Annotated in this window: 51 protein-coding genes, 1 tRNA gene, 1 riboswitch and 1 other annotated feature (2 of these 54 cut by a window edge); of the genes, 36 read left to right on the plus strand and 16 right to left on the minus strand. The window is 44.2% G+C overall.

Translation table 11 applies throughout. The annotated features are described in order from the left end of the window. The 3 genes from R8N28_RS12200 to R8N28_RS12210 form a co-directional block, all read left to right on the plus strand. On the plus strand, window positions 1-513 hold the 3' portion of the coding sequence (locus R8N28_RS12200) for a hybrid sensor histidine kinase/response regulator (protein WP_318183385.1). Its footprint begins 1908 nt before the window's first position; the window shows 513 of its 2421 coding nt (coding positions 1909-2421); the start codon falls outside the window, past its left edge; the stop codon is at window positions 511-513. A gap of 502 nt (window positions 514-1015) precedes the next feature. After that, complete coding sequence (locus R8N28_RS12205; RefSeq protein WP_054575116.1) at window positions 1016-1465, plus strand: L-alanine exporter AlaE; 450 nt, start codon at window positions 1016-1018, stop codon at window positions 1463-1465. Window positions 1466-1609: 144 nt separating this feature from the next. Continuing rightward, a tRNA-Ser gene (locus R8N28_RS12210) sits at window positions 1610-1697 on the plus strand. A gap of 273 nt (window positions 1698-1970) precedes the next feature. Here R8N28_RS12210 and R8N28_RS12215 read toward each other — a convergent pair. The 3 genes from R8N28_RS12215 to R8N28_RS12225 all read right to left on the minus strand — a co-directional run bounded on the left by R8N28_RS12215 (window position 1971) and on the right by R8N28_RS12225 (window position 4775). Next, window positions 1971-2099 carry a hypothetical protein gene (locus tag R8N28_RS12215; RefSeq protein ID WP_017635045.1) on the minus strand — a complete coding sequence of 43 codons (129 nt, stop codon included), beginning with the start codon at window positions 2097-2099 and terminating at the stop codon, window positions 1971-1973. 349 nt (window positions 2100-2448) lie between these two features. After that, window positions 2449-3441: a cytochrome d ubiquinol oxidase subunit II gene (locus R8N28_RS12220; RefSeq protein ID WP_005388401.1), complete on the minus strand. Its 993-nt coding sequence runs from the start codon at window positions 3439-3441 to the stop codon at window positions 2449-2451. Window positions 3442-3443: 2 nt separating this feature from the next. Further along, window positions 3444-4775 (minus strand): cytochrome ubiquinol oxidase subunit I, encoded by a 1332-nt coding sequence (locus tag R8N28_RS12225; RefSeq protein WP_065274361.1) that lies wholly within the window; start codon window positions 4773-4775, stop codon window positions 3444-3446. An 815-nt stretch (window positions 4776-5590) separates the two neighbouring features. On the opposite strand from R8N28_RS12225, the gene R8N28_RS12230 reads away from it, so the two are divergent. Further along, entirely contained in the window at window positions 5591-5839 is a 249-nt protein-coding gene (locus R8N28_RS12230; protein WP_005378271.1) for a hypothetical protein, read from the plus strand. 5 nt (window positions 5840-5844) lie between these two features. Here R8N28_RS12230 and R8N28_RS12235 read toward each other — a convergent pair whose 3' ends face one another. Further along, on the minus strand, window positions 5845-6834 hold the full coding sequence (locus tag R8N28_RS12235; protein WP_005388404.1) for a Solitary outer membrane autotransporter beta-barrel domain: 990 nt from the start codon (window positions 6832-6834) through the stop codon (window positions 5845-5847). 774 nt (window positions 6835-7608) lie between these two features. On the opposite strand from R8N28_RS12235, the gene R8N28_RS12240 reads away from it, so the two are divergent. The 4 genes from R8N28_RS12240 to R8N28_RS12255 all read left to right on the plus strand — a co-directional run bounded on the left by R8N28_RS12240 (window position 7609) and on the right by R8N28_RS12255 (window position 14658). Beyond that, a complete protein-coding gene (locus R8N28_RS12240; protein WP_005378266.1) occupies window positions 7609-9246 on the plus strand; it encodes a methyl-accepting chemotaxis protein in 1638 nt (545 codons plus the stop codon). Between the two features lie 465 nt (window positions 9247-9711). Continuing rightward, window positions 9712-10851 carry an efflux RND transporter periplasmic adaptor subunit gene (locus R8N28_RS12245; RefSeq protein WP_065274363.1) on the plus strand — a complete coding sequence of 380 codons (1140 nt, stop codon included), beginning with the start codon at window positions 9712-9714 and terminating at the stop codon, window positions 10849-10851. A 2-nt stretch (window positions 10852-10853) separates the two neighbouring features. Continuing rightward, window positions 10854-14015, plus strand: coding sequence for an efflux RND transporter permease subunit (locus R8N28_RS12250; protein ID WP_262635302.1), 3162 nt, complete (start codon window positions 10854-10856; stop codon window positions 14013-14015). A 187-nt stretch (window positions 14016-14202) separates the two neighbouring features. Beyond that, on the plus strand, window positions 14203-14658 hold the full coding sequence (locus R8N28_RS12255; RefSeq protein ID WP_017635039.1) for a MarR family winged helix-turn-helix transcriptional regulator: 456 nt from the start codon (window positions 14203-14205) through the stop codon (window positions 14656-14658). 44 nt (window positions 14659-14702) lie between these two features. Here the strand turns inward: R8N28_RS12255 and R8N28_RS12260 are convergent, their stop codons facing one another. Next, a complete protein-coding gene (locus tag R8N28_RS12260; protein ID WP_065274364.1) occupies window positions 14703-15659 on the minus strand; it encodes an AEC family transporter in 957 nt (318 codons plus the stop codon). 601 nt (window positions 15660-16260) lie between these two features. Between R8N28_RS12260 and trpS the strand changes: the two genes are divergently transcribed. Next, a complete protein-coding gene (gene trpS / locus R8N28_RS12265; RefSeq protein WP_065274365.1) occupies window positions 16261-17283 on the plus strand; it encodes a tryptophan--tRNA ligase in 1023 nt (340 codons plus the stop codon). Between the two features lie 84 nt (window positions 17284-17367). Here trpS and R8N28_RS12270 read toward each other — a convergent pair whose 3' ends face one another. Both R8N28_RS12270 and R8N28_RS12275 read right to left on the minus strand, forming a co-directional pair. Next, window positions 17368-18324, minus strand: a complete 957-nt coding sequence (locus tag R8N28_RS12270; RefSeq protein ID WP_047100813.1) for a hypothetical protein — start codon at window positions 18322-18324, stop codon at window positions 17368-17370. Further along, window positions 18321-19649 carry a sphingomyelin phosphodiesterase gene (locus R8N28_RS12275; RefSeq protein WP_047100810.1) on the minus strand — a complete coding sequence of 443 codons (1329 nt, stop codon included), beginning with the start codon at window positions 19647-19649 and terminating at the stop codon, window positions 18321-18323. Before R8N28_RS12275 ends, R8N28_RS12270 begins: the two co-directional genes overlap by 4 nt. 291 nt (window positions 19650-19940) lie before the next feature. Here R8N28_RS12275 and R8N28_RS12280 point away from each other — a divergent pair, with 291 nt between their 5' ends. Next, complete coding sequence (locus tag R8N28_RS12280; RefSeq protein ID WP_025766895.1) at window positions 19941-20207, plus strand: hypothetical protein; 267 nt, start codon at window positions 19941-19943, stop codon at window positions 20205-20207. A 154-nt stretch (window positions 20208-20361) separates the two neighbouring features. Beyond that, window positions 20362-21990 carry a methyl-accepting chemotaxis protein gene (locus tag R8N28_RS12285; protein WP_047100808.1) on the plus strand — a complete coding sequence of 543 codons (1629 nt, stop codon included), beginning with the start codon at window positions 20362-20364 and terminating at the stop codon, window positions 21988-21990. Between the two features lie 125 nt (window positions 21991-22115). Here the strand turns inward: R8N28_RS12285 and miaE are convergent, their stop codons facing one another. Then, entirely contained in the window at window positions 22116-22886 is a 771-nt protein-coding gene (miaE, locus tag R8N28_RS12290; RefSeq protein ID WP_047100806.1) for a tRNA isopentenyl-2-thiomethyl-A-37 hydroxylase MiaE, read from the minus strand. A gap of 97 nt (window positions 22887-22983) precedes the next feature. Further along, entirely contained in the window at window positions 22984-23748 is a 765-nt protein-coding gene (locus R8N28_RS12295; RefSeq protein ID WP_005378247.1) for a hypothetical protein, read from the minus strand. A 313-nt stretch (window positions 23749-24061) separates the two neighbouring features. Between R8N28_RS12295 and cysB the strand changes: the two genes are divergently transcribed. Beyond that, a complete protein-coding gene (gene cysB, locus R8N28_RS12300) occupies window positions 24062-25036 on the plus strand; it encodes an HTH-type transcriptional regulator CysB (RefSeq protein WP_005388967.1) in 975 nt (324 codons plus the stop codon). Between the two features lie 53 nt (window positions 25037-25089). After that, the gene (locus R8N28_RS12305) at window positions 25090-26286 is read left to right on the plus strand and encodes a methyltransferase (protein ID WP_047100805.1); all 1197 of its coding nucleotides are present in this window, start codon (window positions 25090-25092) and stop codon (window positions 26284-26286) included. A 93-nt stretch (window positions 26287-26379) separates the two neighbouring features. Here the strand turns inward: R8N28_RS12305 and ald are convergent, their stop codons facing one another. Continuing rightward, window positions 26380-27504: an alanine dehydrogenase gene (gene ald, locus R8N28_RS12310; protein WP_005378241.1), complete on the minus strand. Its 1125-nt coding sequence runs from the start codon at window positions 27502-27504 to the stop codon at window positions 26380-26382. Between the two features lie 156 nt (window positions 27505-27660). Here ald and lrp point away from each other — a divergent pair, with 156 nt between their 5' ends. The 6 genes from lrp to R8N28_RS12340 all read left to right on the plus strand — a co-directional run bounded on the left by lrp (window position 27661) and on the right by R8N28_RS12340 (window position 35261). Then, window positions 27661-28155 carry a leucine-responsive transcriptional regulator Lrp gene (gene lrp, locus R8N28_RS12315; protein ID WP_005378234.1) on the plus strand — a complete coding sequence of 165 codons (495 nt, stop codon included), beginning with the start codon at window positions 27661-27663 and terminating at the stop codon, window positions 28153-28155. Between the two features lie 152 nt (window positions 28156-28307). Continuing rightward, on the plus strand, window positions 28308-31355 hold the full coding sequence (locus R8N28_RS12320; RefSeq protein WP_017821701.1) for a DNA translocase FtsK: 3048 nt from the start codon (window positions 28308-28310) through the stop codon (window positions 31353-31355). A gap of 61 nt (window positions 31356-31416) precedes the next feature. Further along, a complete protein-coding gene (gene lolA, locus R8N28_RS12325) occupies window positions 31417-32043 on the plus strand; it encodes an outer membrane lipoprotein chaperone LolA (RefSeq protein ID WP_005388103.1) in 627 nt (208 codons plus the stop codon). Next, window positions 32044-33399 carry a replication-associated recombination protein A gene (locus R8N28_RS12330; RefSeq protein WP_269465664.1) on the plus strand — a complete coding sequence of 452 codons (1356 nt, stop codon included), beginning with the start codon at window positions 32044-32046 and terminating at the stop codon, window positions 33397-33399. Between the two features lie 91 nt (window positions 33400-33490). Continuing rightward, window positions 33491-34798, plus strand: a complete 1308-nt coding sequence (serS, locus tag R8N28_RS12335; RefSeq protein ID WP_005495761.1) for a serine--tRNA ligase — start codon at window positions 33491-33493, stop codon at window positions 34796-34798. Window positions 34799-34994: 196 nt separating this feature from the next. Next, a complete protein-coding gene (locus R8N28_RS12340) occupies window positions 34995-35261 on the plus strand; it encodes a DksA/TraR family C4-type zinc finger protein (RefSeq protein ID WP_017634396.1) in 267 nt (88 codons plus the stop codon). A 69-nt stretch (window positions 35262-35330) separates the two neighbouring features. Here R8N28_RS12340 and bioA read toward each other — a convergent pair whose 3' ends face one another. Then, window positions 35331-36611 (minus strand): adenosylmethionine--8-amino-7-oxononanoate transaminase, encoded by a 1281-nt coding sequence (gene bioA, locus R8N28_RS12345; RefSeq protein WP_065274366.1) that lies wholly within the window; start codon window positions 36609-36611, stop codon window positions 35331-35333. Between the two features lie 130 nt (window positions 36612-36741). On the opposite strand from bioA, the gene bioB reads away from it, so the two are divergent. From bioB to bioD, 4 genes are read left to right on the plus strand one after another with little or no spacing between them, the layout of a single operon-like run. Then, window positions 36742-37794 (plus strand): biotin synthase BioB, encoded by a 1053-nt coding sequence (gene bioB, locus R8N28_RS12350; RefSeq protein ID WP_005378222.1) that lies wholly within the window; start codon window positions 36742-36744, stop codon window positions 37792-37794. After that, window positions 37781-38932 (plus strand): 8-amino-7-oxononanoate synthase, encoded by a 1152-nt coding sequence (bioF, locus tag R8N28_RS12355; protein ID WP_065274367.1) that lies wholly within the window; start codon window positions 37781-37783, stop codon window positions 38930-38932. Before bioB ends, bioF begins: the two co-directional genes overlap by 14 nt. Next, on the plus strand, window positions 38932-39753 hold the full coding sequence (bioC, locus tag R8N28_RS12360) for a malonyl-ACP O-methyltransferase BioC (protein ID WP_005388087.1): 822 nt from the start codon (window positions 38932-38934) through the stop codon (window positions 39751-39753). Before bioF ends, bioC begins: the two co-directional genes overlap by 1 nt. After that, window positions 39750-40436: a dethiobiotin synthase gene (gene bioD, locus R8N28_RS12365; RefSeq protein WP_005378217.1), complete on the plus strand. Its 687-nt coding sequence runs from the start codon at window positions 39750-39752 to the stop codon at window positions 40434-40436. Before bioC ends, bioD begins: the two co-directional genes overlap by 4 nt. 81 nt (window positions 40437-40517) lie before the next feature. Here bioD and R8N28_RS12370 read toward each other — a convergent pair whose 3' ends face one another. Further along, complete coding sequence (locus R8N28_RS12370) at window positions 40518-40685, minus strand: hypothetical protein (RefSeq protein WP_005378215.1); 168 nt, start codon at window positions 40683-40685, stop codon at window positions 40518-40520. Between the two features lie 509 nt (window positions 40686-41194). On the opposite strand from R8N28_RS12370, the gene htpX reads away from it, so the two are divergent. From htpX to R8N28_RS12415, 9 genes are all read left to right on the plus strand, one after another. Then, window positions 41195-42064, plus strand: coding sequence for a protease HtpX (gene htpX, locus R8N28_RS12375; RefSeq protein WP_005388085.1), 870 nt, complete (start codon window positions 41195-41197; stop codon window positions 42062-42064). A 209-nt stretch (window positions 42065-42273) separates the two neighbouring features. Continuing rightward, entirely contained in the window at window positions 42274-42693 is a 420-nt protein-coding gene (locus R8N28_RS12380; RefSeq protein WP_005378211.1) for a nuclear transport factor 2 family protein, read from the plus strand. Then, window positions 42690-43415: an SDR family oxidoreductase gene (locus R8N28_RS12385; protein ID WP_033905083.1), complete on the plus strand. Its 726-nt coding sequence runs from the start codon at window positions 42690-42692 to the stop codon at window positions 43413-43415. The genes R8N28_RS12380 and R8N28_RS12385 overlap by 4 nt, the downstream gene beginning before the upstream one ends. 12 nt (window positions 43416-43427) lie before the next feature. Further along, entirely contained in the window at window positions 43428-44738 is a 1311-nt protein-coding gene (locus tag R8N28_RS12390) for an NAD(P)/FAD-dependent oxidoreductase (RefSeq protein ID WP_065274368.1), read from the plus strand. 1 nt (window position 44739) lies between these two features. After that, window positions 44740-45558 carry a DUF1365 domain-containing protein gene (locus R8N28_RS12395; protein ID WP_065274369.1) on the plus strand — a complete coding sequence of 273 codons (819 nt, stop codon included), beginning with the start codon at window positions 44740-44742 and terminating at the stop codon, window positions 45556-45558. Beyond that, the gene (locus R8N28_RS12400) at window positions 45552-46808 is read left to right on the plus strand and encodes an SAM-dependent methyltransferase (RefSeq protein WP_033905085.1); all 1257 of its coding nucleotides are present in this window, start codon (window positions 45552-45554) and stop codon (window positions 46806-46808) included. Before R8N28_RS12395 ends, R8N28_RS12400 begins: the two co-directional genes overlap by 7 nt. Before the next feature lie 6 nt (window positions 46809-46814). Then, the gene (locus R8N28_RS12405; protein WP_033905086.1) at window positions 46815-47327 is read left to right on the plus strand and encodes a DUF2878 domain-containing protein; all 513 of its coding nucleotides are present in this window, start codon (window positions 46815-46817) and stop codon (window positions 47325-47327) included. Further along, on the plus strand, window positions 47287-47880 hold the full coding sequence (locus R8N28_RS12410; protein WP_017821712.1) for a chalcone isomerase family protein: 594 nt from the start codon (window positions 47287-47289) through the stop codon (window positions 47878-47880). The genes R8N28_RS12405 and R8N28_RS12410 overlap by 41 nt, the downstream gene beginning before the upstream one ends. Continuing rightward, window positions 47880-48413: a DUF3833 domain-containing protein gene (locus R8N28_RS12415; RefSeq protein WP_114139471.1), complete on the plus strand. Its 534-nt coding sequence runs from the start codon at window positions 47880-47882 to the stop codon at window positions 48411-48413. The genes R8N28_RS12410 and R8N28_RS12415 overlap by 1 nt, the downstream gene beginning before the upstream one ends. A 133-nt stretch (window positions 48414-48546) precedes the next feature. Here the strand turns inward: R8N28_RS12415 and purB are convergent, their stop codons facing one another. From purB to mnmA, 3 genes are all read right to left on the minus strand, one after another. Next, complete coding sequence (gene purB / locus R8N28_RS12420) at window positions 48547-49917, minus strand: adenylosuccinate lyase (RefSeq protein WP_005378198.1); 1371 nt, start codon at window positions 49915-49917, stop codon at window positions 48547-48549. A gap of 153 nt (window positions 49918-50070) precedes the next feature. Further along, on the minus strand, window positions 50071-50688 hold the full coding sequence (gene hflD, locus R8N28_RS12425; RefSeq protein WP_005378194.1) for a high frequency lysogenization protein HflD: 618 nt from the start codon (window positions 50686-50688) through the stop codon (window positions 50071-50073). A gap of 10 nt (window positions 50689-50698) precedes the next feature. After that, window positions 50699-51823, minus strand: coding sequence for a tRNA 2-thiouridine(34) synthase MnmA (gene mnmA, locus R8N28_RS12430; protein WP_054576398.1), 1125 nt, complete (start codon window positions 51821-51823; stop codon window positions 50699-50701). A gap of 188 nt (window positions 51824-52011) precedes the next feature. Here mnmA and R8N28_RS12435 point away from each other — a divergent pair, with 188 nt between their 5' ends. After that, the gene (locus tag R8N28_RS12435; protein WP_005378190.1) at window positions 52012-52281 is read left to right on the plus strand and encodes a hypothetical protein; all 270 of its coding nucleotides are present in this window, start codon (window positions 52012-52014) and stop codon (window positions 52279-52281) included. A 117-nt stretch (window positions 52282-52398) separates the two neighbouring features. Then, a complete protein-coding gene (locus R8N28_RS12440) occupies window positions 52399-53703 on the plus strand; it encodes an inosine/guanosine kinase (RefSeq protein WP_005378187.1) in 1305 nt (434 codons plus the stop codon). Window positions 53704-53830: 127 nt separating this feature from the next. On the opposite strand, the gene R8N28_RS12445 is transcribed toward R8N28_RS12440, so the two are convergent. Next, entirely contained in the window at window positions 53831-54238 is a 408-nt protein-coding gene (locus R8N28_RS12445; protein ID WP_005378185.1) for an H-NS family nucleoid-associated regulatory protein, read from the minus strand. Between the two features lie 582 nt (window positions 54239-54820). Further along, window positions 54821-55003: riboswitch (Lysine riboswitch) on the plus strand. 109 nt (window positions 55004-55112) lie between these two features. Between R8N28_RS12445 and tet(35) the strand changes: the two genes are divergently transcribed. Beyond that, window positions 55113-56714: a tetracycline efflux Na+/H+ antiporter family transporter Tet(35) gene (gene tet(35), locus R8N28_RS12450; protein ID WP_005378182.1), complete on the plus strand. Its 1602-nt coding sequence runs from the start codon at window positions 55113-55115 to the stop codon at window positions 56712-56714. Between the two features lie 180 nt (window positions 56715-56894). Next, window positions 56895-57032: a sequence feature (His leader region), on the plus strand. A gap of 53 nt (window positions 57033-57085) precedes the next feature. Beyond that, window positions 57086-57671: the 5' portion of an ATP phosphoribosyltransferase gene (gene hisG, locus R8N28_RS12455; RefSeq protein WP_005378180.1), read on the plus strand. Its footprint extends 311 nt past the window's final position; only the first 586 of its 897 coding nucleotides appear in the window; its start codon is at window positions 57086-57088; its stop codon lies beyond the right edge, outside the window.

Consider the following 57671-nt stretch of genomic DNA (forward strand, 5'->3'; position numbering starts at 1 on the left):
GTTGCGATCAAACCATTTGATTTGATACTGATGGATAATCATATGCCTGTTCTAGATGGCGTTGGGGCCATATCAGCCATTCGAGCAATGAGTTCACCTGCTAAGTCGGTACTGATTTTTGGCTGTACAGCGGATGTGTTCAAAGAAACACAAGAACGTATGATTAATGTAGGAGCAGACCACATAATAGCGAAACCAATAGTGGAGTCTGAATTAAATGATGCACTGTATCTTCATGCGACACAGTTATATCAGTACCAATCGGACTTTGATGGAAATGCAGCAGATAGCTTTAATGCTGAAAAGTGGTTACTCAACTTCTATGTCGCTCTAGATAATGGACATCTTAATGAAGCACTTGAGGCTATTTCAGCGATCATTGCGGAGGCTCCCCTTGAACTCAGTGACGACGTTTCTTCAGTCGCTGAACGGATAAGAAGTAACTTAAAGCGTCAGCAATCCCCAGACCAAGATGATATCGATACATTAACGATTTTGCTGGCCTCACCATAACTGAATCAATATGGCGCAACTGTGAATTGTTCTTACTATTCATACGTCATCCAGCTTCGTGACAAACTCTTCTAACCTGCAATGAACAGGCTTGCAGTTTTACTTTTACGAGTAAAGCAGCAAGACCTTCTACTGTGATTATATCGGTAATACTCTGAATTTTCGCAGCTTGGTAGCATAAGCTATAGGAGTGACTGTTTACAGTCCGAGTTTTGTTCTAACTTTACGTCAAAATAATTATCGTAACCCCTTTTTATGTAAGTGAAATCCGTGTTTTTGTACCATTTTTACGTAATTTTAGGCGTTTTTACTCGTCATTGGTGAAAAAAACTACTTTTACTTTAAAAGTTGGTTATAAATTTACAACTTAATTTTAAATACAGAGCCATAAGCTAGTTTTTGTGTGTTCTAATTGCATCATTAACTGGCTTGGTATCTTTTTAGTGGTTAATAGTTTTATTATTTTTATTAATTGCAGTGTTTGATTTTAAGGGTTTTGTAAATGAAGTCTCGTGGACCATTTTGTATTCGTCACGCCGCAGCGGATACCTTTGCTATGGTTGTTTTTTGCTTTATCACAGGGATGATTGTCGAGATTTTGATTTCAGGGATGACATTTGAGCAATCTCTAGCATCGCGTACGCTATCGATTCCAGTGAATATCGCCATTGCTTGGCCGTATGGGGTTTTTCGTGATTGGGTGCTGCATCAAGGTAGTAAGGTGTCACCGTCTTCCTTTATGAAAAACATCTCTGATCTGGTCGCTTATGTACTATTTCAATCTCCAGTTTATGCGGGTATCTTATTCGCAGTTGGCGCGTCTACAGATCAAATTGTGACCGCGGTGGCAAGTAACGCTGTTATTTCTTGTGGCATGGGTGTGTTGTATGGGTACTTCTTGGACATGTGCCGCCGTTGGTTCCGTGTTCCCGGTTATTCTCAAAGCATCTAAATGCCCCAGTTTTGCTCAATTTAGTTACTTAGTGAGCAATCGATTCGAAAAGGGCGCTTTTTTTTATGTTTAGCCTTGACCATCAGGCACATAATCATTAAATTAGCGCCTCGTTAGCCAATGATGCTAACCAAAATTTGATTCGGTGAGTTGTCCGAGTGGCTGAAGGAGCACGCCTGGAAAGTGTGTATACGGCAACGTATCGAGAGTTCGAATCTCTCACTCACCGCCACATTCTAAAAGGTCTGATTTATCAGGCCTTTTTTCGTATCTACACTAAAGTAATGCGTCATTGAAAGTACACAAGAGTGCTCAAGGTGCAAGCGCCATTCTATCTACAAGCCAACTATTCACATCTCACCTCGATACAACGCCAAAATTGAAGATGCTATACAGAGGCCGCCATAATCTGATTGGTGCGGGTTAGCCTATCCGCTTTAATCTAGAATTTAGCAGCCATATCACATGAGGTATGAATACGGCCACAAGAATGAACGTAGTGCTACTAGATGCTAAGCAAAACAGCCATGAACACGAATACAACAGCAATCATACCAAAGAGATCTGTGTTTGGATTGAGGTCATCAGGGTTAAATTTTTCAATGCTTTGCGTCGTTTTGCATCTTATCTTCATGTTCTTGTCCTTATTTCATGTACGATTTCAACAGCAACATAACATGCAATTGAGTGTTCACAAGTCATAAAAAGCATAAGTATACTTGTACCTCATTGAGCGCAAAAAATACTCAAAGCGTTTTAAAGTGGCGGTCTACCTTTTGTAACATCAAATATTCTTTCTGTTTTTGTGCCTGTATCGCTATAGTTGAGAAACGGTTATCTCGTTCTAGTTAGGAACAAACTACTGGCTGCCGCTACATTCTCTCAGCGTTCCCACTCAGTCGCCTTGGGTAGATACTTTAGTCGTTGAGTACTGCAAAAAAACGCCGCATGAGCAGCGGCGCTTTGTTGAGGAATTCCCTTTCCTACTTGTAGCTAAGTTCTGTCGCTTTGCCTTTGAAGATCCGGTATACCACAAAGGTGTAAAGCAATATCACCGGCATAACAATCATCACACCGTAGCCCACGATTATTAATGTCGCAGGTGAGGAGGCCGCTTGTTGTGCGGTCATCAACCCCGGCACAACTTCTGGGAAGAAACTATACGCAAGCCCGAGAAAGCTCAACGCGAAAATGACGGTGACACCAAAGAAAGGCCAGCGCACACCCAGATCATTCACCATTGGAACCTGACGCAAATAGCGATCAACTAGGAAGATGGTTGCCAATACAATTAACGGAACTGGGGCAAGCAACAAGATTTCTGGGAAGCTGAACCAACGCAAGGCAACTTGTTGATTTACAATTGGGTTTACAACGCTAACCACCAAGATTCCTAAGGCTGCTAACCAACCAGCACGGCGAGACCAACGGGCCGAGCGTATTTGCAAATCACCTTCCGTTTTTAGTACTAACCATGCGCCACCGATGTAAACGTACGCCGCCGCTACACAAAGTGCGCTTAACCAAGCAAAGCCAAATGCTTCGGTTGATTGTTCAAATCCCATGATGTAACGACCCACCATGTAACCCTGAGTTAGTGCGGTGATTAGCGAGCCAATTCTGAAGCACCAATCCCAATGAGGTTTATGATCCGAGTTCGCTTTGGCTCGGAAATCGAACGCCACGCCACGCATTATCAGTGCGATAAGCATGATGGCGGTCGGCATATAGAGCTCCGTTAAAATCAAACTGTGAGCGGTAGGAAAGGCAATCAACAAAATACCAACGGCTAACACCAGCCACGTTTCGTTCGCGTCCCAGAAAGGGCCGATAGAGGCTATCATTCGGTCACGTTGCGCTTCATTATCACTTGGTAAAAGGATACCGACGCCAAGGTCGTAGCCGTCGAGCACAGCATACATAAAGACCGAGAAGCCAAGCAGCAGAAGATAAATTTCTGGTAGATAGTCGAGCATGATTAGGCCTCTTGTTGTGTCAGTGGGACTTCATGGGCTGCAATGTCTTTGCGCGCCAAATAGAATAGGGTATGGATGTACGCAACCAGCAATGCAGCATAAATGGCTAAGTACATAATGAGCGAAGTCATCACGCTACTGCTCGCAACCGTGGTGACGGCTTCGGATGTTCGCAATACACCGCTGACCAACCAAGGTTGTCGACCAATCTCAGTAACATACCAACCCGCCAGTGTGGCTATCCAGCCAGAGAACGTCATGGCTAATACCGTGTACAGGTAAGGTTTAGGTAGCGCTTTTTTACGTGCTAGCTTCACCGCGCCATACCAGCTAACAAGCAACATAAGGACACCAACACCAACCATCACGCGGAAGCCAAAGAACAAGGGCTTCACTGGCGGGTGGTCAGGTGCAAACTCGTTAAGTCCTTGGATTTCCCCATCTAAGTCATGCGTAAGAATCAAACTCGCCAGCTTTGGGATGCCCACTTCAAAATCATTGCTGCTAGTTTCTTCATTTGGCATCGCAAATAGTAGAAGAGGTGCGCCTTGCTCGGTCTCCCACACGCCTTCCATCGCTGCGATTTTTGCAGGTTGATGTTCAAGCGTGTTTAACCCGTGAAGGTCACCGACAAAGATTTGTACCGGGATGAACCCAGCCGCCGCGAACAGCGCGACTTTTAGGCCAAGTTTGGCTGAGCGGTGATCTGGCTTTTTCATTATTTGATAAGCTGAGATACCCGCAATCAAGAAGCTGGCAGTCAGCGCCGATGCTAATAGCGTGTGCAGAAGACGGTAAGGTAAAGAAGGATTGAAAATAACTTCCTTCCAACTGGTTACATGAACAATGCCGTCAATCACTTCATAGCCACTTGGTGTGTGCATCCAGCTGTTAAGCACTAGAATCCAAAACGCGGACATACTTGTCCCAACAGCAACCAGAACGGTGGCGAGAGTATGAACCCATTCCGGTACTCGTCCTCGTCCAAAAAGCATTACACCCAGGAAGGTGGCTTCCATAAAGAAGGCGGTCATCACTTCGTATCCGAGCAATGGCCCTGCTACGTTTCCGACTCTTTCCATAAAGCCTGGCCAGTTGGTACCAAACTGGAAACTCATCGTAATGCCGGATACCACACCTAAGGCGAAAGTAAGAGCGAATATCTTGACCCAGAAGTAATAAACATCGAGCCATACGGGAGCTTGTGTGCGGTTATATCGCCACTTGAAAAACACCAACATCCATGCCAACGCGATGGTGATGGTCGGGAAGAGAATGTGAAAGCTGATATTGGCCGCGAACTGGATCCGCGACAGCATGAGGGTATCTAACATCTTGGTTCCTCAAAAACGTGCCATACTAAAAATCGTGTCTATCTGTAATTTAGTTACGAAAAGTCGGGCAGTTTGGATTCATGTATCGAGAAATACAGGTGATTCTGTTTTCTTCTAACCATGATTTATATCAACTAAGGGAAAGAAAGGAGTGTAGGAAATTGTCTCAAAATGCCACTAATAGTCGCGAGAAGTGAGTAAAAGAAAGCAAATGTAACTGAAGGAGCATGGATTAAGATTAGTTCGAATTATCCTTATGATGGTTTCGATAATCCTGAAATAAAATTACAAAAACAATATTTTTAGTAAGGAAAATTGCCTTGCCTTCACTTTGAACCTCCATACTATTTATACACTAGTCATGTCGAGAACATCTCAAACACAGCAAACTTACTGGCAGTTAAGGTGGGAAACTTTAGCTAATTGATAAACTTAAAATTGCACTGCTAATGACATATGCATCATAAGTTCGTTAGCACTCGACCAGAAGTGCGATAGGCTACATTTTTATACTAGCGAACGACTTGGCGCTAGGTAATTCGGCTTTCACTAGATCAACAAGTCGACTGTGGACCATTTTCGATTCCTGATGAGTTTCAATCCAAACTGACACTTACTTTTCAGCAAGTGTGCTAGTGTCTTTCTTGTTATTTATTAAATAATTAATAAATGCCGATCTGGTAAAGAGAGTTGTGGACAGCTATCTCGAGCAGTAGACTGGCGCTAGCCAGAGAGTCTGACTTTGAGGGAGCATTCTACATGAATCTTGGATTCTGCCACCGCAAAGCTGATATTGAATTTGATGGAGATGGATAATGAACGACAGTTGGGCTAATTTCTTTCCTTACTTTGCTGGAGCTTTTAAGCTTATTGTATTAGGGATAGGAGCCTACTTAGCCATTAAATGGCATTTTGACGAAGAGCGAAGGGTAAGAGAAGCGGAAGGTGTGGTGTTTGATAACCCAAGTCTCATGAAAAAGTTTGCGAAGACGCTAACTCTGCCATTCCTTTTGTGTCTTCTAGTTCTTCTTGTTATATATGCTACCAACTGGTTCCTGTACTGACAGCGTTATTGTTTGTTGTAGTAAAGTTGAATGCTGCCACCTCTGAGAGTCGAGCCGTAGTTGAAGTTAACGCCTATGCCGAAATTGTCCAACCAATCAAAGGGCTTTGGTGCATAAAATAGCCATCCTATAGAAGCTTCGTAGTAATGCGGACTTCCCAGTTCATCGCTTAAATCATGCGAAAGGTCGACTCTTTTAATCCCAGTAAATAAAGCTTGCTCACCGTGATAAATATTGTAGTAACCAGTGATTTCATTAGATAGGTACCAACCTTTAGGGTTGCCTATATTGCCGTTATTTGCGCTTCCCCAGCTGTGCCCAATGAATGAATTCAATGTCGAACTGGCATGCCATTTCCCCCAACTTGTGGGAGACGTGTATTTGGCTTTAATGGATGGTTGAACTATTGCCGCCCATGCTGAAACGTTAACGGCACGGCCGTCTAGGATTCTTCCAATGATGGAGGAAAGTTTATTATCGGTAGAGAATGAGTTTTCATAACGCATAAGGTGAGTCGTCGTTCTGGTGCTAAGGGTGACGTTTTCACTTGCTTTGTATAGATACCCATAACCAATCGATGCACCGTATGTCCTTTCCTTGAGAAGATCCTTACTTGTGCCGAATAGTTTGAGATCATTCTCTGTTTGTATCGTAAATGCCTTAAACGACAGCTCATGTAAATCCTCGCTGCCCTCTATGTCAAAGTTAGTCGTGTAAGGGAGAACATATACGGATTTGCTTCGACGTTCATTGATTGACTCGTCAGTCCCGAACTCTGGGTTGGCGGTATCAAATAATGCATTCGGATCAAAGTCGCCAATACCAAACGCAATTGCGTCAGTATCGGACAGCAACACCGCGATAGAAAAACGTTGTTGAAGAAGGTTGCTAATTTCCTTATCTAGTGGATCCGCATGAGCAGTATGAGGTAGAGAGAGTAGGAGAGCGAGCGAAACGACTCGCCACTCCACTGAGGCGAAGTTGGGTTGGAACATTTTGGCTCTTTCAAATGGTTCATGCATGGAGTTTTTGGACGTACCGGTACGCTAACATTAGTTTAATCGTTGAATGGTCGGTGTAACTTTGAGAAATCTATGTTTTCTCATATTGATGTGAAAAAGTTCCTTAAACGAGTTTAGCTTCAATGTGTATGCTGCACCAGATTTGTTTAGCAACATCATTCTTTTCTGAAGATGTAGCAAGACTTTGTGACTAGGTTGCATTATTTTCTTTAATGCGTCTCTTGAGAGGAAAATAGCAAACTTTTTTATTGCCTTGGCGCTCAAGAAAATCTGAATCGTTCACTGTGCTACTGGTTAACTTCGAAAACTTGTAAGCATCCTGTCTGCCAACATCACGACTAACATCATCAAGGAGTACCCTTAAATACGTCAGATAAACAATGGTTTTTTTGAGCTTTAGAAGAAATGTTCGGACCTTTGCATATTCCGCGGTGGTGCTCAATCCAAGAACTGTGTTTTGTATGTGTTCTCAGTAAATCATTGAGTCGATCTATTCTTCAAAATGTGGTCCCTTTTAATTCACTTTCTGTTACATATTTTTCGTTTTGAAAGAGCATTTTAATTTGCATCTTTTGAAAAGATCTCTTTGTTAAATTTTGTATAAAATCAACTAATTGTTGAAATTAGAACCCTTGTCAAAAAGTCATTAGATTTCATGTTGAATAGCCTCTTTTACCTAATAGTATACTCTATTTGTTTGATATAATTTCCGGCAGTTTGTATACCATAAATAAAGAGAGTCTATTCATGTTCCAGAACTTAACGATCAAGCAGAAGATAGTGATTCCGCTGTCATTGATTATTGGATTGTTTATTGTGAGCTCTGTATTAAACGTTATGACAAGTTGGAAGCAATCTGAATTGAGTGAGACACTCAACGAACAGATCGTGCCGAACTTATTAACGATTGAGGATGCTTATCGCGATCTTTACCAAGCAACATCTGCAATCCAAGGTGTTGCACTTTCTGATACTCAAACCGATATTGATCACCACATCGGTGAATACAAAGACAACGCATACAAAGCGCTGCCGCGTATGGAACAAATGATTGAGCTATCGCAAGCCGGTGTGACGCCTTCTACACATGGTAATGAAGTTCGAACGCTTGTCTCTTTGGGTGAAAAATGGTTAGCAAGTTATGAGGCGATGCTACGTTTACCTCAATCTCAATGGCGTGGTTACTACAATGAGCACAAACATACCTTTGAAGACCAATTTATCGAGGTTAGAGCGCAGCTTAACGTTGTAAAAGATGCAATAGAAGAAAAGCAAAGCCAATTGAAGGACGAAATATCAGCGGCTGCAACAAGAGCAGAACTCATTCTTGAAGCGGGCATTGTGATTGTTATTCTGGCCGCTATTGCGATGGCGTTTTTGTTGTTGCAAACGGTTGTGAAGCCTATCAATGATATTAAAAATGCGATGACAGAAATTGCGTCCGGTGAAGGTGATCTAAGTCAGCGAATCGATGTAAAAACACAAGACGAAATTGGCAATTTAGCAGACGCATTTAACCAGTTTGTGTCCAAAATTCAAGTGACAGTCGCTCAGGTAATTGAAAGCTCAAATACCCTACGTAACGAAATGGCAAATCTTAGCTCGTTGACCAAGACCATCGCGAACTCGACCGTTTCTCAGCAAAAAGATAGTGAGGCGGTAGCGGCGGCAGTGCACGAAATGCAAGTCACCAGCAGAAATGTAAGCGATAGCGCTAACGAAGCCGCGGTTGCGAGCCAAACAGCGAATGATGAACTTACCAATACCAATGTTATTTTGGATCAAACGGTTAGCTCAATTCGCAGCCTCGCAAGTGAAATCGAAAGCGCAAGCCACGTCATTAACACATTGGATCATGATGTGAGTAACATTGCGTCCGTACTGGATGTAATTCGTGGTATTGCCGAGCAAACAAACTTATTAGCGCTTAACGCAGCCATTGAAGCGGCTCGCGCTGGAGAGCAAGGGCGAGGCTTTGCTGTGGTAGCGGACGAGGTTCGTTCTTTAGCCAGTCGTACGCAACAGAGTACGGGAGAAATCCAAACCATGATTGAAAAGCTACAATCTGGTGCAGGACAAGCTGTAGAAGTGATGCGCGGTAGCCAAAATAGCAGTGATGAAACGATCAAGTCCGCTGGCCGAGCGAGTGAATCCCTTTCTGAAATCTTGAACGCGATTTCACGTATGAACGAGATGAATACACACATTGCAACGGCTGCGAGCCAGCAAAGTACAGTAAGTGACGAAGTAAATAGCAACGTACAAGGCATTGCAGACAGTAGCACTTCAATTGTGGAAATCGTAAACCAAGCGCAAGCTTCTTTAGCCATGTTGTCAGAGCAAACTCAACGTTTAGATCATCAGGTCAGTCAGTTCAAAGTATAAGCTGAGAACAGCAATCTCACTGACGAAATAACCCGCTTCTTAGCGGGTTATTTTTTAGATAAGTGGCGAACCTGACTTGTGAAATTTCGACTATATTTACATTCCTTTCTCACTTTAGTTCGTATACCAGAGTGGGCAAATAACCCTAGACAGCGGTAACAAACTCTGTACAGCGTGATGATGCTTTTATCATCACTTTTGCTGCTTTTTAACCATTGCAATTGCACACAGGAAAATGTGATTTCCAACCCAAAATCTTCAAATTTGAGAACTTCATAACACCTTTACCATAAACGTTTTTCGTAAGCGTATAGAACTGTAAATTTTGTTGTATGTACAACACTGGGTATTTATCATCCTAATTAATTTGTTCTGGATATACATCCATTAGTCATTATTAAGTCATTCTAGAAGCTTTTAATAAGGAATCTTGAAGGCTTGTCGGTAGATAAGAGAGAAAAATTCATGAGACGTAAAACCACGCTATCTCTGCTGATTGCGTCGAGCCTTTTTGTGGTTGGATGTCAACCTAGCGAAGAAGGATCGAGCCAAGGTGGTGGTCCTGCGCCCACAACCGAAGTAGAAGTGTTAACAGTCCAGCCAACGCGCCAAGCATTGACAGTAGAGTTGCCGGGTCGTAGCCGAGCATTCAAAGAAGCGGAAGTTCGTCCGCAAGTCACTGGCATTATTTCGGAGCGAAATTTTGTTGAAGGTGGCCTTGTTGAACAAGGACAGTCGCTATATCAAATTGATGATTCATCATTTCAGGCGGATTTGCTGAGCGCTGAAGCGGAATTAATCCGTGCGCAAGCTGCGGCAGAGTCGACCTATGCCACGGTGAAGCGTTACAGAACCTTGATCACCAAAAAATCCATCAGCCAACAAGACTTGGATGAAGCAGAAGCGGCATACAAAGAAGCGAAAGCGCAGGTCCTAGTCGCAAAAGCCAAGATCAACACAGCAAAAATCAACTTAGATTATACGCAAGTCAAAGCTCCGATTAGCGGAGTGATCGGTAAATCGAGTGTGACAGCGGGTGCGTTGGTTACGGCTAACCAAGCTGCCAAATTAGCGACCATTCAGCAGCTTGACCCTATCAATGTTGATATTGTGCAATCATCCGCGCAACTGCTGCGTTTGAAAGCATCACTCTCCCAAGGCCATATGCAAGAAGATGACTCTGCGCAAGTTACATTGATGCTTGAAGATGGCAGCACTTACGAACACAAAGGCACAATGAAATTTACTGAGGTCAATGTGAACGAAAGTACGGGCAGCGTGACGCTTCGTGCCGAATTCCCAAACCCTGACGGTTTGTTGCTACCTGGAATGTTTGTTCGTGCGACGGTCATTACTGGTGTCGACCCTGATGCGATTCTAATACCACAAAATACGGTATCTCGTGATGCGACAGGTAAAGCGACAGTGATGACGGTTAATGGCGAGAACAAAGTGGAAGCGAAACCAGTGAAGACTGCTGAAGCGATCAATAGCCAATGGCGCATTATTGATGGTTTGAACGCGGGTGATAAAGTCATTACCGCCGGTTTACAAAAGGTAGGGCCAGGCAGTTCGGTAACTATCCAAAACGGTGAACAGGAGTAATCATGGCACGATTTTTTATCGATCGTCCGGTATTTGCTTGGGTTCTCGCGATTCTAACGATGTTGGCGGGGGTAATGTCATTATTCAATTTACCCGTCTCGCAATACCCAACGATTTCACCGACGACGATCACCATCAGTGCTCGCTATCCAGGTGCATCAGCAAAAACCGTTGAAGACTCGGTAACGCAGGTTATCGAGCAAAACATGACAGGATTAGATTACCTTCGCTACCTATCATCGAGCAGTGATGCATTTGGTAATGCGACAATTACCCTGACGTTTGATAGCGAAGCTGACCCTGATATCGCGCAAGTACAGGTGCAGAACAAACTGCAATTGGCATTGACTTCATTGCCGATGGAGGTACAAAACCAAGGTATTGTCGTCAATAAATCCAATACGGCATTTCTCATGGTTGTCGCAGTTTATTCTGAAGATCCTGACTTTACAGAAAGCGATATCGGCGACTTTGTTGTAACGAATATTCAAGACCCGATAAGTCGTGTAACTGGCGTAGGACAAGTGCAGGCGTTTGGTGCGCAGTATGCAATGCGAGTTTGGCTGGACCCTTTTAAGCTTACGCAGTTCAACTTGACCGCGATCGACGTAGCAAATGCAATCAGTGAACAGAACGCGCAAGTTTCTTCAGGTCAACTTGGTGCGGCACCTGCGCAGGAAGGCCAGTTGTTGAATGCAACGATTTCGTCTGCAAGTCGTTTGAGTAGTGTAGAAGAGTTCCAAGACATCATTCTTAAGTCCGACGCCAGTGGTTCGAATGTTTATTTGAAAGATGTAGCTCGCGTTGAGCGTGGTGCAGAAAGTTATGATATTCGAGGCCAATATAATGGCTTCCCAGCATCGGGGTTAGGTATTTCATTAGGTACTGGCGCAAACGCGCTTGAGACAGCCAATGCGGTAAAAGAGCGCTTAGAACAACTGAGTGCAACGTTCCCAGAAGGGTTGCAGATTGCTTACCCATTTGAAACAACGCCATTCGTCAAAGCCTCGATTCAAGAAGTGGTTAAAACGCTATTAGAAGCTATTCTTCTTGTGTTCTTAATCATGTACCTGTTCTTGCAGAACTTCCGTGCGACGATCATTCCAACGATCGCAGTGCCTGTCGTATTGCTCGGAACCTTCGCTATTTTGTACGCGACTGGATTTAGCGTAAACACGTTAACCATGTTCGCGATGGTTCTGGCTATCGGTTTGCTGGTGGATGATGCCATCGTTGTGGTGGAAAACGTCGAGCGTGTGATGCATGAAGATGGGTTGGAGCCCAAAGAAGCGACCAAAAAATCGATGGGACAGATTACTGGTGCCCTGATTGGTGTCGGTTTGACGCTTTCTGCGGTATTCGTCCCTATGGCGTTTATGTCTGGCTCTACAGGGGTTATTTACCGTCAGTTTTCAATAACTATTGTGGCGGCTATGACGCTTTCCGTTTTGGTTGCGATAATTCTGACTCCAGCATTGTGTGCTACGTTGCTGAAAAAAGGCGATGCTGAGCTTCTAGAGAAGAAAGGCTTCTTTGGCTGGTTTAACCGCAAGTTTGATGCGATGACAGCAGGCTATGAAACCGGCGTTGCCAAACTTCTAAAACGCACAGGTCGCATGTTGGTTGTATTTTTGGCAATGAGTGCAGGTGCTGGCTGGTTATTTATGAACCTTCCAACGTCATTTTTGCCAGATGAAGACCAAGGCACAGTATTCTCAATGGCTATTTTGCCGCCTAACTCAACACAAGAACAGACGGAAAAAACACTTGAGAAAATGCGTGACTTTTACCTAGTAGACGAAAAAGACAATGTAAAATCCGTCTTCTCCGTTGCTGGATTTAGTTTCGCAGGTCAAGGCCAAAACATGGGGATGGCATTTATCGGTTTGAAAGATTGGTCTGAGCGTGAAGCGCCTGGCGCCGATGCAGCTTCCATTACAGGTCGAGCGATGGGGTACTTCTCTACCATTAAAGAAGCTTTGGTGTTTGCGTTCGCCCCTCCAGCGATTCAAGAGCTAGGTAACTCGACAGGTTTCGATTTCTATCTCCAAGACTCGTTGAATAAAGGGCACGATGCATTAGTTGCGGCTCAAGGGCAACTTCTGGGCATGGCAGCACAAAACCCGAAACTTGTCGGTGTTCGTCCAAACGGTCAGGCAGATGCGCCAATGTACAAAGTGAACATTGACCACGTCAAACTTCGTGCTTTGGATGTCAGTATCAATGACGTAAACCAAATCCTGTCAGCTGCATGGGGCGGGGCTTACATTAACGATTATATTGACCGCGGTCGTGTGAAGAAAGTGATGGTGCAAAGTGATGCGGAATACCGCATGCAGCCAAAAGACTTCGATTCATGGTACGTACGCAACGCTAAAGGAGAGATGGTGCCTTTCTCTGCTTTTGCGAGTGGCGAGTGGACCTATGGTTCTCCTCTTTTGCAGCGCTTTGATGGTTTGCCAGCAATGAATATTCAAGGCGGTGCAGCTCCTGGTGTAAGTACTGGTGAAGCCATGGAAGAAATTGAAGCAATGGTAGAAAAGCTACCGGAAGGCTTCACGGTGAACTGGAATGGTATTTCGTATGAAGAGCGCCTTTCCGGAAACCAAGCGCCGATGCTATATGCGCTATCTATCCTCGTCGTATTCTTAGTTCTTGCCGCTTTGTATGAAAGTTGGTCAGTACCTTTCGCCGTGGTGTTAGTTGTTCCTCTTGGTGTGCTTGGTGCTGTGCTTGCGGTAATGACGCGCAGTATGGATAACGATGTGTTCTTCCAGGTGAGCTTATTAACTACGGTCGGCTTGGCAACCAAAAACGCCATTCTGATTGTTGAGTTTGCAAAGGACTACTATGAGAAAGGCGCTGGGCTTATCGAAGCAACCTTACATGCTGTTCGCGTTCGTCTGCGCCCAATTATCATGACATCGCTTGCTTTTGGTTTGGGTGTGGTACCACTTGCTATCAGTTCAGGTGTGGGATCGGCAGGTCAAAACGCAGTAGGTACCGGCGTACTTGGTGGCATGATCAGTGCCACGATATTGGGTATATTCTTCGTCCCAATCTTCTTTGTAGTGGTTGAGCGATTGTTTGATCGACGTGCGAGAAAAGAGTCGGAGGCAGAGTTGTCTGAGACCAGCACTAAACCCACTCAGCAAAGCGAGTAGGACTTGGTTGTTTTAACTGAGTTATACTAGTGATAATAAACACGATTAAAGGGCGCTTCGGCGCTCTTTATTTTATGTTTTCACTTGGTGGTTACCGTCTATGACGCGAGCCTGAAAGACGGCGTGTTGTGTGCAGTATCAGCACAGCCTTTTCGGCCGAATGAAAGCCTAAAGAAGAAAAACGACGATGAAAGATCAGAAAATTTCCCCAATTTCCGTTTTGGATCAAAGCCCTATGTTTGTCTGCGGTGTGATGCAGCGCATGTACCGCAATCGTGCCCAAGCCGAGCTGTCTCGGCAAAATTTGATGACACTAGAAATGGCAAGTGCACTGGCCGCTTTAGAAGAATTTCAACCTATGAGCCAGCAAGCGTTGGCTGATGCGGTTCGAACTGAGCGAAGTGTAGCAAAGCGGATGGTGGACAATCTGGAAAAGAGAGGGTTTGTTCAAGTTTCTAAAAGTAAATCGAATCAGCGCCTTAAAATGCTAAGCATGACAAAAGAGGGAGCAAATGCTTTAAAGCAAGTTCATCAAATCATGACGAATTTACAGAAAGAGTTTTTTTCTTGTTTGTCGGAATCTGAAGCGAGTGAATTTTTTCGTCTGGTAAGAAAGCTCACTTTTGCGAATCACGACCAGTAACTGACATCAATGCCGTTTAGCGTCTTTATTTTATCGCGGACCAATTACATTAAGCTGTAGAACTTAAGAAATAGGATGCCCAACGTACAGGTCACGGTAGAAAGCACCGTAGTGAGTGCGATGATATTTGCAGCTAACGTGGCATTGCCTCCCATGGAACGCGCCATGACATAGCTGGCAGCAGCGACTGGAGAGGCGTTCATAAAGAAAAGAATACCTAGCTCAATTCCTCGAAACCCTACTAAGTAAGCTCCCATGGTGATGATGACTGGCGCTACGATGAGCTTGTAACTGCTCGCAAACCAAGATGGACCTTTCTCTTTTCTCATCAAGCTAAAGTCAAGTGAGCCACCCGTACACAACAGCGCCAAAGGCAATGTCATTTTGGACAAGTAGTCTCCTGCGTCAATAACCACATTCGGTACTGGAATAGCGAGTAAATAAAAAGCCATTCCTAGAACAATGGAGATTATGAGCGGATTCCTAGTCAGTGTTCGGCCCATCATCTTTGCTGCTTGCGAGGCAGACGTTGCCCCCTTGGGCGATAAGCAAATTACCGCTTGGACGTTATAAATAAATGTGGTGACCGCGACATAGAGCGCTGCTAGCGCCACACCTTGAGAACCATACGCATTGGCAACGTAAGCGATACCAATAATACCTGTATTTGCTCGGAACCCACCTTGGATGAGAACGCCTTGGTCAGGCGATGCTTTGAACAGAAGTTTGACGGAAAGGTAGGTGAAAATGAAAAACGAAATACTAGCGATGACGCCGAAATTGACAAATCCACTTGCCGCGGAAAAGTCGTGTTCTGAAGCCACAATGCTGACAAATAACATTGCAGGCAAGGTAACTTGAAACACCAGTTTAGAGCCTACTTCGATAAAATTATCGTTGATTAGACCAAAGCGCTTAAAAAGAACGCCAAGTACCAACATCAAACAGATAGGTCCGGTTATCGACAAAGAGAATTGCAACTGATGTAAAACAGCTTCCATGTAAGTATCCGCAGCAAAAGAAAAAAGTGTTCCTGTTGCCTATTAAGCCACAAACCCGGAGGGTAGGACAGTAACGTGATGAAATTTTCTTCTGTTGTAGGTTCCGGAGTCATTTACACTCCAAGTTATGGACGAGGTCCCAATTTAACAAAGCGGTACTGGTCCTACGTGCGATATGTTGGTTAACTCGTTGTCGTGATGCATCCACATGCGTATTAGATGTGAGGGCTGGTCATCGTAGTTATGGATAGGAGTTCATCAATGAAAAGGAAACACAACAAAACTGTACTGTGTGCGTTTGTCTCTGGTTCGGTATTTGGTGCGGTTTTGGTCATTGCGATGTCTTTACCAATGTAATCCTCTTAATTGGCTGTTGGAACACTCACACTAATTCAGTACAAAACAGATTGAGTTCTGCGGTGTGTGCTGTTAGTTTAAAAAACATGAAAATACACGTTCGCCCTTCATTAACAACCTTCTCTTGGTGGCGCTCTAAATAGAGCGGCGCGGAATACTTACATTCTTAAGCTGCTGGATGGTAGCTAAGAGTGTTTGATCTTTTTATCTCCAGTAGCGATCTATTAAATACTTGGAGACAAATATGAATACCCATAAAAATACATCTCAGCGTGAAATTATACTTACCGGAGATCGAGCAACAGGTCCATTACACCTCGGGCACTATATTGGTTCATTGCAACAACGAGTCAAATTGCAAACGGAGCACGAGCAAACGATCTTGGTCGCGGACATGCAAGGGTTGACGGATAACGCGCATAATCCATCAAAGGTATCCTCTAATATTCTCAATGTCGTTGCAGATTATTTGGCTGTTGGTATCAACCCCACTCAAACTACGATCTCGTTGCAGTCTCAAATTCCAGCGTTAGCCGAGTTGACAATGTATTACAGTAATCTTGTTTCTATCGCACGATTAGAGCGAAACCCCACGGTTAAAAATGAGATTCAAAGTAAAGGCTTTGAACGCTCTATTCCTGCTGGCTTTTTAACATATCCAATTTCTCAAGCTGCCGATATTACGGGGTTTCATGCGACGCTAGTACCAGTGGGTGATGACCAACTGCCGATGTTAGAGCAAACTAATGAAATCGTGAGAAAAATAAACCATCTGGGTGGAAAAGAGGTTCTTAGGGAATGCCGTCCATTACTTAGTGATGCACCTCGTTTGCCGAGTACTGATGGCAAAAATAAGATGTCTAAAAGCATGGGGAATGCAATCAACCTAGGGGCGTCTGAAAAGGAGATTTCTGCGGCGGTGAAATCTATGTATACCGATCCCAATCATCTGAAAATTGAGGACCCTGGCCAAGTCGAAGGGAATATTGTATTCATCTACCTCGATGCTTTTCATCCTGATAAAAATTATGTCGAACAGCTAAAAGACCATTATCGACGAGGTGGGTTAGGTGATGGTTTGACCAAGAAAGTGTTAGAAGAATGCTTACAAGAGATGCTTCGCCCTATTCGAGAAAAGCGCGCTATGTATTTGAATGATAAAGCGCAGCTGATTGATATTTTAAAACAAGGTAGTGAGCGTTCTCGCGAGAAAACCGAAAAAGTGCTATTTGATGTGAAAGATGTATTTGGTTTAAATTTGTTCTGAATTAAAAGTAGAGAGTTGAACATAAGGCACGACGGCTGGTTAGCAACGTGCCTTTTTAAGTTCCCAGTCAGTCAAAGCGCATTGTTAAGAAGAAAAAAATTCACGACGAAAATCCGCGACTTCTTGTTGGTAATAGCTTTGCCATTCCGGTTCTGACAAATTTGAATGGCTAGAAGCTCTTTGCGTTCTTAGCTTGGACTCAAGTTGTTGTAATGCTTGTTGGTAATCTTTGACTTGTTTTTTTTGCTCTGTAATTTGCTGCTGACGAGCATGAATGTTTTTACTTTCTTCTTTCGTTAAGTAAGTTCGTTCTAGCTCTGCGATGAGCGCCAAGCGATCTGGTAGGCTCATACTATTAGGAATCAGGGTGACCGCACGCTCATATTTTTCCTGGTCGCTTGTTAGCCCGATAGCACCTGCATGTTCTTGCCAGTCAATGGTGAGTTGCTCGAAAGCTCGCAAAAAGTTATCTGGGCTTTGAGTGTCCAGCTTTTGGGCTTCTAAGTTGAAATCGTACAGCGCGAACTCATCCGCGAAAACAACATCAGCCAATTCTCCCCAGATGCTTCTTGCTTCGTTCTTCAGCTGTGCAATACGCGACGCCAGTGATTGTTGCTTATCAAATAACAAATTTCCTACACTCTCTTGCCATTGGCTGCTGAGCTGAGGGTAGTTCGCCAAAAGCTGGAATCGAGCTGAAGATAAATGCGCCTCAAACAAGGCGATCTGCTCTTCACAACTACGGTTCAACATACACTCATGCCAAAACGTCTCAAGTTCAGCGACAAGTTTCCTGCCTTTGAGTTGAGTTAATCGCTCAGTCGTTATTTGAACTGTGGAAGGGAGGTTAGCTGTTTGTGGTGAAGTATCCGTATCGGGCACGATGCTGCTTGTTTGTGGTGATGTACTGGAGACACTCTGATTTTTTGTCTTAGGGGAAGGAGAGGAAGCGAGCTCTTTTTTTTGAACATCGTGATTGAAAGTTAAAAATATCATGCCCGCCATAATGGCGGACATGATTATCAAAGCGATTTTCTTCATGGCTTGATTGTTGCGCTTACTGGGAAATGGTCAGAAAGGTTATAGTGTTTCCATAAACTCTCTGCGGTTGTGCGCGGCACGTCTACACGGTTGTCATTGAATGATTTCACCCCGTATTCACTACTCACCATAACATAGTCAAGGTATTCCACGTTTTCGCCACCTGATAACGCTTCACCTGCGAAGTTATTGATACGGGGATCAAAGGTTGACTCCGTGTAACCAGAGTAGTGAGGCTCTATGGCACTTAAGTTAGCGATCATTTGTTGGTAGTCACCAGGGAACTTTCTTTTGTTGACGTTAAAGTCGCCGCTGTATACCACAGTTTCGCTTGAAGGAATGTCAAGAGATTGGGCGAGTGCGCGGATTTGTTTGAACTGGCGCTGACGATACTCACGGGCGGTGTCTGTATCGAAAGATGCGGTATGGGTAGCAAACACATGGTAAGCCTGACCACCTTTAATTATTTCCGCATAATTTACGCCTTTATCGGCAAAGCAGTCTGTACCAGAGCAATCGGGAAAGACATATTGCGCTTCATTCACGATAGGGTAGCGACTAACTATGATTACGCCACCATCATGAATATTAACGCCTTCTTTATCTAACATCTTTGTTTGGTAAGGATATTCCTTGGCTAACTCACGTAAGAATGCTTCACGGCCGCTGGCAAACACCTCTTGCAGCGCCAAAACATCGTAACCTTTTACATGTTGAGGAATCAGTTCGTAACGATCTCCAATGTGCGATGCAATAGCCGTCAACGCCCAGATGTTATAAGTCATCAACTTAAGGTTTTGTTCTTCGTTGTCGACAGACTCCGCTACCTTGCTTGGCGTGATGGTGTAGTAAAGATCATCATATCGAGCGGTACTGTCTGACTTAAATGCCAGTTCGGTTTCTCTCGTACCAAAAGCGTTAGTGTTGGCACGATGAATGTTACGATCATCTTTGAGAGATAACTCGACATCGGCTGCGGATAAGCCGTATTCAATGGTCGAATTGTACCAATGGCCTTCCATTATTTGATTGAGTGTTATGCTTTCACCTTCGGGGCTAGAAACCACCGTTTCAAAACGGTAAGTTTGATTTGATTTCACGCCCTCCCAGCGGTTGAAGCTTAATACAGATTTAGTTTCCCACGGACCAAGTACCTGCACATGTTGTTGCCACTCGTCTCCGTATTGAAGCAAATCACTACCTTCATGTTTTACTTGAATAGTTAACGGTTGATCAGAGTTATTCGTTAGGTAAACGTCGGTATCTGCAATGCTGGGTAACGCTATCAAGCTACTTAATAAAAGGCTCCACTGCGAAAATTTCATCTTATTTTTCCATCATTTGAACTAGAGTAATCATTCTTGTTTATAAATGTTACTTGCACGTTAAATATGGATGACATCTAAGCCAGTGTTGAAAATTGTTATCAGAATGTGATCTTTATTCAATGGTGAGGGTGGAGGTATTGAGTGTGTTGCCGTTGAAGCGGTGGAAAATAATACCAACAGTCAACGAATTGCATTCACTGCAATCAAGCTGTCATCTTTGCTCTATAAGTTGTGCGGCGTCATTCATCTAGCCATATGGCTAGAACTCAAATTGATAGATGGAGCACCATGGCTAGAGCAGTAAATCCAACCGATGAAACCATCATTAAATTGTTACAAGAGCAAGGTCTGATTAGAAGTGAAGCAGAAGCGCGTTTAAAGAAAGAGGTGTACCGCTTGCAGCCTAATGAGATAGCAAAAGTAAAAAATTATGCCCAGCATTTTGGGATAAACGCGAAAGAAAAGCTCATCGATGAGATCTTGGATCTGCGCCGAGAAGCGCTCATGAAAAGATGTAGACACAATAAGGAGCATACGAGCCTATCTCTAAAATAGCATGTGATAAAACTATCAATTACTGGTCAAGATTTGATCTCTCAAGCCGATGTATATAAGAGCGTTCAATGATATCGAGCGAAAAAACAGTGTGTTTTAGAGGTTAAGCTTTCACTTAAGTGAGAGGTTTGGAAAGGCTGCGGGGAGAAAGTGCATGCGTATTAAAGACTTAAGTGTCGTAAAGAAAATATCGGTTAGTTATTTAACCGTTTTTGCCGTGTTTGGTTTAGTGTCAGTAATGTTGGTGCAAGGTTTGTTAACACTGAATAAAGACATCTCAGTGTTAACAGATAAAAGTTTACCTTCTGTTGCGATTTTGAAAGGTATCCAAGTTGATATTACTAAAGTGCGTAAAGATGAGTTCTCTTTATTGCCAAACGCAAATCACCCCAAAATTGGTGAGTGGTTAAAAGGCCTCGACCAATGGCGTTCTGATGTGCAGGCTGGTATTGCAGAATACGAAAAGCTCGACCTTAATAAGCGTGAAACGCAGTCTTTTAGCGTTTTTAAAGAAACTTGGAATCAATACATCAAAGAAACGAAGACTTACAACGCACTGCTAAGCCAAGGTGATGCTGAAAGTGCAAATGATGTGATTTTATCGAGTTTCGATACCTACTCAAAAGCGTTGAGCAGCTTGGATGATACCCTCGCGTTGAACGATGAGTTGGTGAATTTGATTGGTGAAGAAGTACAAAGTGAAGCGGCATTTACACAATACAGCGCTGCTGTTGGTGCGCTCGTCGTCGCATTGGTCATGGTAATGTCTGCCATGCTGCTTTCTCGAGTCATTTGCGGGCCTGTTGATCGAGCATTGGAATTCGCTTCTAAAATCGCCAAGGGTCAATTGAATAATCAAATCGACGAAAGTGAATTGAGCAAAGACGAGTTAGGAACGTTGCTTAAAGAGCTTGTCGGTATGCAAACAAACTTACATTCGCTGGTTTCTGAGATTAATGACTCAACGATTCAGCTAACGGCAGCAGTAGAGGAAGTGAGTGCTATTTCTTCTCAGACCGCCTCTGGTATGCAAAATCAACAAATTGAACTTAGCTCGGTGGCTTCTGCGATGACAGAGATGCAAGCTGCTGTAAGTGAAGTGGCACAAAATACCGAAGTTGGCGCAACCTCTGCTTATTCGGCTGCGGAAGTGGCAAAGCAAGGAACGGCGACGTTACAACAAACTATCGCAGTAATTGAGCGTGTATCACATACGATCCAAGAATCAGATGAACTGGCACGTGAGCTTGAATCGAGCTCAAACAATATCAATGTGGTCGTCGATGTGATCCGCGGGATTGCCGAGCAAACAAACTTGTTAGCACTGAACGCCGCAATTGAAGCCGCTCGGGCTGGTGAACAAGGACGTGGGTTTGCTGTTGTGGCAGATGAGGTTCGTTCTCTGGCGCAACGCACTCAAGACTCCACTTCACAAATTGTGGAAATTGTTAATCAGCTACAAGAGAGCAGCAGTAAAATAGGGCATTCAAGCCGTGATTGTCAGGAGGGTATTTCTCAGTGTGTTGAGCAAGTTAATGACGCTGATAGCCAGATAAAAGAAATTGAACATTCTGTCGATAACATAGCGCAAATGAGCACACAAATCGCAACGGCGTGCAGTGAGCAGAATTCTGTATCCGAAGAGCTGAATCGCAGTGTGGAGCATATTAATAGTGCTTCAACAGAGATGGCTGAGGGAGCTTCACAAACGGCTGTGGCTTGTCAGCAGATTAGTAGCCTAGCGCACAACTTGAAAACTCGAATGGGTTCATTCCAGCTCTAGTTGTTGTGTTTCAGCTTTATTCCTAACCTCATTGCTACAATAAATAAGCCGGACGAAATGTCCGGCTTATTTATTCTCTGTCTATATAAGTTCAGAGTATGCTCAACCTTGGGAGAATATGCTCGCTAGGCTGGGATACCACTGTGAAACTTAAAATCTGTATCTGGCGTAGAAATTAAATCTGCCTCTATACGTCCAAAGTAGGCGATGCGCTCGCTGATATCTTTGCCTGCGATTTGCTCCGCTAATACAAGATAATCCTGGTAATGGCGTGCTTCTGAACGTAATAAAGAAATGTAGAACTTTGCGATATCGTCATCCATATGTGGTGCTAGTTTGGCAAAACGCTCACAAGATCGAGCTTCGATGTACGCACCAATGATGAGTTTATCGATCAGCGTTTCCGGCTCATGAGTCTTCATATGCGAAATCAGTCCTTTAGCATAACGACTTGCTGGAATATTTTTGTACTCAATTCCACGACTTTCCATGATCTCTAAAACTTGATAAAAGTGGTGTAACTCCTCTTTTATCAAAAGCACCATCTTATCGATCAAATCTTGGCTATATGGTGAGTCGGACTTAGCCATGATTGCCTTAGAAATATTGCTCTTGCCTTTTAAAGTTTCCAATGAGCCTACGTTACGGTAAGCAAAATCTTCGTAGGGCTTAAACCAGTCAAGTAGAGCATGTGAACTGGATTGATCAACGGCATACTTACGAATTAAAAACATGGCAGATTGGCCAGCTTTTAGTTCGCACAGTAGGTGGTCTAACAAAATGGTTTGAAGGTTCTCTGGTTTCTTTGCTTCCTCTACCCATTCATCAGGTGTACTGCATTGCAGAAATTGGTTAATGGGAGCAAGAAGATCTTGATAGGCGTCTAGATTCATCATTTTAGTTTTAGTACTTCACATTTTTATTGGGCATATCCGTTGTCTTGCGGATAGAAAAAAGGCTGCAATTGCAGCCTTTCTTGACCTGAAGTGAATGTTACCACTTTTTCTTCTCGCCGAAGAGTGCTTCCATGTCATTGTCACGCTCTTTGTCAGCAATCTGCTGCATTTCAGCATCGCTTTTATCTTGGCGCTTTTTATCTAAGTCACCCAACATCTCTTCAAGCTTTTGTTTCGCTTGAATAGAATAAGGATCGCTCTTAGTGCTCAAAGCATCGATACCTTTACGCAGCAGTTGAAGCGCGGTGCCTGGTTGGCCACGAGCGATAGAGTCGTTTGCTCTTTTGATGACATTTTCAATGTTGATGCGAATTTGCATCGTTTCCAAGCGCGCATTTTCAGTGACGTAAGTCTGGGTATCCAATCGGCCTTTGTTGTGCTCGTTACGGATAGTGTCGCGAAGTCGTTTGACCAGCTTAAGCATGACGATAGCTTGTTTATCACTACTCGGCATCTTGAAAGTGGTACTCTCGCCAGTAGGACCATTCTCTTTTAGCTGAGTAATCTGCTGCTTCATATTTTCGATACGTTGAGCAAGTTGCTTGTTCTTCGGATCCAGCTCATGCATGCTCTCTAGCGCGTCAAGAATACGATTGTTTAGACACAGCAACAGCTCTTTACTAAAAGGGATATGGTGCGCATGACCAATCAACTCTTCAGTACCATCTATCAAGGCTACATATCGTGCTGATTCCTGCCTTTTTGCGGTTTCAACTTTAACCTTATATTGCAACATAATATTATAGCCTAGGATTAACACCAGTAGGATGGCTACCAAAGCGATTATTAAACCAATATTCATATCTTTGCGTCTGCTTTACTTTTCTGCGGCTAGCGTTAAAGAATACATGAATCTTATCTTACTCGGCACCTTATTTGTTTGATTATTTTGTCTCTCCCACGTTTTAGTTACTGATAGAAGTCACATCATAGAACTTCGGTCATTTATTGGCTCAACTTTGTGCATATTGTTTCTTGCTTGAAGATTATTAGTATGTGATTGAGGTATAAGTTAGAAATTGCTGTTCATTTCGATTTGAACGCGTTATAACTAATTATTATATCGCTCGCTTGAGTGGCCAATAAACTCTCTCATGAATAAGTAAGGGATTACGATGAAACTGCAGCAGCTGAAGTATATTGTTGAGGTTGTAAACCATAATCTGAATGTATCTGCAACGGCGGAAAGCTTATATACCTCTCAGCCAGGTATCAGTAAACAGGTTCGGTTGCTGGAAGACGAGTTAGGCATTCAGATTTTTGAACGTAGCGGTAAGCACTTAACGCAAGTGACGCCAGCTGGAGAAGAAATTGTACGTATCTCTCAAGAAATTCTCGCTCGTGTAGAAAGTATCAAAGCGGTGGCTGGAGAGCACACCCATCCAGAAATGGGGACGCTGAATATCACTACGACACATACGCAGGCTCGTTATGCACTGCCAGATGTCATCAAAGGTTTTACTTCTCGTTATCCAAAAGTGTCGTTACACATGCACCAAGGTACACCGTCACAAATGTCTGAGGCGATAGCTAAAGGCACAGCGAATTTTGCGATTGCGACAGAAGCGCTTCACTTATATCAAGATGCCATCATGTTGCCTTGTTATCACTGGAATCGTTCAATAGTTGTGCCTAAAGACCACCCACTAGCGAAGAAAGACAAAGTAACGATCAGTGATCTTGCCGCTTACCCATTAGTCACTTACGTGTTCGGTTTTACTGGCCGTTCAGAGCTGGATACAGCATTCAACCGCGAAGGTTTAACCCCGCGAGTGGTGTTCACTGCAACTGATGCAGACGTCATTAAAACTTACGTTCGTATGGGTATTGGTGTGGGTGTGATTGCAAGCATGGCTGTGGATGAAGAGCAGGACGGTGACTTGGTTGCAATAGATGCGAGCCATTTGTTTGGCGCGAGCACCACGAGCATCGGCTTCCGCCGTGGTACATTCTTACGCTCTTACATGTTCGATTTTATGGAACGTTTTGCACCGCACTTAACGCGTCCAGTGGTTGAGCAGGCGATTTCGTTGAAGTCTAATGCAGAAATCGAAGAGATGTTTAAAGACATCGAGCTTCCAGTGAGATAACACTTCATTGATGTTTCGATTCCCTCTACAATGCGCTCGTTGTAGGGGGAGCTATGAAAACGCAATTTCAGTTTATTAATGACTGCTTAATCGAGAACCAATCTTTGTGGCGATTCGAGCCTTTTAAAAGCAGCATTCACACATCATTACCTTGGCAGGAGCAACATCCTCGGCTGTGCCAATGGCTAGCGTCTCTTACTCCCTCTCAAATCGAAGAATACAAAGCAGCACCAGAACTCGCGTTAAAAGCACTTAGTCCGTTTTTGCCTGAGCTTGAACAACTCGCAGAACTGACTCATTTAGAGCTTTTGTCGTTAAACGGCTTGGAACTCGCTCGTGGTTTAGATAACGGTATTCCGGGACGTAAGTTGGAGCAAATTAGCTCGATGGGTGAAGCTGCAATTCAACAACACTGTGGCGAAGAATGGCTAGAATGGTGCTCAGGTAAAGGTTACTTGGGGCGAATCCTGACAACGCAAACCGATCAGCCTGTAACCAGCTTTGAATACCAACAAGCACTGTGCGATTCGGGGCAACAAGCAGCCAATGAACATCATTGGAAGATGACGTTTATTCAAGGCGACGCGTTTGATAGCAAAGCGAAAGCCGTGTTTAAGCCAACGCAACACGCAGTAGCACTGCATGCATGCGGTGACCTTCACGTTCGTCTAATGCAGTACGGCAGTGAAAATGGGATTGCTGCGATGACCATATCACCTTGTTGTTACCACTTGATTCAGTCGGAACAATACCAGCCGATGTCGGAATCGGGCAGGGCTTCTTCTCTCTCATTGTCTAAGCAAGAACTGCGTATCCCATTACAACAAACGGTGACGGGAGGAGAGCGCGTGCGTCGTCATCGTCAGCAGGAAATGATGTTTCGTCTTGGGTTTGATTTGATCACGCGACAAGCTTTGGGAATGGCAGAGTATCAGCCTGTGCCGAGTATCCGTAAGTCGCAATTAAGTGATGGTTTTGAATTGTTCTGTCGCTGGGCAGCGGAGCAAAAAGGCATTATTCTTCCTCAAGAAATCGATTTCTCTCATTTTGAAAAGTTAAGCGAACAACGCTTCTGGCAAATGGAGAGAATGAGCTTAGTGCAACTTGTTTTTCAACGTCCGTTGGAGATCTGGCTCGCATTAGACAAAGTGCTTTATCTTGAAGAACGTGGTTACCGTGTTAGATTGTCAGAGTTTTGCCCTAAATCGGTCACGCCTAGAAATATTTTAATTTGTGCATATAAGATTTAGTTATTCTTTATAGCCAAATACTCTATATGAAAAAGCCCACTTCAGTGTGGGCTTTTGTAAACAAAACGTGACAAGTTATGTTTTATTTTGTCATTAATTGAACATAGCAATAGCTTGAGTTGGTTCAACGTATTCCAAGTCAAAGCTTTCTGCTACTTCTTTACACGTTACTTTTCCGTGAATAACGTTTAGACCTTCAAGGAAGCCTTTATCTTCTAGAAGTGCTTCGCGGTAGCCTTTATTTGCTAACTTCACGATGTATGGAAGTGTAGCGTTGTTGAGTGCAAATGTTGAAGTGCGAGCAACTGCGCCAGGCATATTTGCTACACAGTAGTGAACCACTTCATCAACGATGTAAGTTGGATCTGCGTGAGTTGTCGCGTGTGAAGTTTCGAAACAACCGCCTTGGTCAATTGCCACGTCAACCACTGCCGCACCAGGCTTCATCTTAGCAATATGCTCTTTAGTGACCAGTTTAGGTGCTGCTGCGCCAGGAATTAGAACGGCACCGATAACAAGGTCCGCTTCTAGAACATGCTTCTCGATAGCGTCTTCAGTAGAATAAACCACTTTTGCGCGACCTTGGAATTCTTCGTCAAGCTTACGAAGTGTGTCTACGTTACGGTCTAGAATAGTGACGTCAGCGCGAAGGCCAACCGCCATACGAGCGGCGTTTGCACCAACAACGCCACCACCAACGATAACGACTTTTGCAGGTTCAACACCAGGTACGCCGCCTAGGAGTAGACCACGACCGCCATGCGATTTTTCCAACGTTTGCGCACCAGCTTGGATAGACATCCGACCTGCCACTTCTGACATTGGTGCTAACAGTGGCAAACGACCCATATTATCTGTTACAGTCTCATAGGCTATACAGACAGCTTTGCTCTTGATTAGCTCATCAGTTTGTGGAAAATCTGGTGCTAGGTGTAAATAAGTAAATAAAATTTGCCCTTCGCGGAGCATTGCTCTCTCTACTGCTTGGGGTTCTTTTACTTTTACAATCATGTCTGCTTGCGCAAATACGTCAGCAGCATGAGGGAGAATGGATGCGCCGACAGCGATGTAATCATCGTCTGAAAAACCAATGCCGGCACCTGCATTGGTCTCAACTAAAACTTGGTGACCATGTGAGATGAGTTCTCTCACGCTAGCTGGGATCATACCAACACGATATTCGTGATTCTTGATTTCCTTAGGTACGCCAATGATCATCCTGTATCCTCTTTCTATAATGGTTGTATTAACTGTTAGTAGGGTGTTATTGTCGAATTAATAACTAGTATAGTTATAGATTTGTAAAATTTGGCACCAAATATTAAAAAGTTGTAGTATATTTTTTTGCAAGGAAGTAATAAGGTGGAATAAAAAATGGCAGACAACTATAAAAAGCCGTCCAAGGAACTAGACCGTATCGACCGCAACATTCTTAATGAGCTGCAGAAAGACGGTCGTATTTCAAACGTTGAGCTTTCAAAACGTGTGGGACTTTCTCCAACGCCATGTTTGGAGCGTGTACGTCGCTTAGAGCGTCAGGGTTATATCACAGGGTATACTGCATTATTGAATCCGCAGTTCCTGGATGCATCACTATTAGTATTCGTTGAGATTACGCTAAACCGTGGTGCGCCGGATGTGTTTGAGCAGTTTAACTCAGCTGTTCAAAAGCTAGACGACATACAAGAGTGTCATCTTGTTTCAGGTGACTTTGACTATCTTCTTAAAACCCGTGTATCAGATATGGGTGCTTACCGCCGACTATTGGGCGATACGTTACTACGTCTACCTGGCGTAAATGACACTCGCACATACGTTGTTATGGAAGAAGTGAAACAATCTAACCAGCTTGTGATCAAAACTCGTTAATTTCTTGCAAAGAAAGCGGTATATGCTTCCGCTTTCGCCAGAGAGTAATTGGGTTTTTCTCCTTGATATGGTTAAATCAATTTACCGAGCGGCTTGATGCCGCTCGGAATGTTTTGCAATTTCCTATTTCATTTCCATATTCAAGTTGATTTATGTTCAAAGAGAACGCAAAGAAAGTCGAAACCATTATCAAAACCAGTGAAGAGCCCCAGTCTTCACGCTTAAATGGCTTCCAACGCTTAAAAGAGTGCTGCTTTATCGTTGGCGTTCTTAGCTCGGTATTGCTTGCGGTTGCACTATTTACCTTCAGTCCGGCCGATCCTTCTTGGTCCCAAACCGCATGGGGAGGGGATATCGATAATGCTGGTGGCCTTTTCGGCGCTTGGCTAGCCGATACTCTATTCTTCACATTTGGCTCTCTCGCTTACCCAATCCCTTTCTTGCTAGCGGCGGCTGCATGGGTGATTTGCCGTAAACGAGGAGAAGATGAGCCAATTGATTTCATGCTATGGGGTACAAGGCTGCTCGGTCTTGTCGTCCTTATTATGACCAGTTGCGGTCTTGCCGATATTAATTTTGATGACATTTGGTATTTTTCATCCGGAGGTGTGGTCGGGGATGTGTTGTCTAGCCTCGCTTTACCTACATTGAATGTACTCGGTACCACATTGGTACTGCTGTTCTTGTGGGGAGCGGGCTTTACGCTCTTCACTGGCATCTCATGGCTTAACATCGTGGAATGGCTTGGTGATCGTGCGTTAGCACTAATTGCCGCGCTTGCAAATAAGGCAAGAGGTTCAGAGCAGGAAGTTTTAGAACCTCAGCTTGATGAGTTTGTAGAAGATAAAGTCTCTACGCCTAAACATAATGTAGACCATGAAATTGATGATGAGCCGCTTCCTCATTTAACGGCGTACGATGTCGATGAACCGAAAGAGCCGGCGCCAGCGCATGAGTATCCTATTTATATGCCGCAAGCGAAACCTGATAAGCCTGCGGAACAGGCGATGGTAGAACCGACGCCACCACAACGCAAGGCTACGGTTAATGCTGCGCCAGTTTATTCTGAACCTGAGCCTCAAATACAACCTATCCATACGGTTAACACGGATAACGTTGATCCGCTCTTGGAACGCACCAAGCAACTGAATGTTACGATAGAAGAGCTTGAAGCAGCGGCGCAACAAGCAGATGACTGGGGAACTGAAGAACAGGCAGCCCCATCATTTGCAAACACTTACTCTTCCTATGTAGAGCCACATACAGCTACAGAAGAACCGATCAGTGTTGAACCAGATTATGCGGAGTACGAACAATTTGAAGCAGAGCAAGTACAGCAGCCAAGTATAGAGCATCCTGTACATGAAGAGCCTGCAATTGATTCTGCTGTATTAGATAGCATCACGGCTCAAACAGAGTCGAGCCAACATATTGAGCCTACGATCTCTGACTTTGATGTGTTAGATGATGAAGACGAAGTGGAGTCTCAGCCTGCACAGCAAGTACAGCCAACAACGCCTCATCAGCAAGCAGCAACACCTTCAACAACATTTGAACCTGCACCTCAAAAAGTGGAAGTAGAAGAGATCCAAGACAACGACCAAGACGTTACAGCATTCCAAGATATGGTTTCCAATGCGCAAGCCAAAGTCGCTGCAACACAGAACCCATTTTTGGTACAGAAAGAAGAAAACTTGCCAGTTCCGGAAGAGCCACTCCCAACGCTCGAGTTGCTTTATCATCCAGAAAAACGTGAAAACTTTATCGACCGTGATGCGCTAGAGCAGGTCGCTCGATTGGTAGAGAGCAAACTCGCTGACTACAAAATCAAAGCCGATGTGGTTGGTATTTATCCTGGTCCAGTGATCACTCGTTTTGAGCTTGATTTGGCGCCGGGGGTGAAAGTAAGTCGTATTTCTGGTCTTTCAACTGACTTAGCGCGTGCATTGTCTGCGATGGCGGTACGTGTTGTGGAAGTAATCCCTGGCAAGCCTTACATCGGTTTGGAACTGCCAAACATGAGTCGTCAGACGGTCTATTTATCTGATGTCATCAGTAGCCCTCAGTTTGAGCAAGCAACGTCACCAACAACGGTTGTGTTAGGTCAAGACATTGCGGGCGAAGCTGTGGTGGCAGATCTTGCGAAGATGCCACACGTGCTAGTAGCAGGTACAACAGGTTCTGGTAAGTCGGTAGGTGTGAACGTGATGATTTTGAGCATGCTGTATAAAGCAGGCCCAGAAGATGTACGCTTCATCATGATTGACCCGAAAATGCTAGAGCTTTCTATTTATGAAGGTATCCCTCATCTTCTTTCTGAAGTTGTGACTGATATGAAAGACGCATCAAATGCTCTACGTTGGTGTGTGGGCGAGATGGAACGTCGTTACAAATTGATGTCGGCATTAGGTGTACGTAATGTGAAGGGCTTCAACGAAAAACTGAAGATGGCAGCAGAAGCGGGCCACCCAATCCATGACCCGTTCTGGCAAGAAGGCGACAGCATGGATACTGAACCGCCATTGCTAGAAAAGCTGCCTTACATCGTCGTTGTTGTTGACGAATTTGCTGACCTAATGATGGTGGTAGGTAAGAAAGTTGAAGAACTGATTGCTCGCTTGGCGCAAAAAGCGCGTGCGGCAGGTATTCACTTAATTCTTGCGACTCAGCGTCCATCGGTTGATGTTATTACCGGTCTAATTAAAGCGAACATTCCAACTCGTGTTGCGTTTACGGTATCGACTAAAACGGACTCTCGTACAATCCTAGATCAAGGCGGCGCAGAATCACTACTTGGTATGGGTGATATGTTGTATCTACCGCCGGGGTCAAGTCATACAACTCGTGTTCACGGTGCATTTGCATCAGATGATGATGTTCATGCTGTTGTAAACAACTGGAAAGCGCGTGGTAAACCGAACTACATTGAAGAGATCATCAGTGGAGATCAAACTCCAGAAAGTCTATTGCCAGGTGAGCAAATGGAAGCGGATGAAGATGTAGACCCGCTCTTCGATCAAGTTGTTGAGCACGTGGTTCAATCACGTCGAGGTTCGGTTTCCGGTGTTCAGCGCCGATTTAAGATAGGTTACAACCGTGCCGCCCGTATTGTAGAGCAGCTTGAGGCGCAGGGCATCGTAAGTGCTCCGGGTCATAACGGTAACCGTGAAGTACTGGCACCTGCGCCACCAAAAGATTAATGAACTTGTGTTACTCACCTCAGTCCAACTGAGGTGAGTGGTTCTAATAATAGGTATCTGAATGAAAAAACTATTTTCAGCGAAACTTTTCTCCGCGCTTGTTTTAAGCTTTTCCCTCTTCTCTACTGCACACGCAGCGTCTCCTAAAGATGAATTAAACAAACGCCTTTCTATGAATGATGGCTTTAGTGCAGATTTCTCTCAGCAGGTTATTAGCCCTGAAGGCGAAACGGTGATGGAAGGAGAAGGTACGGTTGAAATTGCCCGCCCAAGCCTGTTCCGTTGGAGTACAACATTCCCTGATGAGAACCTATTGGTCTCTGACGGTAAGACATTGTGGTACTACAGCCCATTCATCGAGCAAGTGAGCATCTACTGGCAAGAGCAAGCAACAGAGCAAACGCCATTTGTTTTGCTAACGCGTAACCGAGCAAGTGATTGGAATAACTACAAAATATCTCAAAAAGGTGACCAGTTCACTCTCATTCCTACTGCAGTAGACTCCACACAAGGTCAATTCCAGATTAATATTGATGCCAAAGGTGTGGTGAAAGGCTTCAATGTGGTTGAGCAAGACGGCCAAAAAGGTTTGTTCACCTTTAACAACGTGAAGCTGGGTAAACCAAAAGCAGACAGATTCACATTCACAATTCCAAAAGGTGTGGAAGTGGATGACCAAAGGAATTAATTGGTAGTGAGTAATTACACATTAGATTTCTCGGGGGACGAAGATTTTCGTCCCCTTGCTGCTCGTATGAGACCGGAAACGATCGAGCAATATATTGGACAGCAGCACATTTTAGGCCCTGGTAAGCCACTGCGCCGTGCGCTAGAGGCGGGTCACATTCACTCTATGATCCTTTGGGGACCACCAGGCACAGGCAAAACGACATTAGCGGAAGTGGCTGCAAACTACGCCAATGCTGAAGTAGAGCGTGTGTCTGCCGTAACGTCTGGTGTGAAAGAAATCCGTGCTGCAATCGAGAAAGCACGTGAGAACAAAATGGCGGGTCGCCGCACCATCTTGTTTGTGGATGAGGTTCATCGCTTCAACAAATCGCAACAAGATGCTTTCTTACCACATATTGAAGATGGAACCGTCACGTTTATTGGCGCAACGACAGAGAACCCATCTTTCGAACTGAATAACGCATTGTTGTCTCGTGCTCGAGTCTACAAGCTGACTTCACTGGATAAAGAAGAGATCTCACTCGCACTAAATCAAGCGATTAACGACAAAGAACGAGGCCTGGGCGATACGCCAGCGAACTTTGCTGATAATGTGTTAGACCGTCTAGCCGAGTTGGTGAACGGCGATGCTCGCATGTCGCTTAACTACCTTGAACTTCTCTACGATATGGCAGAGGACAATGCGCAGGGTGAAAAAGAGATAACACTCAAACTGCTTGCTGAAGTAGCCGGGGAGAAAGTCTCTCGCTTCGATAATAAAGGCGACATTTGGTACGATTTGATCTCCGCTGTGCACAAATCTATTCGTGGATCAAACCCAGATGCCGCTTTGTATTGGGCTGCTCGTATGATAGCTGCAGGTTGTGATCCACTTTACATTGCCCGTCGATTACTTGCGATAGCATCGGAAGATGTCGGCAATGCGGACCCTAGAGCCATGCAAGTTGCACTCTCCGCGTGGGATTGTTTTACACGCGTTGGTCCAGCAGAAGGTGAGCGTGCGATTGCTCAAGCAATTGTTTATCTCGCGTGCGCTCCAAAGAGTAATGCCGTTTATGTTGCTTGGAAACAAGCGCTCACTGACGCACATAACTTGCCTGAATATGAAGTGCCGCATCACTTGCGTAATGCACCCACCAGTCTGATGAAAGACATGGGCTATGGCGCAGAATATCGATATGCTCACGACGAGCCGGGTGCTTATGCAGCGGGTGAGCAATATTTGCCACCAGAAATGGCGGATCGTAAGTACTATCAGCCGACAAATCGCGGTCTAGAAACCAAAATCGGCGAAAAGTTAGATTACTTGGCTAAATTAGACGCAAATAGCCAACAAAAGCGCTATGAAAAGTAGGCGTTTTTGGATACATTTGTTCAGTAAATTTTTTTAACGCGTACGCTTGGAAAGTGCGCGTGATTTCACAACAAAAAGCATAGGATTAACAATGCTGGATTCTAAATTACTTCGTACAGAGCTGGATGAAACAGCTGCTAAACTGGCGCGTCGTGGCTTTAAGCTAGACGTAGAGACTATTCGTAAACTTGAAGAACAACGTAAGTCCATTCAAGTAGAAGTAGAAAATTTACAATCCACGCGTAACTCCATCTCCAAGCAAATTGGCCAAAAAATGGCGGCTGGCGACAAAGAAGGCGCAGAAGAGATCAAGAAACAAATCGGTACTCTAGGTAGCGATCTTGACGCGAAGAAAGTTGAACTTGAGCAAGTAATGGCTCAACTAGACGAATTCACGCTTTCTGTACCAAACATCCCAGCAGATGAAGTGCCAGATGGCAAAGACGAAAATGACAACGTTGAAATCTCTCGTTGGGGTGAGCCTAAGACTTACGACTTCGATTTGAAAGACCACGTTGACCTAGGCGAAATGGGTGGCGGTCTAGACTTCGCAAGTGCAGTTAAGATCACTGGCGCACGTTTCATCGTGATGAAAGGTCAATTTGCTCGTCTACACCGTGCAATTGCTCAGTTCATGCTAGATCTTCATACAGAAGAACATGGCTACACAGAGATGTACGTACCTTACCTAGTGAACTCTGACAGCCTATTCGGTACTGGTCAGCTTCCTAAGTTCGGTAAAGATCTTTTCCACACTGAGCCTCTAGCGGAAAAAGTAAACGACGAAGAGCCACGTAAACTGTCTCTAATCCCTACAGCAGAAGTACCAGTAACGAACCTAGTTCGTGACACTATCACTGACGAAGCGGATCTACCTATCAAGATGACAGCACACACGCCATGTTTCCGTTCAGAAGCGGGTTCATACGGTCGTGATACTCGTGGTCTGATTCGTATGCACCAGTTCGACAAAGTTGAGCTAGTACAAATCACTAAGCCAGAAGATTCAATGAACGCGCTAGAAGAGCTAACAGGTCACGCTGAGAAAGTTCTACAACTTCTTGAACTTCCTTACCGTAAAGTCGTTCTATGTACAGGCGACATGGGCTTCGGCGCTCGTAAAACTTACGACCTAGAAGTTTGGGTTCCTGCTCAAGAAACTTACCGTGAAATCTCTTCATGTTCTAACATGTGGGACTTCCAAGCTCGTCGTATGCAAGCGCGTTTCCGTCGTAAAGGCGAGAAGAAACCTGAGCTTGTACACACGCTAAACGGTTCTGGTCTAGCAGTTGGTCGTACCATGGTTGCTATCCTAGAAAACAACCAAGAAGCAGACGGTCGCATTGCAATCCCTGCAGTACTTCAGAAGTACATGGGCGGCGCAACGCACATCGGTTAATTCATTAGCCACTAGAACACCAAAACCCAGCCTCAGCGCTGGGTTTTTTGTTATCTGCGTCGAGTGAAAATTGATTATTACTAAGCTGCAATAGTGTTTTCGAATTTACCCTAATTATCTTGTTATTTGTAATCGATATAATCATCCACCTTACCACGGTAAGTAGATTTTCTCATTCAAGTAACGAGGAGGGCTTATGGCCGTAGGGTGGGCCAATGACGATAGCGTCAGCCAACAAATTCAAAACACAATAGACGACGAGATTTCCCGTGTTCGTGGCAGTATCGCAAGGGGTGAAAGCGCCCATTATTGCGATGAGTGTGGTGATGAGATCCCAGAAGCACGTCGTTTTGCTATGAAAGGCGTTCGTTTGTGTATCGAATGTCAGTCAACAATCGAATTGGTGTCTCAACGCCAAGCATTGTTCAATAGACGAGCGAGTAAAGACAGTCAACTCCGATAACTTTACTGCTCTAATAAATAACGAGACGGTTTGAGTCTCATACTCAAACCGTTTTCATGTTCAATTGAACTATGAAGCGAAGCAGTCTTTACGTTGTAACGCAGCATCAATCGCATTCACTAACTTTTCAATATCTTCTGGCTTGCTGATGAACGGCGGCATCATATAAATCAGTTTGCCAAATGGACGAATCCACACTCCGTGTTCAACAAACAAGGCTTGGATGGTTTCCATATTCACAGGGAGATACGTCTCCACTACGCCAATGGCACCTAACCAACGGGTGTTTTTTACCAACTCGTGTTCTTCAAGTTTTGGCAGTAACTCAGAAAACAACGCTTCGATTTGTTGGGTTTGCTGTTGCCAGTTACCTTGTTCAATCAATTCCAAACTTGCAGTGGCAACAGCGCAGGCAAGTGGGTTACCCATAAAGGTTGGGCCGTGCATAAAACAGCCTGCATCACCACCACAAACGGTGTCTGCTACGTGTTTGCTCGCCAGGGTCGCAGAGAGGGTCATGTAGCCGCCAGTGAGTGCTTTCCCGACACACAGAATGTCTGGTTGAATGTCTGCATGTTCGCAGGCAAACAACTTACCGGTACGACCAAATCCGGTAGCGATCTCATCTGCAATCAATAACAAGCCGTATTTGTCGCAAAGCCTACGCACGACTTTGAGAAATTCTGGATGGTAGATGCGCATGCCGCCTGCGCCTTGAACAATAGGTTCTAGGATCACTGCAGCAAGTTCTTGATGGTACGTATCAATCTTATGCTCGAAGTCAGTAAGAGCTTCTGGATCCCATTCATCCCAATAACCACAAGTTGGGGACTCCGCAAAGATATGTTCAGGTAAAAAGCCTTTGTAGAGAGAGTGCATTGAGTTGTCAGGATCGGTAACCGACATCGCCGCAAACGTATCGCCGTGATAACCGTGTCGCAAAGTAAGAAACTTCGGTCGGCGTTCGCCTTTTGCATGCCAATATTGCAGTGCCATTTTTAAGCTGACTTCTACCGCAACGGAGCCTGAATCGGCAAGGAATACATGTTCAAGATTACTTGGTGCTAGGGATAGCAATTTCTTACACAAACTGATTGCTGGCTGGTGGGTAATTCCGCCAAACATCACGTGAGAGACCTGATCGATTTGCTGGTGAGCGGCTTGATTTAAGTGCGGATGGTTGTAGCCGTGGATCGTCGACCACCAAGAAGACATGCCATCTACAAGCTCAGTACCGTCTTCCAATTTAATGTGAACACCATTTGCCGATGCCACTGGGTAGCAGGTCAGAGGTGTCAATGTCGAAGTGTAAGGATGCCAGATATGCTGGCGGTCGAAGGCGAGATCCATGTGCGATTCCAATAATAATTGAGACTAAAAAATAAACAGGTGTAAACTTTGCTATTTTGTGTTGTGTTGACAGTTTATCGAGACTCAGTAGACTGTCAACACAACAACAAAAGTGACTAAAGGAATACACGTGGAAGTTCGTCATAACTGGACGCATGCTGAAGTGCGCGATCTCATGGAAAAACCATTCATGGATCTCCTATTCGAAGCGCAGCTTGTACATCGTCAATATCAACAAACCAACCATGTTCAAGTAAGCACGCTTCTGTCGATTAAGACAGGTGCTTGTCCAGAAGATTGTAAGTACTGTCCTCAGAGTGCTCGTTACACCACAGACATCGAAAAAGAGCGTCTGATGGAAGTAGAACGCGTACTCGATGCTGCGCAAAAAGCCAAAAATGCTGGTTCTACTCGATTCTGTATGGGCGCCGCATGGAAAAACCCGAAAGAGCGTGACATGCCGCATTTGACCGACATGATCAAAGGCGTGAAGGGCATGGGTTTAGAAACGTGTATGACATTAGGCATGTTGACACCAGATCAAGCAAAGCAACTGGCAACCGCAGGTCTGGATTACTACAACCACAACCTAGATACCTCACCTGAGTTCTACGGCAACATCATTACCACACGTACTTACCAAGATCGTTTAGATACTTTGTCTCACGTTCGTGATGCTGGCATGAAGATCTGTTCTGGTGGCATCATCGGCATGGGTGAAAGTGCTAACGACCGAGCAGGTTTGTTGGTTGAATTGGCTAACTTGCCGGTACACCCTGAAAGCGTTCCAATCAACATGCTCGTGAAGGTAAAGGGGACACCACTGGAAGAAGTGGATGATGTTGAGCCTTTCGATTTCATTCGCCTGATTGCGATTGCACGAATCATGATGCCTCAATCAGCCGTTCGTTTATCCGCTGGCCGTGAAAACATGAACGAACAAATGCAAGCGCTGTGTTTTATGGCGGGTGCAAACTCCGTTTTCTATGGCTGCAAGCTTCTGACCACGCCAAACCCTTCTGAAGACAAAGACATGATGCTGTTCAACAAGCTCGGTATTAACAGCCAAGAGGTGTCTCAAAAGCCTGATGAAATCGAAGAAAACGAGTTACTCGATCGCGTCGTAGAGCGCGTTGCTGCCCGTCCGACAAAAGACGACCTTTTCTACGATGCCAGCGTTTAAATCTCGTATCGAGTCCGCTCTTGCTAAGCGTAAAACGCAAGGGTTGAATCGTTCTATGAATGTGGTGTTTGCCGGTAACCAGTCCGTTTTGGAGCACGAAAGCAAGCGCTACATTAATTTCTCAAGTAATGATTATTTGGGCTTGGCCAATGATCAAGCGCTCGTTCGTGCGTGGCAGCAAGGTTTAAGCGTATACGGCAGTGGCAGTGGAGCATCGCCAATGGTCACTGGCTTTAGTGCAGCACACAGCAATTTAGAAGCCGCACTAACTGAATGGTTGGGCTACGACAGAGCAATTCTGTTTGGTTCTGGATTCAGTGCTAATCAAGCCTTGTTGTTCACCTTGTTAGAAAAGTCAGACGTATTGATCCAAGACCGTTTGAATCATGCTTCATTGATAGAAGCGGGGGCGTTGTCACCAGCTAAGATGAAGCGCTTCAAACACAATGACATCGAGCACCTAAAGTCGCTGATTAATAGCGAAGACAACCATCTAGTTGTGACGGAAGGGGTATTCAGCATGGACGGTGACTGCGCGCCGCTCAGCGATATAGCTGAAGCCACTCGCAGTCATGATGCTTGGTTTGCTGTCGATGACGCTCATGGAATTGGTGTTCTCGGTCAATCCGGTGGTGGTTCTTGCGAGTTGGCAACGGTTAAGCCTGAGTTATTGGTCGTTACCTTCGGTAAAGCGTTTGGTATGTCTGGCGCGGCTATTTTATGTGACCACGCAACGGGGGACTTTTTAACTCAGTTTGCTCGTCACCATGTGTATTCCACGGCGATACCGCCAGCACAAGCGTATGCGTTGACTCATGCAGTCTCGATGGTTCAAGAGCAGTCTTGGCGACGTGAAAAGCTCTCTGAGCTTAGTGAAGTGTATCGAGATAGCCTTAGCGACCTTGAGGGGTTTGTTGAGACTCAAACTTCGATTAAGCCCTTTTTGATTGGTGAATCTGAATTGGCTTTGCGAGTAGCAGGTGCTTGTCGCCAAAACGGTATTTGGGTGACTGCTATTCGCCCTCCGACGGTGCCTAAAGGAACGTCTCGTCTTCGAATCACACTCACTGCCAATCACACTAATGAACAAGTTAAAACGCTTTCAATTGCATTGAAGCAAGCATTAGGAGCGCTGTAATGGATAATGCAACTACCGCATTAGCGCAAACGCTCGCGTTAGAGAGTTTCCATCAAGATAAAGACGCGATTGCCTCTTCGTTTGGTAAAGCAGCAGAAACATACGATAAACATGCGGCTTTTCAACGTGATGTCGGGCATCAGCTGCTTGATAAACTTCCTGAAAACTTGACGGGAAAACGTGTATTGGATTTAGGTTGTGGCACGGGTTATTTCTCCCAACTACTTCAACAACGCGGTGCGGAAGTAGTCTGCGGCGATATCTCTCAAGCCATGTTAGATAAAGCAGAGCAGCGTTGTGGTGCAGTACGAATGCATTACCAAGTTGCTGATGCTGAAAACTTACCATTTGACGATGATAGCTTCGATTACGTGTTTTCAAGTTTAGCGCTGCAATGGTGTACAGATTTAAGTTACCCACTAAAAGAAGTGCGCCGCGTGCTAAAAAATGGTGGGAAAGCGTGGTTCTCTACACTGGTTGATGGATCACTGTATGAGCTGCGTGCATCATGGGAAAAAATTGATGCATATCAACACGTCAATAACTTTCTAACGCTCAATCAGGTAAAAATTGCGTTAGCGCAATCTCGATGTGACAGCCATCAACTAGACTTGACCACCATCACAGTTTGGTACGACTCTGCATTTTCAGTTATGCGTGACCTCAAAGGTATAGGTGCAAATCACGTAAGCGGGCGCTCACACGGTTTAACTAGTCGCGAGACTTTGTTAAAAGTTGAGCATGCGTACCAAGCGTTTAAAAACGATCAAGGTCTTCTACCTGCAAGTTATCAGGTTTGTTTTGGAGTAATACATCTATGATTGATGCTTTTTTTATTGCTGGTACGGATACTGATGTTGGAAAGACGGTAGCGTCTAAAGCCATTTTGCAAGCGATCGCAGCAAAAGGACTAAACACTATTGGTTATAAGCCAGTGGCAGCAGGGAGTGACAAGACTGAAGCGGGATGGCGCAACTCTGATGCTTTACACTTACAAGACGCCGCAACACTCGATGTGGCCTATGATGATGTGAACCCATACGCTTTAGAGTTGCCTGCTTCTCCCCACATTGCAGCGAAGCATGAACATGTCGAAATAAGTTACGATGTTCTGAGTCAAAAACTGGCTCAACATAAGCAGCAAGCCGATGTTGTTCTCGTTGAAGGTGCTGGAGGCTGGCGTGTGCCAGTATCCGATACGGACTGTTTATCTACATGGGTAAAAGAAGAGCAGTTACCTGTTGTACTGGTGGTTGGCATTAAATTAGGCTGTTTGAGCCACGCTTTACTCACAGCGGAGAGTATTAAAGCGGATGGTTTGAATCTTGTTGGCTGGGTGGCAAACCGCGTCAACCCAGGCACAGAGCACTACGCTGACATTATCGAGATGCTAGAAGCACGTATCGATGCACCTAAGCTTGGGGAAATTCCATATATTCCAAGTGCTAAACGTAAAGAGCTAGGCAAGTACATTAATGTAGAGCCGTTGCTAAACACTGACTAATGGTGTTTAGGGTAAAAGACTAAAAAACCAAAGGGCTGCGCAATGCAGCCCTTTCTTGTTGGTGTAACCTAAAAAGTCAGATTACTTATCTTGGCTGAGCCCCATCAATGCTTGTTGTGTTTCTGCAACACGCTGAGACATATGATGATCGGTTGAAATACCAAGTTGTTGCTTTGCCTCGTCCTCTGAGATGCCTAGGTGACAACGCAGTAAATCAATAGCCATCTGATAGTCGTTAGTTTCTACCATGGTTTTTCCCTCAATACATGGAGTTTTTGAGCTCACCCAATGCACTTTTTGCAATGTACTTAGAGTGGCTCTGTTTTGTTCATCTCATTCGAATTTAGCATGTCCATGTAGCCGCACAATAAGACCAAAGTCTATAGCAGAGCTAACGTACTGTTTTTGGTCTATTAAAAAATTTCTAGCTAAGTTGCTAAGAGGTGATAGATTTAACACCAAGATCATCTATCAATAGATGATGGGTAGGTCAGAGCTTATTTCATCATTTTGATAAATGTATATGAACGGAGGTTCCAGCTCCTACCAAAGCATGTTTTGAAATCGCTTGAATCAAATATTTCAGTCTCGAAAACAAATGTTGCAATTTATTGCTTAACCTTGTTTTTATCGCGGATAGACTATATCTATAACGCACGGAACATGAAAATCAACGGAATTGGCTTTTATAGCGATTACCATTTGTTCCTTATAACAATCCGTTTTAAAAAAACGATAAGCTTCCTCGGAGAAAAGTAATGAAGCGAATTATGTTATTCCTAGCAACTAACCTAGCTGTCGTGCTAGTGCTTAGTGTTGTTCTGAATATTGTTTACGCTGTAACTGGAATGCAACCAGGCAGTCTGTCAGGTTTACTTGTAATGGCTGCTGTATTTGGTTTTGGTGGCGCATTTATTTCGTTGATGATGTCAAAGGGTATGGCACTACGCTCGGTTGGTGGTATGGTCATTGAAAGCCCGCGCAACGAAACGGAGCATTGGTTAGTCGAAACTGTGGGTCGTCAAGCTCAACAAGTGGGTATTGGTATGCCAACGGTGGCTATTTATGATTCACCAGATATCAATGCATTTGCGACAGGTGCAAAGCGAGATGACTCTCTTGTCGCAGTTTCTACTGGTCTTTTACACAATATGACTCGTGATGAGGCAGAGGCAGTACTTGCACACGAAGTGAGCCATATTGCAAATGGTGATATGGTCACGATGACGTTGATGCAAGGTGTCGTGAACACGTTTGTTATCTTCCTATCACGCTTTATTGCCAATATCGTGGCATCGAACGATGATGAAGAAGGCCAAGGTACAAATATGATGGTTTACTTTGGCGTATCCATGGTGCTTGAACTGGTATTTGGTTTCCTAGCTAGCTTCTTGACTATGTGGTACAGCCGTCATCGCGAATTCCACGCGGACGCAGGTGCTGCGCGCCTCGTTGGCAAAGAAAAAATGATTGCGGCTCTAGAGCGTTTGAAGGTGAGTCATGAATCTCAACTGGATGGCACCATGATGGCGTTTGGTATCAATGGCAAGCAGTCGCTGACTGAGCTACTAATGAGCCACCCTCCGCTAGATAAACGTATTGCAGCGTTGCGAGGCCAGCAATACTAATTGTTCCTACTTAAATAATTGTTAATCTGCTGAAAAGGCTTGGTTTTGACCAAGCCTTTTTTTTCGCCGATTGATCGCGTGCGAACTTCATCACGTACTACTTACAGAAATAAAGTTATACAAAATTATTTTTGTACAACTTTGGTGGAATGAACTATCTTGTACATATAATAATTTTGTACAACTTAATGGGCGTGTAGGAGTAAAAAATGGACATACAGTCTGTTGGCAATATCTATCAAAAGCTCAACAAAGCGAACTTACATCTGCTTAAGGATATATATCACCAAGATGTAGTATTTGAGGACGCAGCGCATCGTTTAGAAGGATGGCCAGCACTTTCGGATTATTTCACCTCATTATATGCCAACGTCATCAGTTGTGATTTTGTAATCCATGAGCATCAACAAGTCGGAGATACAGGCTTCCTAACTTGGACAATGGACCTTCAGCATCCCAAACTTCAGAAGGGTGCGCCTATTCTCGTCAATGGTGTTTCGCACCTCAAATTTAGCGAAGGTCAGGTCATTTATCACCGAGACTATTTTGATCTCGGAGAGATGCTCTATGAGCATTTACCGTTACTTGGTTCAGTCGTTAAAACCATCAAGCAGAGGTTAGGACAATGAACAACACCATCTTAATCACAGGCGCCACCTCCGGAATAGGAAGGCAGCTTGCCCTAGATTACGCGAACTCAGAATGGAATGTGATTGCTTGTGGTCGGAATCAAGATGTTCTTGCAGAACTGGAGGCAGTTTCCTCCAAAATTCATACATTGCAGTTTGATGTGACAAATTATGAGGAAACTCAGCAGGCGCTCTCTAATTTGCCCTTTACGCCAAACACATGGGTTTTTAACGCAGGCGATTGTGAGTACATGGATGAGGGAGTGGTCGACGCGAAACTCATGGCGCGTGTGATGAACGTAAATGTTGTCGGTGTTGCCAACTGCGTTGAAGGCTGCCAAGTGCATTTAGAGAGAGGGCACCGCATTGTTATTGTTGGCTCTATCGCATCAGAAGTGGCACTGCCTCGTGCTGAAGCTTACGGCGCATCCAAAGCGGCAGTCAGTTATTTTGCACGCACGCTCGCCGTCGACTTGAAAAAGAAAGGGATCAATGTGGTAACGGTGTTTCCTGGTTTTGTTGAAACGCCGTTGACTGACAAAAACGACTTCGAAATGCCAATGATCATTTCTACTCAGCAAGCGTCGGACTCTATCAGGAAGCAGTTAGCCGCCAACAAGACCTATATCTATTTCCCAGCGAGATTTACCAGTATTTTACGTTTTATCTCGTTACTTCCATACAGTTGGCAAGCTCGCCTAACTGCTAAACTCGTAGCATAAGAAGGAATAAGAATGAAAACAGCAGGAAGAAAGAAGATAGCGATTGTGGGAACGGGAATCTCTGGCCTTACTTGTGGTTATTACTTGCATAAAGAACATGAGGTAACGCTGTTTGAAGCGAACGATTACATCGGTGGCCATACTGCAACCGTTGATGTGAGCCTTGATGGTAAAGAATACGCGATAGATACTGGGTTCATCGTCTATAACGACCGTACGTACCCTAATTTCATTAAAATGATGAGCGAGATTGGCGTTGAAGGTCTGCCGACTCAAATGAGCTTCAGTGTCAGAAACGATGGGAACGGACTAGAGTACAACGGCCACACAGTGTCGACATTGTTCGCTCAAAAACGCAACTGGGCAAACCCTAAATTTTATCGATTTATCTTCGAGATACTTCGTTTCAATAAACTTGCCAAGCGCTTCGCTAGCGAGCAATCCTCGCACTCTCAGACGTTAGGTGAGTTCCTTGACGAACACAAATTCAGTGCTTTCTTTACCGATAACTACATTTTACCGATGGGTGCTGCGATTTGGTCGTCGACTTTAGCTGACATGCGCGCATTCCCTCTTATGTTCTTCTTACGTTTCTTCCTCAACCACGGTCTGCTAGATGTGACTAACCGACCGCAATGGTATGTGATTAAAGGTGGTTCACGTTCATACATTCCACCATTGACCAAAGGCTTTGCCGAGAATATTCGTCTTAATAGTCCTGTCGAAAAAGTGGTTCGCAACGAAAAAGGGGTTGGCGTTCAAGTTCGCGGAGAAACGCATTGGTTTGATGACGTTATCTTTGCTTGTCACAGTGATCAAGCAATGAGAATGCTAGAGGATATCAGCCCAATTGAGCAGGAAATCTTGGGGGATATGACATACCAAGCAAATGAAGTTGTTCTTCATACCGACTCTGCCGTATTACCAAAACGTAAGGCAGCATGGGCATCATGGAACTACCTATTGGAAGGCAGTGAAGAGGAACAGCAACGTCTCCCTTCGCTCACTTATAACATGAACATTCTTCAGCATATTCAATCAGAACATACGTTTTGTGTAACGTTGAACAGTACTGAGCAAATTAACTCAAATAAAGTCTTGCGTTCGTTCACTTATCATCATCCAGTATTCACCACTGAGTCTATTGCAGCGCAGCAGCGCAAAGATGAGATACAGGGCAAACAAAGTACCTGGTTCTGCGGCGCTTATTGGTACAACGGTTTTCATGAAGATGGCGTGCGTAGCGCGCTTGATGTTGTGAAAGAACTAGAAGAAAAGTACCGCGAACAAAATGTGGTTCCTTTCGAAAAAGGCGCAGCGTGATATGGATAGCCAAATGAACAGCCGATTGTTTATAGGCAACGTTCGTCACCGTCGATTCACGCCTGTGAATCATGAGTTGAACTACTCTTTATTTATGCCCGCCATCGATGTAGACGAGCTCGATGCTTTAGAGAAAAAAGTATGGGGTTTTGGTTCGCGTTGGTGGCATTGGGCTCGCTTCAAGCGCAGTGATTACATTGGTGAAGGTAGCGTCAAGGCGGCAGTGCACAGCAAAATTGAAGAACTGACAGGTGTTCGCTGTACCGGCAAGGTAATCGCAGTCTGTCACTTGCGTTATCTAGGACTTTATTTCAGTCCCGTTAATTTCTACTACGTTTATAACACGGAAGGAGAATGGAAGTATCTCCTCGCAGAGGTGAGTAACACTCCTTGGAATGAACGACATTACTACGTGGTGTCAGCAGATAAAGAAGAAGAAAAGTTTGGTTGGGAACAAGTTAAAGCATTCCATGTTTCACCATTCAACCCGATTGACCAACTCTACCGCTGGAGAATTAAACCTTTGACAGACAAGTTGAATATTCATCTTGAATGTCACAAAGGAGAGAAACACTTTGATGCCACCATGGTTATGAAAGCCAAGCCACTTTCAAGCAAAACCTTATTGAGGTGTTTGATCGTTACACCAATACAAACGGTAAAAGTAATGGTTGGTATTTATTGGCACGCATTAAAACTTTGGGTGAAAGGCGCACCTTTTTATTCTCATCCTAAATATTCAACGCATGAAGAAATAGAAGCCGATACTGAAAAAACAGACAAAAAAAATAAAAAGCACAAGGAGAATTCTGCATGTTAAATACTAGTTCTATGACATTGCCGCGTAAATTGACGACAACGCAAAAAGCGGCTCGCGGAGTTATTTTTCAATGTCTGCAAAAAATGGAAATCGGCTGCTTAACAGTTATTGAAAGTTTTAAGACGGAAACGACAGAGCGAAGCGAGCGTTTTAGTGCGCCAAATGGGGAGTACAGTGGTCAACCTGTTGTCGCTACTATAGAGGTAAAACATCCAGGCTTTTATTCACGGATCTTGCAGGGCGGCAGTATTGCTGCTGGTGAGGCTTATATGGATGGGTGGTGGGATAGCCCCGATTTAACCTCATTAATGAAACTGATGGCCCTTAACATGCGTGCTCTAGATAAACTCGAAGAGCAAGGCAGTTGGTTGACTAAAATACTGTACAAGTTCAGTCATTGGTCAAACAGAAATTCTGAAGAGAACTCACGTAAAAATATCCATGCGCATTACGACTTGGGTAACAACCTATACGAAGCGTTCCTTGATATCAATATGCTGTATTCGTCGGCGCTTTACAATCATGCGGATGACTCTCTAGAGCAGGCTCAAATCAACAAAATGGATCGTCTATGTCAGCAACTTGAGCTGAAGCCCACTGATCATGTTGTTGAAATTGGCACTGGGTGGGGCGCTATGGCGATTTACATGGCAGAACAATACGGTTGTCAGGTCACCACAACAACGATATCTGAAGAGCAACACGCGTACGCGGAGCAAAAAATCAAAGAGCGTGGCTTAGAAGACAAAATCACGCTACTCAAAGAAGATTACCGAAACCTAACCGGAACTTATGACAAGCTCGTTTCTATTGAAATGATTGAAGCTGTGGGCAAACAATTCCTGCCTTCGTACATTAAGGTCTGTGAGTCTTTATTAAAGTCCGGTGGCGTGATGGCGATTCAAGCGATTACGATTGCCGATCAGCGTTACGATTACTACAGTAACAACGTCGACTTTATCCAAAAGTACATTTTCCCGGGTGGTTTTTTACCGTCGGTAACCTCACTAACCCAAGCCACAACAAAATACAGTGACTTAGTGACGCGAGACTTGTTCGATATTGGTTTGGACTACGCCAAGACGCTGAACGAATGGCACTTACGTTTTAATCGAGCAGAGGGTGAAGTGCGCTCATTTGGCTACGACGACCGCTTTGTGCGTATGTGGCGCTACTATTTGAGCTACTGTGAAGGTGGCTTTTTGGCTCGCACGATCAGTGCAGTTCACATGACGTTTCAACGCCCGTAGTTCGTTATGAAGGTATTTCTTGCTTCGACATGGTTCCAACTCTGCTGGTTTGCAGCGGTGCTTGGAACCTATCAATGGCAATGGGTGACGTTATTCCTTACTTTGGCAACCCTACTATATTGTTTGAAAAGCGATGCATCTTCGCTCAAAAGTATTAGTGTGATCGTCACGGTCGGGCTCGTGCTTGATACGCTCAATCAACAACTCTCGGTCTTTGTCTTTCCAACCCCATGGCTGCCAGTCTGGTTATTATGCTTGTGGGTTTTGTTTTCTTGGTATGCCTATCAACTTAAGTCAATTTTGTACCGTTTCCCAAAAACCTACGTATCAATAATAGGCGGACTCGGAGGAACAGCGAGCTACTTTGCTGGCTATAAGCTCCAAGCCGTTGAATTTGGATTTAGCACTGGCGCTACACTGGCAATGTTGTTTGTCGAATGGTGCGTCATGATGCTCTTGATACTCAAGGTGTACGGAAATGAAAAGCTTGAAGAGAGACTTAACTCAGAGACTGACTAGGCTGCTTGCGTTGGTAATAGTAACTGGCTCTTTTGCTCTGCAAGCTCAACCTGTTGGAAATAGCGAAGCTGCCAGCAACATTGCGAATTGGAAGGGATGGAAAACTGTTGGAGAAGCCCAACTTACTTGGTTCATCTTCGATATTTATCACTCAAGATTAAAAGCGCCTGATGGAAAGTTCATCGTAAGCGATGACGTATCGCCACATCCCCTTGCGTTGGAAATTAATTACAAGAGAGACATCAGTAAGCAACAGCTGCTTGATGTGACGGATGAGCAGTGGGCGAAATTGGGTTTTACGGACTCATATCGAAAAGCTTGGATCAGCGAGCTCGATCGTATGTTTCCTGATATTCAAAAAGGTGACGAGCTTACTTATCTAACAGATGGAAAATCTGGTCAGCTTTTTTATAAGCAGGTTGGGGACGTGCAAGTAAAGAACGTTGGCATCATTGAAGACGAACGAATGAACGATGCATTTTTGGCTATATGGTTATCACCCAACACAGAATTTCCGAAACTCCGAAAACAATTGATAGGGCAGGTTAGATAGTGTTTAAACGAATTTTTAAAGCAGCGACTTTAGTGGCAGCTGTTTTTCTTTCGGCATGTTCCGCAGACATTGATAATTACCGCTCTTCTACACCGACTTTTGACGTATTCGGTTATTTCGAAGGCGACATAAAGGCGTGGGGGATGGTGCAAGATTATACCGGACAGCAAACGCGTCGCTTTGAGGTCGATATATCGGGTACTGTAGCGGGTGATACGCTGACGCTGGTGGAAGACTTCGTGTTTGATGACGGAGAGGTGGACCAGCGAGTTTGGGTTATCACTAGATTAGAAGACGGTCGTTATGAAGGTAAGGCAGACGATATTATAGGTGTAGCAACAGGGGAAGAGCAGGGCAATGCGCTACAGTGGCAATATGACTTTGAGCTACAAATGGAGGATTCATCAGTGACGGTTGCTTTTGATGATTGGCTTTATCGTCAGGATGACAGACACGTTTTCAATCTAACGAAAATAAAAAAGTTTGGTGTGGAAGTAGGAACAATAACCTTGTTCTTCCAAAAGCAGCCATAACAAATGGGGCTGATCTTCAATTAATAATCCATTCCATATAACTAAAATTATTTTCTCCCGACCTAACTCTCCTAACTAAAAAAGGTTGACGCTTTCGCGTCAACCTTTTAAGTATCTGGTCGTTACAGGAGTATTACAGCTTATCTGTCAGCTCGATTGCTTGACCGATATAGTTCGCTGGTGTCATCTCTTTCAGACGTGCTTTCTCGTGCTCAGGAAGCTCAAGACCGTCGATGAAGTTACGCATTGCTTCGCCGTCTACACGCTTACCACGAGTTAGCTCTTTCAGCTTCTCGTATGGCTTCTCGATGCCGTAACGACGCATAACGGTTTGTACTGGCTCAGCTAGTACTTCCCAGTTCTTGTCTAGTTCAGCAAGAAGCGCTTCACGGTTTACTTCTAGCTTGCTGATGCCTTTAAGTGTCGAAGTGTAAGCGATGATAGCGTAGCCAACACCAACACCAAGGTTACGTAGAACCGTTGAGTCAGTTAGGTCACGTTGCCAACGAGAGATAGGCAGTTTCTGTGCTAGGTGGCCGAATACAGCGTTCGCAAGACCTAGGTTACCTTCTGAGTTTTCAAAGTCGATTGGGTTAACTTTGTGAGGCATTGTTGAAGAACCGATCTCACCAGCAATAGTTTTTTGCTTGAAGTGGCCTAGTGCAATGTAACCCCAAACGTCACGGTCGAAGTCAATCAGGATAGTGTTGAAACGAGCGATAGCGTCGAACAGCTCAGCGATGTAATCGTGCGGTTCGATTTGAGTTGTGTAAGGGTTCCAAGTTACGCCTAGAGACTCTGTGATGAACTCTTCAGAGAACTTGTGCCAATCTAGCTCTGGGTAAGCAGAAAGGTGTGCGTTGTAGTTACCTACTGCACCGTTGATTTTCGCTAGGATCTCAACGTTTTCGATTTGCTTGAATTGACGCTCCATACGGTACGCCACGTTTGCCATTTCTTTACCCATAGTAGATGGAGAAGCAGGCTGACCGTGTGTACGAGATAGAAGAGGAATGTCGCGGTATTCCACTGCTAGTGCTTTGATAGCGTCGATTAGGTTACGGATTTCTGGAAGAATCACGTTCTCACGCGCTTCTTTAAGCATTAGAGCGTGTGATGTGTTGTTGATGTCTTCAGAAGTACATGCGAAGTGGAAGAACTCGTTTACTGCGTGCAGTTCAGGAACGTCTGCTACTTTCTCTTTTAGGAAGTACTCAACCGCTTTTACGTCGTGGTTAGTTGTACGCTCGATCTCTTTGATACGGCGTGCATCTTCTTCAGAGAAGTTTGCAGCAAGGTCGTCTAGGAATTGGTTTGCTTCTGCGCTAAACGCTGGCACTTCTGCAATTTCAGCAGTAGCAGCAAGCTTTTGTAGCCAGCGGATTTCAACGATAGTACGGTACTTTAGTAGACCGTATTCACTGAAAATTTCGCGTAACGCAATTGTCTTGCTTCCGTAACGGCCGTCTACTGGTGAAACAGCAGTCAATGCTGACAGTTCCATGATGTTCTCCTGAATTGGGTTTCTAAATTTCGTGAGCTTTATACCAATAACTGTGGCAATTGTCACGAATATTGCGCAAACGTTTGCGCGAGATTTGTTTTAGTCGAAAAAAATGAGCTCGCGATAAACGCGAGCTGCTTATTTGATATTTTACTACAGACGAGCAAGAAGGATTTGTGCTTGCTCTACCATCTTCTTGCGCCCGAAGATTAGGTGGCGACGCTTACCACCAACTTGACGCCAAAGAACTGCACTACGAATGCCAGATAACAACAGCGCACGAACTTTGTGTTGGCTTGCCGTCTGCTGCAGTACAGATGGCGTGCCCGTTACTTGAATGCGTGGGCCAATAGGGCTAACGACATCCAGATAGATGCTCGCTAAATTGCTGATCATTTGATCGTCTAGTAGCTCAAAGTGCTCTGATTGACGCTTGGCCATTTGAATACGATCGCCAAGCTGAGACATAGCATCGTTACGAGAGCTTAACTTACGTTCTAACGCCATTAAACTAATAATGTAACGAGTAATTTCACTGCCTGATGGTGTGCTATCAATCCCTTTAACCAAGCATTCTAGGCCGAGCTTTAGATCGGCTTCGCGACCGAATACGCCAACTGTGTTAGCAGGGTTCGTGCTCAAAATAGCGTTGATTGATGTTTCAAAAGCATCTTGATCACAATGTCCGTTTCTCGCTACCTGTTGAACTAAAGCAACAGCTTGGCAAATCCCAGCGAAAGCGATAGTACGGTCATAAAGTGTATTCGCCACGTAACGACTCCTAAGCTTGAGAATATTTAATGCGTTGCTCGATGATGCCGCCACCTAGGCACACGTCACCTTTGTAGAACACTGCTGATTGACCTGGAGTTACAGCAATTTGTGGCTCGTCAAAGATAACTTTAATGTTTTCATCATCGATAGGGATGATTGTACAAGGAATATCTTCCTGACGGTAACGAGTTTTCACTGTGCACTTCATAACATCGCGAATTGGCTCACGATCTACCCAGTGAAGTTGTGATGCAAGTAGACCTTCTGATTTTAACATTGGATGGTCTTTACCTTGAACGGCAATCAAAACGTTACGTTCTAGATCTTTCTCACCAACGAACCATGGGTCCTCGTTACCACCGCCGCCTTTACGGCCACCGATGTGTAGACCTTTACGCTGACCAAGCGTGTGGTACATCAGGCCTTGATGTTGACCAATCACTTCGCCTTCAGGTGTTTCGATGTTGCCTGGTTGAGCTGGAAGGTAGCGACCTAGGAATTCAGTAAACTTGCGTTCGCCGATGAAACAAATACCCGTAGAGTCTTTCTTCTTCGCCGTGATTAGATCTTGCTCTTCCGCGATGCGGCGTACTTCTGGCTTCTCTAGGTCACCAACAGGGAATAGGCTACGTGCGATTTGCTCGTTGCTTAATGTGTACAGGAAGTAGCTTTGATCTTTGTTGCCATCTAGACCACGTAACATTTGTGTTTTTTCACCGTTTTCTGGGAAAGAGCGACGCACATAGTGGCCCATTGCAATGTAATCAGCATCAAGTACTTCATCAGCGAATTCTAGGAATGCTTTGAACTTGATTTCTTTGTTACAAAGAATGTCAGGGTTCGGAGTACGGCCCGCTTTGTATTCAGCAAGGAAGTACTCAAATACGTTATCCCAGTATTCGGCAGCAAAGTTGATAGTGTGTAGGTGGATGCCTAGCTTGTCACATACTGCCTGAGCGTCAGCAAGATCTTCTGCCGCTGTACAATATTCTTCGTTGTCATCTTCTTCCCAGTTCTTCATGAAAAGGCCTTCTACTTGGTAGCCTTGCTGCTTTAGAAGATACGCGGAAACAGATGAATCAACGCCGCCGGACATACCGACGATGACTTTCTTTTGGCTGTTATCAGACATTACTAAACACCACTTAAATAAACGGGATGCAGATTCTATCAGAATCCACAGACCGGTGACAGATCCGAGATCGAAATCACAATTCGTTTCGCTGGATTTTTCTTCAACAAAGATTCGAACGAGTAATTTCGCAAGTATAGAAGAGGTATATATGGCATAGTTGGCCAAAATCCAAGAGGAAACATCAAATGACAGAAGAAAACCAATTTATGCAAGAAAGTGAGTTGATTGAAATTGTTGAAAATCAGCTCGAAGATGGTAACCCGCTTAAAGTAAAAGAAACCCTTATGCGTTTAATGATGACTGGCACACCACGTGAAGATGCGGTTGCGATGATGGCATGTGCGATGTCAATTGAGATTTTTGATGTAATGAAGAATGAGGGTGAGTTCAACCTAAAGCGTTATAGCGAGCACCTTGAGCAACTACCAGATCTCAGCTTTATGGAAGGTGAATAAGCCACCTAAAAGAAAAAAGTAGTCAGCAAACGTTTGCTATAATCGCTTTTATTGCTGCTTTATTATTAGCGGTATAGAATCCGCTCTCCTTTTCATCCCCTTACTCAGACTGACAATATGAAATTTCCTGGACAACGCAAATCGAAGCACTATTTTCCTGTTCATGCTCGTGACCCGCTGGTGAGCCAAGCACAAGAAAGCAAGAAGATGACGCGCACTCACATCATTGGTATTGACCAAACCTTGGTTGATATTGAAGCAAAAGTTACAACGGATGTGATTGAAAAGTACGGTCTGAGTAAAGGTCACTCTCTGGTTATCGATGACGAAAGAGCAGAAGAGTTATACCAGCAACTGAAAGAAGAGAACTTGATTACCAATGAGTATGCGGGCGGTACAATTGGTAACACGCTACATAACTACTCCGTGCTAGCGGATGACCGCTCCACACTACTTGGAGTGATGAGCCAGGATATTAAGATTGGCAGCTACGGTTACCGTTATCTTTGTAATACATCAAGCCGCATGGACTTGAACTACCTACAAGGTGTAGATGGTGCAATTGGCCGTTGTTTTGCTCTTATCACAGAAGACGGTGAACGTACTTTTGCTATCAGCGAAGGGCAAATGAACCAACTCCATCCTGATAGCATTCCAGAGAAAATCTTTAAAAATGCATCAGCACTTGTACTGACGTCATATCTAGTACGTTGCAAAGACGGCGACCCAATGCCGGAAGCAACAATGAAAGCAATTGAGTACGCGAAAAAGAATGATGTGCCTGTTGTTCTGACTTTAGGCACAAAGTTTGTTATTCAAGATGACCCTAAATATTGGCAAGAATTCATTCGAGATAACGTTTCAGTCGTTGCGATGAATGAAGATGAAGCAGAAGCACTGACGGGGGAATCTGATCCACTTGCTGCGTCTGATAAAACATTGGAGTGGGCTGATCTAGTATTGTGCACGGCGGGTCCTGTAGGTCTATTTATGGCTGGGTATACGGAGGATAGCGCGAAGCGCGAAACTTCTTTGCCATTACTTCCAGGGTCAATTGCTGAATTTAATCGTTATGAATTCAGTCGTCCGGCGAAAAAAGACTCATGCGAGACGCCAATAAAAGTGTACTCGCATATCTCGCCATATATGGGTGGCCCAGAAAAAATTAAGAATACAAATGGCGCAGGTGATGCTGCGTTATCTGCTGTTCTTCATGATATGGCAGCAAATAAATACCATAAAGAAAATGTGCCTAATTCAAGCAAGCACAGTAACGAGTATTTAACTTACTCTTCTTTTTCTCAAGTCTGCAAATACGCAAACCGTGCTAGCTACGAAGTTCTCGTGCAACATTCACCACGATTGTCGCGCGGACTTCCTGAGCGAGAAGATAGCCTAGAAGAAGCATACTGGGAACGTTAATACGAAGCGGTTTAATTAACTATTCTGTAACTAAAGTAAAAGGCACATTAAGAAATGTGCCTTTTTTATTTGTAATGGTTTAAATAAAAAAGGCTCCCTATGGGAGCCTTTTAAAAATAGCACGGATCTAGATTAGGAACTCATCCAGAGATTTACCTGCATCAAGTTGCTCTTGAATCGCCGAAGGTGTACGACCTTGGCCAGTCCAAGTTTTCTCATTACCGTTTGAATCTGTGTATTTGTATTTAGCAGGGCGAGGTGCGCGCTTCGCTTTGCCTTTCGTCTTAGTTTCGCCAGATAGCGCAGTAATAAGTGCTTCTACGTCAATACCGTCTTGAGCGATTTTCTCAGCAATCTCTGCAAGCTTAGCTTCTTGCTCTGCTTGTGCTGCGCGTTCTGCTTCTTCTGCTTCACGACGCTCATCTACGACAGTAGTGAGTTTATCTAGAGCTTCTTCCAATTGTTCTAGAGTCAGCTCACGAGAAAATGCACGAAGGCTACGGATATTTAGAAGGGTTTTAGTCAGCTCTGACATAACGATTCCTATTAAAAGGTTAATGTGTTGGGCACTTTTTATCGTTACGATTAAATAATGCCAATCTATAAATAAACAAAGAGTCCTTATATTTAACTTTATCTTTTCCTTATGTGCAAATGCTAAATCAAGATTTTGTTTAAATTTGACTATTTTTTAAAGCAATTAATATTATTACACTCGAAATAAATCATTATTAGATGAGAACTAAAATCAACAATCATTATTGTATAGAGAGAGTGATAGCTTGGTTTTTTATAAAAAAATTTGAGTTATTACTTAAAAATATGAAGCATCCATCTTTAATGCTGTGTCATATATCCTTAATTTATTGATATAAGATAAACCATGATATTTCTAAGGTAGTAATAATGTTTCATAAATAACATGATTGATGTGATTTCAGTTGCACAAAACTTATGGAAGTAGGCAAGGTTTATAAATTATCTCAGTCATTATTTATTTGTTTAATTTAGTTTGATGTGTTGCATTGACTCTCATCATAAGTACAATGGCTGCCACCTGATGCAATATTGCAGACAATTTGTTGTTAATTTGTACAGTTAGTGGTTAATTGTTTGTTGTTGCCGTAGAGGCGCGGTCTCGAAGAGTAGCTATTATTGGGGTGATGCCAATGAATAATAGTGGAAGGCGAAGATTGCCGAAGTAAGTAACTCATCAAAGTTACTTGCTGGGGTTGTATCTGAAAGGAACAACACTGCCATAGTATATATTCACATTAAACTATGGAGCGCTACTGTAGGGTTGGGTGGAGTGTTCGCTTCCCTGTCGCTAAGTTCAACATGAGCACGTATCGTATGCTACGTGACTTGTCTGCAGTAGATCTCTAGCCAAACTTTGGTTTTTGAAGATCATGAATTTAATAGATTTTTCTAGTTCTCCTGTTTCATTATTGCCACCTATTGTCGCTTTGACTTTGGCGATTTTGACTCGACGTGTATTAGTTTCCTTGGGTGTAGGTATCGTGCTAGGTGCGGTGCTACTTAATAGCTGGTCTATCAGCGACACCGCAGGTTACGTCAGTTCTCAAGTTTCTTCTGTCTTTATTGAAGATGGTGGAATTAACACTTGGAACATGAGCATTGTTGGTTTCCTAATCTTATTAGGTATGACAACAGCTTTATTAACGCTATCTGGCGGTACTCGTGCTTTTGCTGAATGGGCACAATCTCGAGTGAAGAGTAAACGCGGCTCCAAACTTCTTGCCGCCTTTTTAGGCGTATTCATTTTTGTCGATGATTACTTTAATAGCCTTGCTGTTGGTGCGATCTCTCGCCCAGTAACCGATCGCTTTTATGTGTCTCGCGCTAAGCTTGCGTACATTCTAGACTCAACCGCCGCTCCAATGTGTGTAATTATGCCTGCTTCTAGCTGGGGTGCTTACATTATTACTATTATTGGCGGGATCTTAGTCTCACATGGGATCACAGAGTATTCGGCTCTTGGCGCATATGTTCGTCTTATCCCAATGAACTTCTACGCCGTTTTTGCGCTGCTAATGGTGTTCGCTGTTGCGTGGTTTGGTCTTGATATTGGTAAAATGCGTGAGCATGAAATCTCTGCATCGCAAGGTCGTGGCTTTGATAAAGACAAAGAAAATGACTCGCAAGAAGCGCATGACCTAAACGAAGAGCTAGATATCCGTGAAAGTGAAAAGGGTAAAGTGTCAGATTTGATACTTCCTATCGTAACGCTGATTATCGCGACTATCGCTTCAATGCTTTACACGGGTGGCCAAGCATTGGCTGCTGATGGTAAGGAGTTTGCGCTTCTTGGTGCTTTTGAAAATACAGATGTAGGTACATCACTAATCTACGGTAGCTTGCTTGGCTTAGCTGTTGCACTGTTTACTGTTGTGAAGCAAGGTCTACCAATGGCTGAGATCGCACGTACACTTTGGATTGGTGCTAAGTCTATGTTTGGTGCGATTCTAATCTTAGTATTTGCCTGGACCATTGGTTCTGTTATCGGTGATATGAAGACTGGTACTTACCTTTCGACAATGGCGCAGGGCAACATTAACCCACACTGGCTACCAGTTATCCTATTCTTGTTGTCTGGCCTAATGGCGTTCTCAACAGGTACTTCATGGGGTACGTTCGGCATTATGCTACCAATCGCGGGTGACATGGCTGGCGCAACAGACGTAGCGCTAATGCTACCGATGCTGAGTGCGGTTTTAGCTGGTGCGGTATTCGGTGACCATTGTTCACCAATCTCAGATACGACTATCTTGTCATCGACGGGTGCACGTTGTAACCACATTGATCACGTATCAACACAGCTACCTTATGCATTATCAGTCGCGCTTGTTTCATGCGTGGGCTTTATTGCCCTTGGTATGACTGCTTCAATTGCGTTTTCGTTTATTGCAGCGTCGATAACATTCGTTATCGTTTGCGCTATTTTGTCATGGCTTTCAAAGTCTAAAATAGCGTCTTGCCAGAGTGCGTAATTCACTGATTTAAAAGGTGAAATTGTAGGAGGCTTCGGCCTCCTTTTTTATTTGTATTATACAATTCGAATTTTTTTAAAATTAAGGGTTGAAAAAAGTAATCAGCTTGGTTAGTGTGGTTGGTAACAAAGCAAATGAGAAGAGCCTTGAAATAAGTATGCGTAATTTTGTAATGAACATTCATCACCATCATCACCCAATCTAGTCTTTCGGGCGATGTACGCATACCCGGGAGGCAGGAAACTCCCGGAGGTAAAATCAAAGTAAAAGCAGATTTTAAACCCTCGGGAGGCTTCAATCTCCCGAGGGTTTTTTAGTTTTATTAGTTTGAAAAATACTTAGATATCAAAATCTTGCATAGGGACAAAGCAATGCAAACACAACGTTTAAGAATCGCAATTCAGAAAAAAGGTCGTCTTAGCAAAGAGAGTCAAGCTCTACTAAAACAGTGCGGCGTAAAGTTCAACGTAATGGGCGAGCGTTTAGTTGTCCATTCTGAAAATATGCCAATTGATTTACTCTTGGTTCGTGACGACGACATCCCAGGTTTAATTATGGATGGCGTGGTTGACCTTGGCTTTATTGGCGAAAATGAACTAGAAGAAGTTCGCCTTGACCGCAAAGCATTAGGTGAACCCTGCGAGTTTGTTCAGCTTCGTCGACTTGATTTTGGTGGCTGTCGTTTATCTATCGCAATCGACAAGGACGAAGAGTACAACGGTCCACAAGACTTAGCTGGCAAGCGTATTGCTACAACGTATCCTCAACTTCTAAAAGCGTACATGGATGAAGCCGGCGTTCCATTCTCTACATGTATGCTGACAGGCTCTGTAGAAGTTGCGCCTCGCGCGGGTCTCGCTGATGCTATCGCTGATTTGGTTTCTACAGGTGCAACACTGGAAGCGAACGGCCTTAAAGAAGCTGAAATTATCTTCAAATCAAAAGCGACATTGATTC

Source organism: Vibrio sp. Vb1554 (assembly GCF_033344235.1).

Coding starts and splice junctions, on each gene's coding strand:
- lolA (WP_005388103.1), top strand. CDS start 31,417: ATGAAAAAACTATTTTCAGCGAAACTTTTCTCCGCGCTTGTTTTAAGC.
- R8N28_RS12270 (WP_047100813.1), bottom strand. CDS start 18,324: ATGAAGAAAATCGCTTTGATAATCATGTCCGCCATTATGGCGGGCATG.
- trpS (WP_065274365.1), top strand. CDS start 16,261: ATGAATACCCATAAAAATACATCTCAGCGTGAAATTATACTTACCGGA.
- R8N28_RS12405 (WP_033905086.1), top strand. CDS start 46,815: ATGAAGGTATTTCTTGCTTCGACATGGTTCCAACTCTGCTGGTTTGCA.
- bioD (WP_005378217.1), top strand. CDS start 39,750: ATGATTGATGCTTTTTTTATTGCTGGTACGGATACTGATGTTGGAAAG.
- R8N28_RS12440 (WP_005378187.1), top strand. CDS start 52,399: ATGAAATTTCCTGGACAACGCAAATCGAAGCACTATTTTCCTGTTCAT.
- R8N28_RS12255 (WP_017635039.1), top strand. CDS start 14,203: ATGAAAGATCAGAAAATTTCCCCAATTTCCGTTTTGGATCAAAGCCCT.
- R8N28_RS12305 (WP_047100805.1), top strand. CDS start 25,090: ATGAAAACGCAATTTCAGTTTATTAATGACTGCTTAATCGAGAACCAA.
- R8N28_RS12260 (WP_065274364.1), bottom strand. CDS start 15,659: ATGGAAGCTGTTTTACATCAGTTGCAATTCTCTTTGTCGATAACCGGA.
- cysB (WP_005388967.1), top strand. CDS start 24,062: ATGAAACTGCAGCAGCTGAAGTATATTGTTGAGGTTGTAAACCATAAT.
- R8N28_RS12285 (WP_047100808.1), top strand. CDS start 20,362: ATGCGTATTAAAGACTTAAGTGTCGTAAAGAAAATATCGGTTAGTTAT.
- mnmA (WP_054576398.1), bottom strand. CDS start 51,823: ATGTCTGATAACAGCCAAAAGAAAGTCATCGTCGGTATGTCCGGCGGC.
- R8N28_RS12245 (WP_065274363.1), top strand. CDS start 9,712: ATGAGACGTAAAACCACGCTATCTCTGCTGATTGCGTCGAGCCTTTTT.
- R8N28_RS12235 (WP_005388404.1), bottom strand. CDS start 6,834: ATGTTCCAACCCAACTTCGCCTCAGTGGAGTGGCGAGTCGTTTCGCTC.
- R8N28_RS12225 (WP_065274361.1), bottom strand. CDS start 4,775: ATGTTAGATACCCTCATGCTGTCGCGGATCCAGTTCGCGGCCAATATC.
- R8N28_RS12230 (WP_005378271.1), top strand. CDS start 5,591: ATGAACGACAGTTGGGCTAATTTCTTTCCTTACTTTGCTGGAGCTTTT.
- R8N28_RS12205 (WP_054575116.1), top strand. CDS start 1,016: ATGAAGTCTCGTGGACCATTTTGTATTCGTCACGCCGCAGCGGATACC.
- R8N28_RS12220 (WP_005388401.1), bottom strand. CDS start 3,441: ATGCTCGACTATCTACCAGAAATTTATCTTCTGCTGCTTGGCTTCTCG.
- R8N28_RS12390 (WP_065274368.1), top strand. CDS start 43,428: ATGAAAACAGCAGGAAGAAAGAAGATAGCGATTGTGGGAACGGGAATC.
- R8N28_RS12395 (WP_065274369.1), top strand. CDS start 44,740: ATGGATAGCCAAATGAACAGCCGATTGTTTATAGGCAACGTTCGTCAC.
- R8N28_RS12320 (WP_017821701.1), top strand. CDS start 28,308: ATGTTCAAAGAGAACGCAAAGAAAGTCGAAACCATTATCAAAACCAGT.
- serS (WP_005495761.1), top strand. CDS start 33,491: ATGCTGGATTCTAAATTACTTCGTACAGAGCTGGATGAAACAGCTGCT.
- R8N28_RS12280 (WP_025766895.1), top strand. CDS start 19,941: ATGGCTAGAGCAGTAAATCCAACCGATGAAACCATCATTAAATTGTTA.
- R8N28_RS12435 (WP_005378190.1), top strand. CDS start 52,012: ATGACAGAAGAAAACCAATTTATGCAAGAAAGTGAGTTGATTGAAATT.
- R8N28_RS12215 (WP_017635045.1), bottom strand. CDS start 2,099: ATGAAGATAAGATGCAAAACGACGCAAAGCATTGAAAAATTTAACCCT.
- bioA (WP_065274366.1), bottom strand. CDS start 36,611: ATGGATCTCGCCTTCGACCGCCAGCATATCTGGCATCCTTACACTTCG.
- htpX (WP_005388085.1), top strand. CDS start 41,195: ATGAAGCGAATTATGTTATTCCTAGCAACTAACCTAGCTGTCGTGCTA.
- R8N28_RS12340 (WP_017634396.1), top strand. CDS start 34,995: ATGGCCGTAGGGTGGGCCAATGACGATAGCGTCAGCCAACAAATTCAA.
- R8N28_RS12410 (WP_017821712.1), top strand. CDS start 47,287: ATGAAAAGCTTGAAGAGAGACTTAACTCAGAGACTGACTAGGCTGCTT.
- R8N28_RS12240 (WP_005378266.1), top strand. CDS start 7,609: ATGTTCCAGAACTTAACGATCAAGCAGAAGATAGTGATTCCGCTGTCA.
- miaE (WP_047100806.1), bottom strand. CDS start 22,886: ATGATGAATCTAGACGCCTATCAAGATCTTCTTGCTCCCATTAACCAA.
- R8N28_RS12385 (WP_033905083.1), top strand. CDS start 42,690: ATGAACAACACCATCTTAATCACAGGCGCCACCTCCGGAATAGGAAGG.
- bioF (WP_065274367.1), top strand. CDS start 37,781: ATGCCAGCGTTTAAATCTCGTATCGAGTCCGCTCTTGCTAAGCGTAAA.
- R8N28_RS12370 (WP_005378215.1), bottom strand. CDS start 40,685: ATGGTAGAAACTAACGACTATCAGATGGCTATTGATTTACTGCGTTGT.
- R8N28_RS12250 (WP_262635302.1), top strand. CDS start 10,854: ATGGCACGATTTTTTATCGATCGTCCGGTATTTGCTTGGGTTCTCGCG.
- R8N28_RS12275 (WP_047100810.1), bottom strand. CDS start 19,649: ATGAAATTTTCGCAGTGGAGCCTTTTATTAAGTAGCTTGATAGCGTTA.
- ald (WP_005378241.1), bottom strand. CDS start 27,504: ATGATCATTGGCGTACCTAAGGAAATCAAGAATCACGAATATCGTGTT.
- R8N28_RS12380 (WP_005378211.1), top strand. CDS start 42,274: ATGGACATACAGTCTGTTGGCAATATCTATCAAAAGCTCAACAAAGCG.
- R8N28_RS12445 (WP_005378185.1), bottom strand. CDS start 54,238: ATGTCAGAGCTGACTAAAACCCTTCTAAATATCCGTAGCCTTCGTGCA.
- R8N28_RS12400 (WP_033905085.1), top strand. CDS start 45,552: ATGTTAAATACTAGTTCTATGACATTGCCGCGTAAATTGACGACAACG.
- purB (WP_005378198.1), bottom strand. CDS start 49,917: ATGGAACTGTCAGCATTGACTGCTGTTTCACCAGTAGACGGCCGTTAC.
- bioC (WP_005388087.1), top strand. CDS start 38,932: ATGGATAATGCAACTACCGCATTAGCGCAAACGCTCGCGTTAGAGAGT.
- lrp (WP_005378234.1), top strand. CDS start 27,661: ATGGCAGACAACTATAAAAAGCCGTCCAAGGAACTAGACCGTATCGAC.
- R8N28_RS12295 (WP_005378247.1), bottom strand. CDS start 23,748: ATGAATATTGGTTTAATAATCGCTTTGGTAGCCATCCTACTGGTGTTA.